Source organism: Paenibacillus sp. cl141a (assembly GCF_900109305.1).
In the GTDB taxonomy this organism is placed as follows: domain Bacteria; phylum Bacillota; class Bacilli; order Paenibacillales; family Paenibacillaceae; genus Paenibacillus_AQ; species Paenibacillus_AQ lautus_A.
Genome location: NZ_FNZO01000001.1, coordinates 1 through 57,671 on the forward strand (window position 1 = coordinate 1; position 57,671 = coordinate 57,671).

The 57,671-nt window shown below is 51.2% G+C and carries 58 protein-coding genes and 1 pseudogene (1 of these 59 running past the window's edge); 48 read left to right on the forward strand and 11 right to left on the reverse strand.

All coding sequences use genetic code 11. The features are described from left to right. The 5 genes and pseudogenes from BMX45_RS31625 to BMX45_RS00020 form a co-directional block, all read left to right on the forward strand. A pseudogene (locus tag BMX45_RS31625) lies at window positions 1-153 on the forward strand (IS110 family transposase); the annotation flags it as partial. A gap of 528 nt (window positions 154-681) precedes the next feature. Then, on the forward strand, window positions 682-1,671 hold the full coding sequence (locus BMX45_RS00005; protein WP_090907822.1) for an ABC transporter permease: 990 nt from the start codon (window positions 682-684) through the stop codon (window positions 1,669-1,671). Between the two features lie 16 nt (window positions 1,672-1,687). After that, window positions 1,688-2,599: a carbohydrate ABC transporter permease gene (locus BMX45_RS00010; RefSeq protein ID WP_090907824.1), complete on the forward strand. Its 912-nt coding sequence runs from the start codon at window positions 1,688-1,690 to the stop codon at window positions 2,597-2,599. 52 nt (window positions 2,600-2,651) lie between these two features. Next, on the forward strand, window positions 2,652-4,268 hold the full coding sequence (locus BMX45_RS00015) for an extracellular solute-binding protein (protein WP_090907826.1): 1,617 nt from the start codon (window positions 2,652-2,654) through the stop codon (window positions 4,266-4,268). Between the two features lie 61 nt (window positions 4,269-4,329). Next, a complete protein-coding gene (locus BMX45_RS00020; protein WP_090907829.1) occupies window positions 4,330-5,346 on the forward strand; it encodes a glycoside hydrolase family 130 protein in 1,017 nt (338 codons plus the stop codon). A gap of 55 nt (window positions 5,347-5,401) precedes the next feature. Here the strand turns inward: BMX45_RS00020 and BMX45_RS00025 are convergent, their stop codons facing one another. Beyond that, window positions 5,402-7,732, reverse strand: a complete 2,331-nt coding sequence (locus BMX45_RS00025; RefSeq protein WP_090907831.1) for a helix-turn-helix domain-containing protein — start codon at window positions 7,730-7,732, stop codon at window positions 5,402-5,404. Between the two features lie 268 nt (window positions 7,733-8,000). Here BMX45_RS00025 and BMX45_RS00030 point away from each other — a divergent pair, with 268 nt between their 5' ends. The 3 genes from BMX45_RS00030 to BMX45_RS00040 all read left to right on the forward strand — a co-directional run bounded on the left by BMX45_RS00030 (window position 8,001) and on the right by BMX45_RS00040 (window position 9,924). Beyond that, window positions 8,001-8,795, forward strand: coding sequence for a hypothetical protein (locus BMX45_RS00030; RefSeq protein ID WP_090907833.1), 795 nt, complete (start codon window positions 8,001-8,003; stop codon window positions 8,793-8,795). Between the two features lie 68 nt (window positions 8,796-8,863). Further along, window positions 8,864-9,481: an SUKH-4 family immunity protein gene (locus BMX45_RS00035; RefSeq protein WP_090907835.1), complete on the forward strand. Its 618-nt coding sequence runs from the start codon at window positions 8,864-8,866 to the stop codon at window positions 9,479-9,481. 38 nt (window positions 9,482-9,519) lie between these two features. Then, complete coding sequence (locus BMX45_RS00040; RefSeq protein ID WP_090907837.1) at window positions 9,520-9,924, forward strand: NUDIX hydrolase; 405 nt, start codon at window positions 9,520-9,522, stop codon at window positions 9,922-9,924. Between the two features lie 228 nt (window positions 9,925-10,152). Here BMX45_RS00040 and BMX45_RS00045 read toward each other — a convergent pair whose 3' ends face one another. Continuing rightward, entirely contained in the window at window positions 10,153-11,031 is an 879-nt protein-coding gene (locus BMX45_RS00045; protein ID WP_036664213.1) for a carbohydrate ABC transporter permease, read from the reverse strand. Window positions 11,032-11,067: 36 nt separating this feature from the next. Next, window positions 11,068-11,994 carry an ABC transporter permease gene (locus BMX45_RS00050; protein WP_090907839.1) on the reverse strand — a complete coding sequence of 309 codons (927 nt, stop codon included), beginning with the start codon at window positions 11,992-11,994 and terminating at the stop codon, window positions 11,068-11,070. 460 nt (window positions 11,995-12,454) lie between these two features. Here BMX45_RS00050 and BMX45_RS00055 point away from each other — a divergent pair, with 460 nt between their 5' ends. From BMX45_RS00055 to BMX45_RS00140, 19 genes are all read left to right on the forward strand, one after another. After that, window positions 12,455-14,734, forward strand: a complete 2,280-nt coding sequence (locus BMX45_RS00055) for a helix-turn-helix domain-containing protein (RefSeq protein ID WP_090907841.1) — start codon at window positions 12,455-12,457, stop codon at window positions 14,732-14,734. Window positions 14,735-15,116: 382 nt separating this feature from the next. Beyond that, window positions 15,117-16,634, forward strand: coding sequence for a DUF3502 domain-containing protein (locus tag BMX45_RS00060; protein ID WP_090907843.1), 1,518 nt, complete (start codon window positions 15,117-15,119; stop codon window positions 16,632-16,634). A gap of 362 nt (window positions 16,635-16,996) precedes the next feature. After that, window positions 16,997-18,370, forward strand: a complete 1,374-nt coding sequence (locus BMX45_RS00065) for an alpha-L-fucosidase (protein ID WP_090907846.1) — start codon at window positions 16,997-16,999, stop codon at window positions 18,368-18,370. 3 nt (window positions 18,371-18,373) lie between these two features. Continuing rightward, on the forward strand, window positions 18,374-21,490 hold the full coding sequence (locus BMX45_RS00070; protein ID WP_090907848.1) for an alpha-amylase family protein: 3,117 nt from the start codon (window positions 18,374-18,376) through the stop codon (window positions 21,488-21,490). A 213-nt stretch (window positions 21,491-21,703) separates the two neighbouring features. Further along, on the forward strand, window positions 21,704-23,995 hold the full coding sequence (locus BMX45_RS00075) for a glycoside hydrolase family 3 N-terminal domain-containing protein (RefSeq protein ID WP_090907850.1): 2,292 nt from the start codon (window positions 21,704-21,706) through the stop codon (window positions 23,993-23,995). A gap of 176 nt (window positions 23,996-24,171) precedes the next feature. After that, on the forward strand, window positions 24,172-25,977 hold the full coding sequence (locus tag BMX45_RS00080) for a sensor histidine kinase (RefSeq protein ID WP_254777898.1): 1,806 nt from the start codon (window positions 24,172-24,174) through the stop codon (window positions 25,975-25,977). Beyond that, entirely contained in the window at window positions 25,943-27,634 is a 1,692-nt protein-coding gene (locus BMX45_RS00085) for a response regulator (protein WP_090907855.1), read from the forward strand. Before BMX45_RS00080 ends, BMX45_RS00085 begins: the two co-directional genes overlap by 35 nt. 94 nt (window positions 27,635-27,728) lie before the next feature. Then, window positions 27,729-29,411 carry an extracellular solute-binding protein gene (locus tag BMX45_RS00090; protein WP_090907857.1) on the forward strand — a complete coding sequence of 561 codons (1,683 nt, stop codon included), beginning with the start codon at window positions 27,729-27,731 and terminating at the stop codon, window positions 29,409-29,411. A 113-nt stretch (window positions 29,412-29,524) separates the two neighbouring features. Next, window positions 29,525-30,424, forward strand: a complete 900-nt coding sequence (locus BMX45_RS00095) for an ABC transporter permease (RefSeq protein WP_009589934.1) — start codon at window positions 29,525-29,527, stop codon at window positions 30,422-30,424. A gap of 17 nt (window positions 30,425-30,441) precedes the next feature. Continuing rightward, the gene (locus BMX45_RS00100; RefSeq protein ID WP_090907860.1) at window positions 30,442-31,323 is read left to right on the forward strand and encodes a carbohydrate ABC transporter permease; all 882 of its coding nucleotides are present in this window, start codon (window positions 30,442-30,444) and stop codon (window positions 31,321-31,323) included. Window positions 31,324-31,472: 149 nt separating this feature from the next. Next, window positions 31,473-31,949 carry a DinB family protein gene (locus BMX45_RS00105; protein WP_090907862.1) on the forward strand — a complete coding sequence of 159 codons (477 nt, stop codon included), beginning with the start codon at window positions 31,473-31,475 and terminating at the stop codon, window positions 31,947-31,949. 155 nt (window positions 31,950-32,104) lie between these two features. Further along, window positions 32,105-32,383 (forward strand): DUF7639 domain-containing protein, encoded by a 279-nt coding sequence (locus BMX45_RS00110; protein ID WP_254777899.1) that lies wholly within the window; start codon window positions 32,105-32,107, stop codon window positions 32,381-32,383. Between the two features lie 10 nt (window positions 32,384-32,393). Next, window positions 32,394-33,161 (forward strand): class I SAM-dependent methyltransferase, encoded by a 768-nt coding sequence (locus BMX45_RS00115; protein WP_090907864.1) that lies wholly within the window; start codon window positions 32,394-32,396, stop codon window positions 33,159-33,161. A 75-nt stretch (window positions 33,162-33,236) separates the two neighbouring features. After that, a complete protein-coding gene (locus BMX45_RS00120) occupies window positions 33,237-33,632 on the forward strand; it encodes a DUF6508 domain-containing protein (protein ID WP_090907866.1) in 396 nt (131 codons plus the stop codon). 95 nt (window positions 33,633-33,727) lie between these two features. Then, complete coding sequence (locus BMX45_RS00125; protein WP_254777900.1) at window positions 33,728-33,916, forward strand: hypothetical protein; 189 nt, start codon at window positions 33,728-33,730, stop codon at window positions 33,914-33,916. 25 nt (window positions 33,917-33,941) lie between these two features. Then, the gene (locus BMX45_RS00130) at window positions 33,942-34,430 is read left to right on the forward strand and encodes a GNAT family N-acetyltransferase (RefSeq protein ID WP_090907868.1); all 489 of its coding nucleotides are present in this window, start codon (window positions 33,942-33,944) and stop codon (window positions 34,428-34,430) included. A gap of 125 nt (window positions 34,431-34,555) precedes the next feature. Beyond that, complete coding sequence (locus tag BMX45_RS31630) at window positions 34,556-34,651, forward strand: competence inhibitor ComI (RefSeq protein WP_227793437.1); 96 nt, start codon at window positions 34,556-34,558, stop codon at window positions 34,649-34,651. Window positions 34,652-34,837: 186 nt separating this feature from the next. Next, on the forward strand, window positions 34,838-35,260 hold the full coding sequence (locus tag BMX45_RS00135) for a VOC family protein (RefSeq protein ID WP_090908762.1): 423 nt from the start codon (window positions 34,838-34,840) through the stop codon (window positions 35,258-35,260). A 49-nt stretch (window positions 35,261-35,309) separates the two neighbouring features. Then, entirely contained in the window at window positions 35,310-36,146 is an 837-nt protein-coding gene (locus BMX45_RS00140) for a PIG-L deacetylase family protein (RefSeq protein ID WP_090907870.1), read from the forward strand. Window positions 36,147-36,226: 80 nt separating this feature from the next. Here the strand turns inward: BMX45_RS00140 and BMX45_RS00145 are convergent, their stop codons facing one another. Then, on the reverse strand, window positions 36,227-37,033 hold the full coding sequence (locus tag BMX45_RS00145) for a lipase family protein (protein ID WP_175495012.1): 807 nt from the start codon (window positions 37,031-37,033) through the stop codon (window positions 36,227-36,229). Window positions 37,034-37,282: 249 nt separating this feature from the next. On the opposite strand from BMX45_RS00145, the gene BMX45_RS00150 reads away from it, so the two are divergent. The 14 genes from BMX45_RS00150 (at window position 37,283) to BMX45_RS00210 (ending at window position 46,356) form a co-directional block, all read left to right on the forward strand. Then, window positions 37,283-38,833 (forward strand): tetratricopeptide repeat protein, encoded by a 1,551-nt coding sequence (locus tag BMX45_RS00150; RefSeq protein ID WP_090907876.1) that lies wholly within the window; start codon window positions 37,283-37,285, stop codon window positions 38,831-38,833. Window positions 38,834-39,063: 230 nt separating this feature from the next. Next, complete coding sequence (murI, locus tag BMX45_RS00155) at window positions 39,064-39,840, forward strand: glutamate racemase (RefSeq protein WP_090907878.1); 777 nt, start codon at window positions 39,064-39,066, stop codon at window positions 39,838-39,840. Between the two features lie 34 nt (window positions 39,841-39,874). Next, window positions 39,875-40,201 (forward strand): YobA family protein, encoded by a 327-nt coding sequence (locus BMX45_RS00160; protein ID WP_090907880.1) that lies wholly within the window; start codon window positions 39,875-39,877, stop codon window positions 40,199-40,201. 62 nt (window positions 40,202-40,263) lie between these two features. Continuing rightward, window positions 40,264-40,722: a DUF4830 domain-containing protein gene (locus tag BMX45_RS00165; RefSeq protein ID WP_090907882.1), complete on the forward strand. Its 459-nt coding sequence runs from the start codon at window positions 40,264-40,266 to the stop codon at window positions 40,720-40,722. A gap of 217 nt (window positions 40,723-40,939) precedes the next feature. Then, a complete protein-coding gene (locus BMX45_RS31145) occupies window positions 40,940-41,095 on the forward strand; it encodes a hypothetical protein (RefSeq protein WP_015736559.1) in 156 nt (51 codons plus the stop codon). 24 nt (window positions 41,096-41,119) lie between these two features. Next, complete coding sequence (locus tag BMX45_RS00170; protein ID WP_090907884.1) at window positions 41,120-41,692, forward strand: hypothetical protein; 573 nt, start codon at window positions 41,120-41,122, stop codon at window positions 41,690-41,692. A 76-nt stretch (window positions 41,693-41,768) separates the two neighbouring features. Continuing rightward, on the forward strand, window positions 41,769-42,251 hold the full coding sequence (locus tag BMX45_RS00175; protein ID WP_090907886.1) for an 8-oxo-dGTP diphosphatase: 483 nt from the start codon (window positions 41,769-41,771) through the stop codon (window positions 42,249-42,251). Window positions 42,252-42,293: 42 nt separating this feature from the next. Continuing rightward, window positions 42,294-42,845 (forward strand): NUDIX hydrolase, encoded by a 552-nt coding sequence (locus BMX45_RS00180; protein WP_090907888.1) that lies wholly within the window; start codon window positions 42,294-42,296, stop codon window positions 42,843-42,845. 287 nt (window positions 42,846-43,132) lie between these two features. Then, the gene (locus tag BMX45_RS31635; protein WP_254777901.1) at window positions 43,133-43,375 is read left to right on the forward strand and encodes a hypothetical protein; all 243 of its coding nucleotides are present in this window, start codon (window positions 43,133-43,135) and stop codon (window positions 43,373-43,375) included. Window positions 43,376-43,382: 7 nt separating this feature from the next. Beyond that, complete coding sequence (locus tag BMX45_RS00190) at window positions 43,383-43,688, forward strand: hypothetical protein (protein ID WP_254777902.1); 306 nt, start codon at window positions 43,383-43,385, stop codon at window positions 43,686-43,688. A 52-nt stretch (window positions 43,689-43,740) separates the two neighbouring features. Continuing rightward, a complete protein-coding gene (locus BMX45_RS00195) occupies window positions 43,741-44,505 on the forward strand; it encodes a Nif3-like dinuclear metal center hexameric protein (RefSeq protein WP_090907892.1) in 765 nt (254 codons plus the stop codon). Between the two features lie 25 nt (window positions 44,506-44,530). Beyond that, window positions 44,531-45,307 (forward strand): class I SAM-dependent methyltransferase, encoded by a 777-nt coding sequence (locus BMX45_RS00200; RefSeq protein ID WP_090907894.1) that lies wholly within the window; start codon window positions 44,531-44,533, stop codon window positions 45,305-45,307. A 56-nt stretch (window positions 45,308-45,363) separates the two neighbouring features. After that, window positions 45,364-45,762, forward strand: a complete 399-nt coding sequence (locus tag BMX45_RS00205) for a DUF1801 domain-containing protein (protein WP_090907896.1) — start codon at window positions 45,364-45,366, stop codon at window positions 45,760-45,762. A 159-nt stretch (window positions 45,763-45,921) separates the two neighbouring features. Continuing rightward, complete coding sequence (locus BMX45_RS00210) at window positions 45,922-46,356, forward strand: GNAT family N-acetyltransferase (protein WP_090907898.1); 435 nt, start codon at window positions 45,922-45,924, stop codon at window positions 46,354-46,356. A gap of 75 nt (window positions 46,357-46,431) precedes the next feature. Here the strand turns inward: BMX45_RS00210 and BMX45_RS00215 are convergent, their stop codons facing one another. Continuing rightward, window positions 46,432-46,935 carry a VOC family protein gene (locus tag BMX45_RS00215; RefSeq protein ID WP_090907901.1) on the reverse strand — a complete coding sequence of 168 codons (504 nt, stop codon included), beginning with the start codon at window positions 46,933-46,935 and terminating at the stop codon, window positions 46,432-46,434. Window positions 46,936-47,238: 303 nt separating this feature from the next. Between BMX45_RS00215 and BMX45_RS00220 the strand changes: the two genes are divergently transcribed. The 3 genes from BMX45_RS00220 to BMX45_RS00230 all read left to right on the forward strand — a co-directional run bounded on the left by BMX45_RS00220 (window position 47,239) and on the right by BMX45_RS00230 (window position 49,215). Beyond that, window positions 47,239-47,718, forward strand: coding sequence for an NUDIX hydrolase (locus BMX45_RS00220; protein ID WP_090907903.1), 480 nt, complete (start codon window positions 47,239-47,241; stop codon window positions 47,716-47,718). A gap of 67 nt (window positions 47,719-47,785) precedes the next feature. Continuing rightward, window positions 47,786-48,301, forward strand: coding sequence for a GrpB family protein (locus tag BMX45_RS00225; protein WP_090907906.1), 516 nt, complete (start codon window positions 47,786-47,788; stop codon window positions 48,299-48,301). 29 nt (window positions 48,302-48,330) lie between these two features. Beyond that, entirely contained in the window at window positions 48,331-49,215 is an 885-nt protein-coding gene (locus tag BMX45_RS00230) for a class I SAM-dependent methyltransferase (RefSeq protein ID WP_090907909.1), read from the forward strand. 41 nt (window positions 49,216-49,256) lie between these two features. Here BMX45_RS00230 and BMX45_RS00235 read toward each other — a convergent pair whose 3' ends face one another. The 6 genes from BMX45_RS00235 to BMX45_RS00255 all read right to left on the reverse strand — a co-directional run bounded on the left by BMX45_RS00235 (window position 49,257) and on the right by BMX45_RS00255 (window position 53,383). Next, the gene (locus tag BMX45_RS00235) at window positions 49,257-49,865 is read right to left on the reverse strand and encodes a response regulator transcription factor (RefSeq protein WP_090907911.1); all 609 of its coding nucleotides are present in this window, start codon (window positions 49,863-49,865) and stop codon (window positions 49,257-49,259) included. Continuing rightward, a complete protein-coding gene (locus tag BMX45_RS00240; RefSeq protein ID WP_090907913.1) occupies window positions 49,862-50,968 on the reverse strand; it encodes a sensor histidine kinase in 1,107 nt (368 codons plus the stop codon). The genes BMX45_RS00235 and BMX45_RS00240 overlap by 4 nt, the downstream gene beginning before the upstream one ends. Window positions 50,969-51,021: 53 nt before the next feature. Next, entirely contained in the window at window positions 51,022-51,342 is a 321-nt protein-coding gene (locus BMX45_RS31640; RefSeq protein ID WP_254777903.1) for an ABC transporter permease, read from the reverse strand. Then, entirely contained in the window at window positions 51,335-51,706 is a 372-nt protein-coding gene (locus BMX45_RS31645; protein ID WP_254777904.1) for a hypothetical protein, read from the reverse strand. Before BMX45_RS31645 ends, BMX45_RS31640 begins: the two co-directional genes overlap by 8 nt. Next, entirely contained in the window at window positions 51,703-52,338 is a 636-nt protein-coding gene (locus tag BMX45_RS00250; protein WP_254777905.1) for an ABC transporter, read from the reverse strand. Before BMX45_RS00250 ends, BMX45_RS31645 begins: the two co-directional genes overlap by 4 nt. A gap of 100 nt (window positions 52,339-52,438) precedes the next feature. Continuing rightward, the gene (locus BMX45_RS00255; RefSeq protein WP_090907915.1) at window positions 52,439-53,383 is read right to left on the reverse strand and encodes an ABC transporter ATP-binding protein; all 945 of its coding nucleotides are present in this window, start codon (window positions 53,381-53,383) and stop codon (window positions 52,439-52,441) included. A 174-nt stretch (window positions 53,384-53,557) separates the two neighbouring features. Between BMX45_RS00255 and BMX45_RS00260 the strand changes: the two genes are divergently transcribed. From BMX45_RS00260 to BMX45_RS00275, 4 genes are all read left to right on the forward strand, one after another. Beyond that, window positions 53,558-54,253: a response regulator transcription factor gene (locus tag BMX45_RS00260; RefSeq protein ID WP_090907917.1), complete on the forward strand. Its 696-nt coding sequence runs from the start codon at window positions 53,558-53,560 to the stop codon at window positions 54,251-54,253. Further along, complete coding sequence (locus BMX45_RS00265; RefSeq protein WP_090907920.1) at window positions 54,250-55,785, forward strand: sensor histidine kinase; 1,536 nt, start codon at window positions 54,250-54,252, stop codon at window positions 55,783-55,785. Before BMX45_RS00260 ends, BMX45_RS00265 begins: the two co-directional genes overlap by 4 nt. Window positions 55,786-55,957: 172 nt before the next feature. Then, window positions 55,958-57,163 carry a WD40 repeat domain-containing protein gene (locus BMX45_RS00270; protein ID WP_090908763.1) on the forward strand — a complete coding sequence of 402 codons (1,206 nt, stop codon included), beginning with the start codon at window positions 55,958-55,960 and terminating at the stop codon, window positions 57,161-57,163. Between the two features lie 70 nt (window positions 57,164-57,233). Continuing rightward, on the forward strand, window positions 57,234-57,671 hold the 5' portion of the coding sequence (locus BMX45_RS00275; protein WP_090907922.1) for a hypothetical protein. The gene runs 252 nt beyond the window's last position; only the first 438 of its 690 coding nucleotides appear in the window; its start codon is at window positions 57,234-57,236; its stop codon lies off the right edge, out of view.

Sequence of the window (57,671 nt, forward strand, 5' to 3'; positions counted from 1 at the left end):
ATGCGGAAAAACGCGAATGCAAGAATTCGTTCGTATTATGAGAAAAAAAGAAAAGAGGGCAAGCCCTACAAGGTGGTCGTGATCGCTTGCGCCAACAAGCTGTTGCATCACATTTTCGCCATCTTGCAGAAGGGGCAGCCCTACCAAGATTAAACCATATTTAACCAAAACCTCCATAGATGTGGAGGTTATTCGGGTTGGTCGGAAAAAGTATATCACGAAAAGAGAATTCATCCAAGCTGAAATGCTTGACAAACATTAGCTGGTTTTTATTTGGATAGGTGAATGATCAAAGGGAATGAAATTGACAGAGACATTTTCATTCTGCTCTTCCTTGTTCTCGTACGAGTTAACGCATATTCGGTGTTCGTAGGCCATGTTCGCACAACGCTTGATGGAGCACAATATGTAACATATGAATCCTGATAACAGGTTCATATGTTACACATACTCCGCATCATCTATGAGCAAAAATCGCGGAGATTCGGATGAGAAATAAAGGACTGCAGCGGGATTTCGACGGACAGATGGATGACAATGCACATCTTACACATTTACGATGTCATGCTGTCTTCTCTACACTTTGGAATGTAAGCGTTACCTGTTAATCACTGAAACGTGATGTACGTGAGTGAACCAGATAACCTGACATGAATCGATATGTAAGAAAGGAGGGGAAACATGAAGGGAAAAAGACTGCTTGCTGTGATATCCGAAAGACGTTCCATCCATCGCGAAACGAAGCCGCCTAATCCAGGTGTAAAGCAAACGTCTCTTGGTAAACGAATCAGGGTGAACTGGGAGCTCTATCTGTTCTTGGTGCCAGCCTTACTGTATTTCCTTGTATTTCACTATGCGCCGATGTACGGCATCCAGATTGCCTTTAAGAACTTTATCCCTAGCAAAGGAATCATGGGCAGCCCATGGGTGGGCTTCGATCATTTCGAGCGTTTCTTCAATTCCTACTATTTCTGGGATCTGCTCTGGAATACGTTCAGCCTCAGCTTCTACGAGCTGATCATCGGGTTTCCGCTGCCGATCATCCTGGCGCTCGCTTTCAACGAAATCCGGACGGGTCCCTTCAAGAAAATCGTCCAGACCGTTACGTATGCGCCTCATTTTATATCCGTTGTTGTCATGGCGGGTATGATTATTACCTTCTTATCGCCGTCCACAGGCATCCTGATCCAATTGATCAAATGGATGGGCATCGATGCGCCGAACTTTCTGTCGGATCCGGCTTGGTTCAAGACCGTGTACGTTCTGTCCGGGGTCTGGCAAAGCACCGGATGGGGGACCATTATCTATTTGGCCGCGCTGTCCGGGGTCGATCCCCAGCAGCATGAAGCCGCGATTGTGGATGGCGCCAGTCGTTTCAAACGATTGTTGCACATCAACCTCCCGGCCATTCTCCCAACGATCACCATCTTGTTGATTTTGAACATGGGCAACATTCTTACGATCGGCTTCGAAAAAATACTGCTGCTGCAGAACTCGCTGAATATGGAATCTTCCGATGTCATTTCAACTTATGTTTACCGAACCGGTCTGGTCGACGCGCAGTACAGCTTCTCGACAGCCGTTGGCCTGTTCAACTCCGTGATCAACGTCATTTTATTGGTAACGGTCAACCGGATTGCCAGACGCACCAGCGAGAACAGCCTATGGTAGAAAGGAGGAAAGTGCATTGGTTACCGCGATGAAGGAATCGAAGGGGGACAAGATTTTTCTCGGCAGCGTCTATATCTATTTATGCATCGCCTTGATTGTTGTTCTGTATCCGCTCGTATATATTCTCAGCGCATCGATCAGCAGCCCGCAGCAGGTGAATTCCGGTGCGATGTGGCTGTTTCCCAAGGAGATTACCTGGGCCGGATACCAGCTGGTCTTCGAAAATCCGAAGATTTGGAACGGATATCTGAACACGATCGTCTATACTGGGATAGGAACGTTGTTGAACCTGGCCGTGACACTGCCTGCAGCTTATGCGCTCAGCAGGTCGGATTTGGTCGGTCGTCAACTGTTCTTGGGATTTATTCTGTTCACGATGTTCTTTACCGGAGGGCTTGTGCCAACGTATCTCGTCGTCCGGAATTTGGGGCTGATCAACACGATGGGGGCGCTCATTCTTCCCGTGGCCGCATCGGTATGGAATATCATCGTTGCCCGGACGTTCTTCCAGACGACGATTCCCAAGGAACTGCAGGAAGCGGCATATATGGACGGCTGTACCAACCTGAAGCTGTTCGTCCGCATTATTTTGCCGCTGTCCGCGCCGATTATTGCTGTCATGGCGTTATTTTACGGGGTCAGTCACTGGAACAGCTATTTTCCGGCTCTGATCTATCTCAACGATGAGAGCAAGTATCCTCTGCAGATGGTGCTGCGGCAGATTCTGGTTCTTCAGGAAATGACGGCGGAGACGACCGGCGCCGGAATCAGCGGGGATGCCGCCAGGGCAATGAATTCCAAAGCCGAAACTGCATCATTGATCAAATACGGGGTTATCGTTGTATCGACGCTGCCGATTGTGGTTCTCTATCCTTTTTTACAGCGATACTTTGTCCAAGGGGTCATGATTGGCTCTGTAAAAGGATGATGAAAGCGTTTTATAAGATATGAGCTTGAATATGCAAAGGGAGGAAACATGGATGAAGATGACAAGCAAATCTTGGAAGCTGGTGTTGACGGGGATGACAGCCCTGTCCTTGCTCGCCGGATGCGGTTCGGCCGGCGATACCAATTCTGCCGGTACAAAGTCAACGGAAGCAGCCGCCGTGAATAAGGAAGGCTTCCCGATTATGGATGAACCGATTACGTTGACCATGATGGCACCTGATGTCGGCGTTCAAAACTGGAAGGATATGGTCGTGCTGCAGCAGATGGAGGAAAAGACGGGCATTTCATTCCGATATTTGAACGCACCGAAGGATAGCTTTGATACGAAGAAGAACCTCGTATTTGCCAGCGGCGATTACCCGGATGTCTTCTATGCTGCAGGTTTGACCGCGGCCGAACAGATGAACTATGGCGAGCAGGGGATTCTGATTCCGCTGGAGGAGCTCATCGAGGAATACGCTCCGAACTTCAAGGCCCTGATGGACGAAATTCCGGAGATCCGTAAATCCATTACAGCTCCGGATGGACATATCTACTCCTTGCCTGCGGTCGATTTAAGCCAGCACTGGTATCGCAACCCGCTGTGGTACAACGGTGATTTCCTGGAGGCACTGAATATCGACAAGCTTCCGGAGACGACCGAGGAGCTCTACACCTTCCTGAAGCGGGTAAAAGAAGAGGATCCGAACGGCAATGGAGTCGCCGATGAAATCCCGATCTCTTCCGTATCGACAGCTACGACCAATGCTCGGGATTTACGTACTTGGCTTCTTGGCGCTTTCGGCGTTTATGAAGACGAAATTTATGTAGACGATGCGGATGTTGTTCATTATACCCCGATAGAAGAAGGCTTCCGAGAGTATCTGGTCTATATGAACCGTCTTTGGAAAGAGGATCTGCTTGACCACGAAAGCTTCTCGCAAACCGCAGAACAGAAAAAGGCCAAGGCACAGAACAATCAGGTGGCCCTGTTCTCCGACTGGCATGCCTACATGACCAAAGGCGGAGAACCGTCCACCAAGGATCCGATGTTCGCTCCGGTGAAAAGCGATTTGGTAGACAAGCCGGCCATCGCCAAGAACAGAGGGATTACGACAGGGGCTTTTGCCATCTCGGCTACCAATCCTGCCCCTGAAGCATCGATCCGTTGGGTGGACTATCTTTACTCTTATGAAGGGTCGCTTTTTTTCAACAAAGGACCGGAAGGGATGCTGTGGGAGTACACGGATGAAGCCAATCGCGTGAAAAGCTATTTGTCTGTGCCGGACGGCATGGAGATGGAGGATTACCGTGCGACTCTGACCCCAAATTACGGCATTCCGGCTCCTACCGTCAACACGGACGATATCAATAAAGGATTGAAGACCGACTTCGATCTGTGGGTTGAAAAGGAAACGAAGGAGAAGCTGCTCGATCGGGGAGCAAGACCTCCGTTCCCTGCCTTGTTCCTTACCGTGGAAGAGCAAACCGAGATCAACAGCCTGAACTCGGATCTGAGCACGTATGTACAGCAGATGGAGGCGAAATTCATTACCGGAGCAGAACCGTTGTCCAATTGGGATAACTATCTGAACACGATGAAGAAAATGGGTGCCGACCGAGTTGTTGAAATCTATCAAGGCGCATATGACCGCTGGAAGTCGAGCTAAACATAAAATGATAGAGGGCCTGATAAATCCTGAATATCATACAAATGTGGAGGCATAGCCTATGAAAATTACGAGACATCCGAATAATCCGATCGTCGTGCCGGGAACGTACGAATGGCGTAAAGTCACCGTATTCAATCCTGCCGTTATTATAGACAACGGCAAGTTTTACATGATTGAGCGTACCGCAGGCTCGCTAACGCCTTGCAAGAACGTTTTGGGACTGCTGGAGAGCGAAGACGGGGTGAATTTTACGCACGTGAAGGACGAGCCGATCGTGACGCCTGACATGCTGGGCTTTCCATATGGCAGCGTCCAGGACCCGCGGATTGTCAAAATTGACGGCACATACTATCTAAATTATGCCCTTAGGCCATGCGCCATGAGTTACTATCCGACGGGAGCAGGGATACCGGAACGGTCGATTCCCAAATATCCGGACGGCTGGGGGGAGGAGGAGGGCCACTGGCTCACTCGCTCTTCGATCGTGAAGTCGGATAATCTGATCGACTGGGAGTTCGTTGCCGATACGACACCGCTCGATATCAATGACCGCGACAACATTTTGTTCCCTGAGAAGATTAACGGAAAGTATGTATTGCTGCGCCGTCCGGAGGAATACGTGGGTGCAGCTTACGGAACGGACAGCGCGGCGATTTGGATTACGTACTCCGAGGATCTGGTTCATTGGGAAGAGCCGAAACTTCTGGCCAAAGCCGAGAATCCGGCATGGGAATCCAGGAAAATCGGGGGGGCCACGCCGCCTGTGCGAACCGATAAAGGCTGGCTGGTCCTTTACCACGGCGTTGATGATCAGGTCGTTTACCGTGTTGGGGCGATGCTTCTTGACCTGAACAACCCTGAGAAGGTCATAGCAAGAACGAAGAATTACATCATGGAACCGGAAACCTATTATGAGAAATTCGGTTATCAAATTCCGAATGTGGTGTTCCCGACTGGAAACGTGGTCAAAGATGGTCTGCTCTATATCTATTATGGTGTGACCGACACAGCAATTGCACTGGCTACCGTGCCGGTCGATGGGCTGGTTGAGCATATCTTGAACGAACCGCAGTGAGCAAGTAGAAGCATCCGGGCCCTTTCGAGACAAGTTCTCCTAAAGGGCCCTTCTGTTATATATCCAGCCTATTCGAACGATGTTCTTTGCGGTACTGACCGGGCGTAAGCCCGGTTTCTTTCTTGAATTTGCGGATGAAATTGGGTGCATCCAGGTAGCCCACCTGTTCGATGATTTCCTTCAGGGGAGCGCTTGTCGTCACAAGCAGCCGAATGACTTCCTCCGTACGCCTCTTCCAGATATACTGCGAGAAACTGATCCCTGTCTTCTCTTTGAAGCTGCGGCTTAAGTAAGAGGTAGAGACGGAAAATTTAAGGGCAACATGCTCCAGGCTAAGCGTATAGTCCGCAAACTGCTGATTTACATAATGTACGATATCATCGATCAGTTTTGGCGCTGCTTGCTCATGGTTCCGTTCAACCTTCTCGCAAATCTCCGTCGTGAGCGACAACAGCTTGTCCTCAAATTCCTCCAGCGTCTCAAACGACGTATAATCCGAGATGCTGCTGAATGCTTCGTTCATTCCAACCTCAGAGGCGGACCTTAGCAGCGCGTTCAGCAGATCGAAGCAAATACAGCGCAGCAGATGAATTTGCAGCGGTTCGCTCCGGATGGTCTCCATCATCTCAGCGATCATCTGTACAGCCACCGACTCGTTGCCTTGCTTTAGGCTTTGCTCCAGCTTGAGCAGCGACTTTCTTGGAAGCCACACGCCTTTGGCGACAGGATGATTCTGCTCTGCCAACTGGTCGAAATAGGTGATCCGGCTGCTGCCGACCATTCGGTGCTCGAGTGCGGTTGCGGCTTCGATGAAGGATTGGTTCAGCTGCCCCAAATCCCGGTAGGGCGTACCTACGCCCATGCTCGGATCGAGCCGAGTGTTCTCGGAGATCAATCCCTGGACCGCGCGAATGATCTGCTCCATCCGGAGCTTCAGCGAATCTTGACCAGGGTCGGGAAGCGATACGATCAGCGCAAATTGATTATCGGCTGAGAATTCAACGCCATAGATATTCGCTTGAAGCCCAGATGGTTCAACATGGCTGAGAATTTCGTGCACCTGCTGACGATCCTTCTGGAGTTCCTCGGCCGCATCGTTTTCTTCCCAGGACAGAATCACACAGAAATAAATGACTTGTTCTTGGGGAGATTCCAGTCCGACTCCGGCGATCATTCGTTCGATTTCGGGATCATCCGGCTTGCCGTGCTTCAACAGAAGCAGCATGCATTGGTTGCGCACGAAGGGCTCCTGCATATCGATTCGGGTGCTGTATTCGTGAAGGGTCTGACGAATCCATTCCCATTCATTGCGCGTTTTGGGCTCTGGGGTATCGCTAACTCTGAGCTTGGCGAATTCCATCAAATCCTTAATCGGGTGATATTGGCGTCTAGCCAGCACAAAAGCGGCAAGCACTCCGGTTATGACGGCGATGCCAAACACCAGCAGAATGAGCGTCTGTACATGAGCGACCCGGCTGAAGAACTGGTAGCTTGGCATGATGGTCATGTAGTTCCAGCGATTCTCCCCGGATTTGACGGATACGACGGAATACTTGTCATTATTCAGGGAGAGATTGTGTATGCCGGCATCAAGCGCAGCCAATGTCCCGAGATGCTCTTGAGACAGGGTTACGCCGTGATTGCTCGCTGTAAGCACTTCATCATTCTGATTGAGTATGTAGCTGCTCCCTGTGAAATCGCTAAGAATGGAATCCATGACCCCGGTAAGATTGGACTCTTTCACCATATATACGACGCTCCCGTACGGATAGGGGGCATTGGGCTTGATCGGTACGATGATGGTCAGCATCGTCTCCTGCCTGGAGCTGTTGATCGTAACATTCTCGGCCGGCCGTATGACCATCTGATTCGTTTCGTTCAGCGCAAGGGTGACATCTTCCAGACTCCAGTTCTCATAACGATAGAAGGAGTCGAACGCAACGTTAACATTCGTCAGGCCGCGGTAAGAGTAGATAATCGGGTCGTTATGATAGTATAAGAAGATGTCTTCAATGATGCTGCTGTTTGCCTTATAGTTGGCCAAAGCTTGTATGGCTTCCACTCTGTAATAATCATCACGGACCATATAAGGGGTTAAGCGTCTGTCGTAAGCGATTCGGCCGGAAAGCTCCCGAAGCTCCGCGATACGGGAGTCGATGGTCATTTTCACCTGGTTCAATTGATTGATGTTGGATTGTTCGATCTCGGTACGAAGCCCGCTGACAGCGCTATCATAAACGAAAATGGTTACTCCCGTCAGGGGAATCAGGAAGATCAGAATATAAGACAGTACGTATCTTAAGAGCAGCTTCGACTTAAAGTGATTCCAATTTATTCGGAAAGTGAAAGTGGATACGATGAATGATTTGAGGTTATGAATGGTCATTTTGGGTGCATCCTCCATTGCATTCTTTTCATGTCATGCGAAATTCCGATTTCATCAACAAGGATAGGGTTATTTGAAACATTATATCATTATAATGATTATTCGGAGAAATATTAAGAATAAATTCATCGTTATTCATTACATGGTATAACTCGTAGTTTTCATAGTTTCACGGCTTCAATCCAACTCAGTCAGATTTCGATCATCTTCGCTTTATAGGAAGATTTTGTTATGATAGGGACAAGAAAAACATGGGAAGTGGGAAGCTTTGGACAAAAAGGCGAAAAAGGTTTTACTTCAAACGTTCTGGTCATCCAGCGGCTGGAAAAGCAGTCCTTTGCCGTTCGTTGGGGAGGACTTTGATTACGCGAAGAGCATGAGGCTGATGTTCGACCCCATCACCATCAGGCATGATGAGCTGATCCAGCGGCTTCATAGCTTACATCAGACGGTTACTAAAGAAAGGGTTGCTGCCGCATTTCTGCACAGTTTGTCCACGAGACAAGTGCATCTGCGAAGCGCACTTTCCAGTTGGGCGCTTACTTCGCGCCTGCCTCTTCATCAGTACGAAGAACGACGCTCGGCCATGCCGAATTACAGCAGCTGCGGAGACTGTAACCATGCCGAGCTCCAGTCCGACCGGGATTACGTGAATGCCGACCTGAACGTGCTGAATTTCGAACGGGTCAAATGGGGAGGCATCCGTTTGAATCAGCTGCTCTACTGCTGGCTCGATCTGGAGCTGTTGAGCCATGAGGTGGACCTGACGGTGAACGATGAGGATATCGCCATTCTAAGGAAGCTGATGACAGCCGTCGACGGATGCGCCGAATCAGAAAGCCCGCGTCATCTTGAGAAGCGCTTGAAGGATGTTCTGCCTTCAAGCAAGCATGAACGAGACGTGCTGATGGAAATTCTGGGATATGCCGGCGTGCTGGTACCGAAGGATACGCCCCGCACGCGTCCGAGAAGGGACGACGATTTCTTCTCGATGTCGGAGTGGCAGGGAAGCGACGGATATTCCACTGAAGCGCTGCAGTTATATTTCGGCGAATATCTGTAGATCGCGCTGCATCATTCTAGGTTACAGAATACGTACCGGTTTAGGAGTTTAAGAGAGGGAGGGCTAGAATGGAGCCGCTATGTCATACGTTGTATGATCACGGAGTGCTGCCTTATATGAGGGAAAGCTTGGAGGGCCTGGGAATGCCCGATAAGACGGTGGAAACGCTTGTGTTTCGGGGAATGCCGGTCTTTGATCCGCAGGAGCCCCCGTTGGGTCTTCTGTTTCATGAAGCGTTACCGTTACAGGATATTCATGGAGCCTATATTGCGATCGGAAGGGAGATCTGGAGCGAAGGGCTGCATGTCGCGATCCAAAAGGATACAGGGGCGGTTTGGGCAGTCACGGAGGGCGGTACACAGAAACCGACCTACATGAACGCCTCCATCGACAGCCTGCTCGCCTTTATGGACCGTGTGCTTCGATTCAAGCAGCAAACGGAGCGCTTGCAGCCCGATCCACCTCCCACGATTTTGACGGCAGAACAATTTCGCCAGAAACTTGAGAAGTTCAGAAGAGGCGAGATCAAGCCGGGAACACGTCCGGACGCCTCGCAGGCTGAGCGCGAGCGGGAGTCAGCCTTCGAACAAATGAAGCGGGAGCTGAAAGACATAGATCCTAATGCCGTTCGTTCCTCTTCATGGTGGGGAATTATGCTGGAGGAAATGAAGGATCGGTTGAGGTAGCCGATAAGCATGTTAAAGACGGGATGGGAGGATGAACGTTGGGCTTTCATGACACGTACAGATTTGGTGTGCATGCCATCATATTGAACGCTGACGGCAAGCTCCTCTTATTAAAACGGACCTATGGAAATAAAGGATGGAGCTTGCCGGGGGGCGGGGTGGATCCCGGCGAAACGATCCATGAAGCGATTTTTCGCGAATGCCGCGAAGAACTGGGCCTTACACTGCAAGATGCGGTCTTGACCGGATTTTATTATCACAGTCATATCAACGCGCAGGTCGGCATATTCCGCTGTTCGATCCCGCTTCACGAGGAAATTGTGCTCAGCTCCGAGCATTCGGAATATCAATGGGCCGAGTTGTCGGAGCTGAGCGACGTTCAGCGGTTAAGGGCCCAGGATGCATTGGCTTATCAAGGAGAAGTCAAAAGCCGGGCGTTTTAGCATCTCGTACTTTTAAAAACCGGATTGCCGTTACTGCCCCCATGCACAACATCAGGGTTACGCTTACAAACTCTGTTGACGATGTTCCATCCGAAGCGGTAGAGGTTGCATTCATAAAGACATCCAGCATATAAAAAAGAGGCTAACCGCTCTCACGGTTAGCCTCTTTGATTTCAGTAAAACCTGTTACCTGCTTATGTCCTGAGATCATGGCATGTGGATAAACCCTTACTCCTTCAAAGAGCCAATCAGCAGCCCTTTTATGAAATACCGCTGCAGGAACGGATAGAACAGCACCACCGGTCCGATCGTCAGAATGGCGGTGGCCATCTTCACCGATTCTTGCGGCAGCGTCTGGGTGCCGAGGATGGCGCCGCTGCTCTGCATCTGTTGGATCATGCTGATCTCGGAGTTCAGCTTAAACAGCAGGTACTGAAGGGGATACAACTTCTCGTTGTCCACCAGCATGATGGCGTTGAACCAGTTGTTCCAGTAGGCAATGCCGTAGAACAGCGTAATCGTGGCCAGAACGGGCATGCAGAGCGGGAAGTAGATCCGGAACGCGATATAGAAGTCGCTCGCGCCGTCGATCTTGGCCGCCTCCGTCAGGGAAGGCGGAATTTGGGACATGTAGTTCCGCACAAGAAACAGGTTGAACGGGTTGAACACCAGGGACGGTATGATCAGGGCCCAGATGGTGTTGTTCATGCCGAGATTCAGGTTGATCAGATACCAGGGCACCAGGCCCGTGTTAAACACCATCGTAATGAAAAAGAACAAACCGAGCCCGTTGCGGTAACGGATATGCTTGGCGGCCAGCGTATATCCGGCCATGGACGTGATGGTGACCGCAAGAATCGTGCCGACGACCGTCACGATGATCGAGATCATGTAACTCCGGTACAGCGGCGTGCTGCCGAACAGGAGCAGCTTGTAGGCATCTAGCGACAGCTCGCTCGGGAACAGCTGGTAGCCGAACTGCTTAATGCTGGCTTCGTCGGTAAAGGACACCATGAGCACAAGCAGCATCGGCAGGATGCAGAGAATGGAGATGATGCCGATCAACGCGGCATTCACGGCGTCGAAAAATTTAGGTCTGGACGTCACTAGATTTCGCTCCCTTCCGAAGGATTCCGGCTTGCTTTAAAACAAGGCATGGTCCGGATTCACCTTCTTCACGATTTTGTTGCTGCCCCATACGAGAATAAAGCCGACCACGGATTGATACAGTCCGACGGCCATGGCTTGTGCCGGATTCCCGATGGTGCGGAGGGAACGGAACACATACGTATCGATGACGTCAACCGTCGGATACAGCAGCCCGTTGTCCTTGACGATGGCATAGATCATGTCGAAGCTGCCGTACATGATTTTGCCCAGGGCCAGCAGGGTTAAGATGGATATGGTCGGCAGCATGAGCGGAATAGTGATGTGTCGGATGAGCTGCCACCGGGTAGCGCCGTCGATCCGGCCGGCTTCGTAATAACTGTCATCAATTCCCGTGATCGCCGCCAGATAGATGACGAGGTTCATCCCGAGGTCCTTCCAGACCGCCGCGGTCGTAAGAATCCACGTCCAGTATTGCGGAGAGGCGTACCAGTTGACGGGGTCGATATGGAAGAACGCCAGGACCCGGTTCAGGATACCGTAGTCGGTCGACAGCAAGCTGTAGATAATGTAACTCACGATAACCCAGGACAAGAAATGCGGAAACAAAATCGTGGATTGGGTTATCCTCGAGAACCAGCGGCTGCGGAGCTCGTTAAACAGTATGGCCAGCGCCATCGCTGCGAGCGTGCCAACGATGATAAATAGAAAATTGAGCTTCAAGGTGTTGAAGGTGACTTCCCAAGCCCGGGGGGACGAGAAGAAGAACTTGAAATTGTCAAACCCGACCCAGGCGGAATTGAAGAGCCCCGTCTTGAAGTTGAATTTCTGAAACGCAATGAGCATGTACGGAAGCGTGAAATAACCGAAGACCAGCGTATAGATGGCGGCCGGTACGACGAGCAGGTAGGCGGATCCGTTCGAGCGGATTTCGCGCAGGAAGCCGAAGCGGCTTTTTTTCATGATTAGGCACGTCCTTTCGTAAGTGATGGGGGCTGCAAGCGTAGCAGTTCTGTTTCGAGTGTAAAGAGAGTTGCCGCGTGCAGTAAACTATGAAAATGGAGTTTGAGCGGATTGAAAGGGGGAACGCCTGCTTTAAAAAACGGCAAAAACTTCGAATTTGAGTATTTCGCACAGTGTCGCCAGGATTGAATAATGACCGAAAAAGCTTGATTTTATAAGGGGTTTAGCCGATGAAGTCTATGAAGGGAAGTTAGGGGAGGAAAATAAAGAATGCGTTTTCATGTTGATGTATGCCCTGAGCAAATGTAAGATGAGAATAAAATATCTATCCGTTCCAAGCGATCGGATGGCTAGGCAACCCCACTAAAATTAACATGTATATTACATATAATGTTAGTAAAATTCATGGATGATAAGATCTCAGTTTACTATACAGACCGAATGATAAAGGAGGGAGAATATGATCCGGCAGCGATTATTCCGTTATGCAGTGTATCGAAATATGTTTCTCAGCTTTGTTTTGCTCACGGCAGCCATGATTGCCCTCGTAACCGTCGTCCTGTACATGATGTTCTCCTGGAGCACCGCGAAGGAGGTAGGAAAAATATACGAGTCGATGCTGAAGCAGAACAGCGCCGTATCCAGCGTCATCCGCGATCAGGTGTATAACGTGGGCAACCTTCTGCTCAGCGACAAGGAGATTGTGAACGCCCTATTGGACAAAGAGGCCGATCCGGTGAAACAGTATGGCGTGTTCGGCACCCTTAACCGGGTCCAGTCCACCTATCCGTTCATCCATTCGATCGGGATCTATAACGGCTCGAATAACACGTACCTGAATACGAAGGGGATTACCAAGGAGCAGGAGAAGGCGCTGCTGGAGGAGATCAACAGTAAAAATACATCTTATTTTCACCTGTTTCCGCGCAAGATCTCTTCCGCCAATTCGGCGAAGCGGAGCGAAGACGTCCTGACTTTCGTTCTCCTTCCGAGCTATTATTCGCCGCTAAGTTCCAAAGGCGCGATCGTAATCAACATGAGCACCGACACCATCCAGGATCTGATCGGAGGCTACCGCAACGAAGCGGTGGATTCGCTGCATGTCATTGACGACAAGGGAACCATCATCACCCATTCGGATCGGTCCCGGTTCATGGAGGATGTATCGCAGGAGTCCTATGTCCAGTCCATTCTGGAATCGGATGCGGAAAGCGGTTACTTCACCCGCTCCATCGACGGCCGCAAGAGTCTGGTTACCTATGTCAAATCCAAGGATATGAACTGGACGTTCATCAGCGTAAGCCAATATCAAAATCTGTTGTTCAACATGCAGGCCCTCCGAACATCGGCGCTGGTTCTCGCTTTAGCCTGCTTCGTCGTCAGCATGTTCTTGTCGTTCTGGCTGACGCATCATGCGTACAACCCGATCCGCCACCTGCTGGAGAAAATGAGCGCCATACCGAAAATGAAGGAAAACCGTCGGCAAATCAACGAATTTGCCATATTGGATACCACTTACGCCGAAATGACGGAGAAGATGAAGTCGATGGAGTCCGAGGCTTCCGTCGCCCGGCAGGCGCATGTGCTGCAGCTGCTGAAAGGCGGCGACGAGACGGCATTCCGTCGTTTGGCCCGCGAAGGCAAGGGTCCCTATTTCTTGGCTGCCGTCCTTCTGATTGACAGCTTAGACGGCTCGCCGGGGGGCGAGGACGAGGATCTGCAGTCCTATACCTGCGCGGCCGTCGCCCAGGCGGCCCAGCAGATGCTGGAGCCGGAGGGAGCGAGCGTGGCCACGGTGGGGGACGGGACCATTGCGATCATTCTCCCCATGAAACAGAGCCGGCTTCCGCTCCATGTATTGGGCATGCTGGAGGAGCTGCAGGGCGAGATGCTCCGCACGCTCCGCGTGTCCGTAACCATCGGCATCGGAACGGCCGCGCAGACGTACGAGGAGCTGCGCGAATCGTTCGATTGCGCGCAATCCTGCTTCCAGCAGCGCTTTTTCGCGGGAAAGGGCAGGATATTCCATGGCGATCCGGTCATCGACTCGGAGTCGGAGCATACCGAGGCGCAGTATCCGGACAAGCGGGAGAAGCGCATCATCGAGGCCATCAAGCTGCAGCAGCGGGATAAATTGGAGAAGGAAATCGATCAGTGGATCAAGGAAATACGCGATTACAACTACCATGAAGTCATGTTTTTCATCAACCAGTTCATCGGCGGCCTGTACAAGCAGCTCAATGTCCATACGGTGAAAAACCGGGAAAGCGCGGATCTCTTCCTCAACTTTACGCGGCAGATTACCCGCTTTCAGACGCTGCAGGAAACCGCGGATGCCCTGAAGGATCTAGCCCTTAGGCTCTGCAGCCTGTCCGAGGAATCGGGAGCGGTCCGGCATGCGGAGGTGGTGGATTTTATCCAGATGTACGTACGCAAGCATTATGCGAGGCCGGATATGTCGCTCGAGCAGGTTGCTGGCGAGGTGAAGCTGTCCCGCAGCTATGTCGGCAAGCTGTTCAAGGCGCATTGCGAGCTGTCGTTCAACGATTACCTGAATGCCGTTCGTCTGGAGAAGGCGCGTGAGCTTCTCGCAAGCACCGAGGAGTCGGTTCAATCGATCAGCGAGCAGGTGGGCATTCTGAATACGACCTATTTCTACACGCTGTTTAAAAAGCACTACCAGATCTCGCCGGCCCAGTTCCGCAGCCAGCATGCGATCGAGACGAAAAAGGCGCAGTGACGGGCAGATTAAGTGCGGGTTCAAAAGGTCGACTTTTCAGCACCGAAGTCTTTGCTTCCGATGTGCGTTTTTGCAAAACGCTTTAGGTTGGATGAAGCTAGGGACTGAGTAGCGGAGCTGAACGTTTTCATAAGAAAACGGCTTCGGAAGCATAAGCTTGCAAACCTACGTGAGCAACGGAAGGCCCGGCTGAATTCAAGATTCGACGTCGAGATTGCTTCCCGACCTGCTTCGTGATCAAAAGATGACTTTCTGAACAACCTTTTAAAGGGTTTTAAAATGGCGAAAACCATCATTTTGAAGTATACGTTTCCCCTAATGTCTCCTTAAGATAGGAATCGTACCGCAAGACTAAACCAAATGAAGACAGGGGGACACATGCATGAAAAAAAGGAAAGCGCTAGCACTATGGTTGGCCGCGATATTCATGGTATCCGTGATCGCAGGCTGCTCCGGTGGCGGCGACGCCGGCAGTGAGAATGGATCGGCGAGCGGGGAGAACGGCGGAGGGGACAAGCTGCCGGTACGGTATTTGCTTCCGGGCTCCGCGCCGCAGGATTTGGATACGGCGGTCAAAGCGATCAACGAGAAGCTGGAGGCCGACGGTCTGAACCTTACCTACGAACCGACGTACATCGCGTGGGACGTATGGGATCAGAAGACCAACCTCATGATGTCGACGGGCGAGGAATTTGAGCTGATTGCCATCATGCACGATACCAAAGGACCGACGGTGCTTGCGGGCAGCGGCGGTATCATTCCGATCGACGATCTGCTGGACCAGTATGGCACCGAGCTGAAAGCTTCCATGCCGGACTGGATCTGGGAGTCGTCGAAAATCAACGGCAAGATCACGTACGTGCCGAACTTCTGGGCGGATACCGCTTATAACGATGGCATGTTCACGATCCGCACCGATCTGCTGGAGAAAAATGGCCTGAAGCCGCCGACATCGCCGGAAGAGCTGCTCAATGCAGCCGAGACGCTGCAGAAGAACTGGCCGCAGGACAACAAGAACGTATATATTAAGATGCTGGAAGAGCCAGCCTACTTCCTGCATACAACCTACGACACCTATCCGTTTACCGTTGCCGACAACATGATTTACATCGACCAGCAGGGGAACGTGAAGTCCTGGTTCGAAACCGAGGAGTTCAAAAAAGACGTGAAGTTCATGAACGAGGCATACAAGCGCGGTCTGATCATGAGCGATCTGCTTACGACGCCGACGGAGGTTATCAACCAGGAGGAGCTGGCAGGACGTTATCTCTACCGTCCGGGCGATGTCGGCTTGAGCGACGCCATTCGTCAGACGTTCCCGGATGCGAAGCTGGATATTTATTATTTGGCCGACCAGCCGAAATTCAGATCCTACGCGATCCGCAATTCCAACGGGATCTCGGCCACGTCTCCGCACCCGGAGGCCGGCGTTCAATTCTTGAACTGGGTATACAGCAGCCAGGAGAACATGGATCTCGTTCAAAGCGGCGTGAAAGATGTGCATTGGAAGGATACAGGCAAGAATACCAAGGACTATCTGGCCAAGAACGAGAACGGTTCCCCGGCTTATGAGCTTCCATACTGGCTGCTCGGCCACGTTGAAATGAACCGTTATCCAACAAATACGGACCCAGCGCGTCTGGAGCGCCGCACAACGGTATCGGAGGACGCCGTGAACAGCATCACGATCGGCTTCACCTTCGATCCGACCAACGTTGCTTCGCAGTACGCCAACTGCATCGCCGAGCTGAAGACCAGCGTTTATCCGGTCATGCACGGGGTCGTGAAATACGAGGACGCCTACGATAAAATGCTGGCCGCAATGAAGTCCGCCGGTCTCGATGAGGTCGTTGATGAATACAAACGGCAATTCGATGAGTGGAGAGCCGGTCAGTCGTAAGTTCAGGCACGCTAACGGCTAAGAAACATTGGAACAGGGCAATCCTTTCCCCGGTTTGATAACCGGGGAGGGGTTGCTTTTTTTCGTGCGTCGCCATGGAGCGTCCGTGAGGAGTACAGAGGGAATTCCAAGGGGACTCCAAGGGGATTCGAAAGTGATCCACTTGCCGTTTAGGACTTCAATTCTCCGATATTGGCCAAAATCAAAGTTTTCTCTCAAAAGTAAAGTGTTCAAGACAGGGATTCCCGGGCTAGAGTAAAGGTCATAAGAAGCCTTGAGACTGCTCAAAGAGTTAGAAGCGAAAGTCTTTATTAAGGCTGGCCGCACGGCAAGAGCCGTGCAGAATAAGGAGGACGTAGTTCATGACCAAGCAAACACAAGCCATCCGGGAAGGCTGGCAATGGTTTACGGAAAGCCGGTACGGCATGTTTATTCATTTCGGGCCTTATGCCCAATACGGGCGCGGCGAGCAGGTTCTGTTCCGGGAGCATTTGGACCAGGCCGAATACGCGCGGAAGGCCTGCGAGTGGAATCCGGAGTTCTTTGACGCCGAGCTTTGGGCGTACACCGCGCGCAAGGCGGGGATGAGATATGCCTGCTTAACGACGCGGCATCATGACGGATACTGCTTGTGGGATACGGCCACGACGGATTATTCCAGCGCGAAGCAGGCACCCGGGCGGGATCTGGTTCGCGAATTTACCGATGCGTTCCGGGCCCAGGGGCTTCGGGTCGGCTTATATTATTCCTGGATCGATTGGCGGATACCGGCTTATTTCGACGGACCGGAGAAGGATCCCGAGGGCTGGGAGACGATGAAGCAGTACTTGCATGCCCAAGTGGAAGAGCTGGTCACGAAATACGGGCGCATCGATCATTTCTTTTTTGACGGGGTCTGGCCGCGAACCGCGGAGGACCTGGACAGCATCAAGCTGGTGGAACGGATGAAGTCGATTCAGCCGGACATCCTGGTGAACAACCGTCTTGGGCTGTCTGAGGAGGAGAAGCTGCATGCGGACGGCGGCGGCGGCTCGGGCGATTCCGAGGTGCTGGGCGATTTCGGCTCGCCGGAGCATGTCATCGTCCCGGATCAGAAGCGGCTGTGGGAATCCAGCCAGGTCACCACGTGGAGGCTGTGGGGGTACACGAACGGCGAACGATGGCGTCCGGCCGACGTTCTGCTCGACATGCTGTGCGAGTGTGCGGAAAAAGGGGGGACCGTTGGCGGCAATCTGCTGCTTAACGTTGGACCGCAGCCCGACGGACAGCTTCCGCCGGCCTTCGTGGAGCGGGCGCTGAAGATCGGGGAGTGGCTGGACGTTCACGGCGAGGCCATCTACGGCTCCGACGGCGGGAACCTCACGGAGTTTATCACCTACGGGCGGCAGACGATGAAAGACAACAAGCTGTATCTCATCATCCGCTTCTGGGATGGGAGGCCGGTGCTGAGGCTGGCGGATCTCGTGACGCCGGTATCACGGGTGACGCTGCTGACAACGGGGCAGGAGCTGTCGTTCCGACAGGAGGGCGACGTACTGTGGATTGAAGGGCTTCCGCGGGAACGTCCGACCGAGCTGTTCCCGGTCATCCGCATCGAATGCGAGGAGCGGCCGCAGACCAATCCATGGGGAGTGAACCGCCTCTGGACCGGCGACCCTTCCCGGATCGCCGATTGGGCCCGAACGCGCGGTACATCCGTATACGTCGATGGCCAGCCGCGGACGAGAAAGGAGTAAGCGATGAGAACGCTGGTATTTTACGACGAGCATTTTCCTTATGAAGGCGAACGTCCGTCTGCTGAGGCGATGGGGCGATTGCGGGAATGGGCGGTGGTCGCAGGTGCCGCGGACGTGGCTGATCGGCTGACGGTAGGCGGCTGGGACGCGCTGGTTCATCTGCACGGGCCATACTTTCCGAAAGCGGCTTGGGCGGCCATCGAAGCCCACCTGAAGGCTGGCGGCGGTCTGGTTCATGCCGGAGGCGTGCCTTTCCGCAGGCCGGTTCGAGAGCTGAACGGAGGCTGGCATGCCGAACGCGAGCAGCTGGCTTATCATCAGCGAATGGATATCCATGATGCGCTGGCGGTTGACGTATCGCGCGTCCGGGAGCTGAAGGCCTCCGCCGAATACCCGATCCTGCTGGGGCGTGAGGAGCTGTTCGGCATGGAGCCGACCTGGGGTTTGACGCTGCATCCGACCAAAGCGAGCGACATCCCGGCCGAGATGGGGGCATGCGGTCCGATGGACGCCGTCATCTCGCCGCTGCTGATCGGCATGGACCGTGATCGACGCGAACGCTCTGCTCCGGTCGTCATGCTGGAACAGCATAAGGGCGATTACGCGGGGGGCCGCTGGATTCTGATCAACCAGCAGCTGAGGGCATCGTTCTGGGAGACGAAAGGGATGGACGTCCTGAAGGATCTGGCGGAATACGCGGGAACAGGCGTGACGGAGCTGTGGCTGAAGCCGAACTATGCTTCTTACGAGCCGGGCGAGCAGATGCGGTTGACGATCCAGCTGCAGTCGTTGTCCCGGACGTCCGCCCCGGCGCAGACCTGGCATTTTGCGGTGAGTCTAATCAAGGAAGACGACGGCGAGACCGTCTGGACCGGACACGAGAAGTCGGAAGCCGGCATGGAACAGCGGGATCTGCAGCAGCTTCGCTTGTCCGTACCCGTACGGCTGGAAGCGGGCTTGTACCGGATCGTTTGCGAAGCCGAGTCCGAGTCGGGGGAGCGCCGCACCCTGACCCAGGCGGTATGGGGCGTCGATCGTCCGCTGCTGCAGGCTGGAGAGCGGCTGGAATGCGGGCGCGATTACTTCCGCCGCGGCGGACGAACGGTTCCGATCGTTGGCATGACGTACATGACCTCCGACGTCGCGCGCAAATTCCTCCATCTGCCGAACGTGCAGCGTTGGGATGCGGATATGGCGGAGATGAAGCGGGCAGGGATCAACCTGATCCGGACGGGCATATGGACGGGGTACCGGATGATCATGTTTGCCGACGGCCATGCGGCCGAGGACGTCATGCGGGCGATCGATGCCTTTATCCTGACGGCCAAGCGGCATGAGCTGGAAGTGACGTTCACGTTCTTCTCGTTTGCGCCCGAAGCCTGGGAAGGCGTGAACCCCTACCTGGATCCGCGATCGGTGGAAGCGCAAAAGCGCTTCGTCGCCTCCATCGTGGGACGTCACAGGGGCACAACCAACGTGCATTGGGACCTGATCAACGAGCCTTCGCTGTTTGATCCGAAGCGAATCTTCGAAGGGCCGGTATCGATAGGGGACCGGTTCGAGCGTCAGGCCTGGTCCGAGTGGCTGCGGCAGCGCCACGGGGATGATCTGGCGCTGCTTCAGGAGCGCTGGAACATGACGCCGGGCGAGCTGCCTTCATTCGAGTCGGCGCCTGCGCCGAGTCCGGACGACAAGCTGTTCAACAGCGTGCTGCAGCCGAAGAAGTGGGGACCGTGGATCGATTTCACGCTGTTCACCATGGACATGCATAATCGGTGGGCGTCCGAGCTCATCGGCACCATTCGCCGCTCCGATCCCCGCCAGCTGGTAACGGTCGGGCAGGATGAGGGCATCTGCTCCCAGCGTCCGTCGCCTTCGTTCTATGGCCCCGCGGTCGATTACACGACGGTCCACTCCTGGTGGCAGAACGATCACCTGGCTTGGGACGGCATATTTACGAAAACGCCGGACAAGCCGAATCTGATCCAGGAGACCGGCATCATGCACGTGCAGCGTCCGGACGGCATCGCCAAGCGGACGGAGGAAGAGCTTCGCAGCATCCTGGAGCGGAAGTACGCGTATTCGTTTTCGACCGGCGGCGCGGGTGCCGTGCAGTGGATTTGGAATATTAACTACTTCATGGATAATGCCAACGAATCCAACATCGGGGCGCTTCGGGCGGACGGAACGCAGAAGCCCGAGGCTGATGTGTCCTATGACTTCGGCCGCTTCATGAAGGAAGCAGCCGGCTTGTTCGACGATGAACGGCAGCTGGAGGAGATCGCCGTCGTTTACCCGTATTCGAATGATTTTTCCAGCCGCAAGCTGGCTTATGAAGCGACGACTAGGGCCATGCGCGCGTTGACGTTCGGCATGAACGTCCATCCGCGGGGCATCGGCGAATATCAGCTGGAGGACCTGAAGCGTTATCCGGCCAAGCTGATCATCGTGCCGAGCGCGCATAATTTCGACGATCGCGCGTTTGCCCAGCTCCTTGACTTGGCAAGGGAAGGGAGCACGGTCTTGTGGACCGGCCCGCTTCGCACCGATGCATATTGGGGACCGGCACCGCATCGCCTGCAGCAGGAGATCGGCGAAACCGTCCATGCCAACGTTCTTCGGGAAGAAACGCTGGAGCTGGCGGGAGAGCATTTCGCCGTTTCGTTCGGCGAGCGGAAGATTAACGCGCTGGCGGTGGATCGTCCGGCGGGCCGGTTGGATGGGACGCTGGCACCCGTTACGGTGACCTTGGGCTCGGGACGGTTCATCTGGTGCCCGCTCCCGGTCGAGATGAACGAGCGCTGGGAGCCGATCCAGGCGCTGTACGCGGAAGCTATCCGCTCCGCAGCCGTTTCGCCTGAGCTGGAATGGCCGAAGGGAGGCGAGCTTCCGGGTATTTACGGCCGCAAGCTGACGTTCGGGCAGGGAAGCTTGTACGTCTTCGTCTCCGAGCATGGGGCAAGCGCAGAGGTCGAAGTAAAGGACCCGGCAACCGGAAAGGTCTACGCCTTCGAATTGGAACGGGAGCGGACCGTGATGTTTACGACCGATGCCGGGGGACAAGTGCAGACGGTTTACCGGCCGGAGGAGGTTCGCATCCGACAGAGCCAACCATCTTGAGGCGTGCTCGCCCATGAAAAGGTTGGAAGAGGGTTCTAGCCGTTGATCTGGTTTGTCCAGGTGCGGTGCAGCCATTCTGCAGGATACGCATAGTGGGAGGTTCTTCGGCCGATCGGATCGTGCCGGAGAGCCTTTTTCTTCCATCGGAAACTTCGGCAGGGCTGCTGTGATCAATAAGAATGAATTTAACAGGAAAAGGAAAGGGTGTGCGCCATGGACTACAAGGACGCTGCATGGCCGGTTTCGCGGCGGGTCGAGGACTTGCTGGAGCGGATGACGGTCGAGGAGAAAATCGGGCAGCTGATCCAGCCGTTCGGCTGGAAAGCTTACATAAGAAGCGACGACGGTACGATCAAGCTAACCGAGGAGTTCAAGTCGCAGCTTGCGGAGGGAGGAATCGGTTCCTTGTACGGTACGCTGCGGGCCGATCCCTGGACCGGGGTGACGCTGGCGAACGGATTGTCCCCGCGGGAAGGGGCGGAAGCGGTGAATGCGATCCAGCGTTATGCGATGGAGCACTCGCGGCTGGGGATTCCGATTCTGTTCGGGGAAGAATGCTCTCACGGGCATATGGCAATCGGGGCGACGGTATTTCCCGTACCGCTTACGATCGGCAGCACCTGGAACACGGATCTGTTCCGCAGCATAAGCCGCGCCATTGCCGCCGAGACAAGAGCTCAGGGGGGAGCGGCCACCTATTCGCCGGTGCTGGACGTGGTACGGGATCCCCGGTGGGGCCGTACCGAAGAAACCTTCAGCGAGGACCCCCATTTGGTGGCCGAATTCGCGGTTGCCGCCGTGCAGGGACTGCAAGGCGAGCGCCTGGATTCGCATACCAGCCTGCTGGCTACGCTGAAGCATTTCGCAGGCTACGGCGCTTCCGAAGGAGGACGCAATGGGGCACCCGTTCATATGGGTCTTCGGGAGCTTCACGAGGTCGATCTGCTGCCGTTCCGCAAGGCCGTTGAAGCGGGTGCCTTGTCCGTCATGACGGCCTATAATGAAATCGACGGAGTCCCTTGCACATCCAGCCGGTACCTGCTGCAAGACGTTCTTCGGGAAGCGTGGGGCTTTGACGGCTTCGTCATTACTGATTGCGGAGCAATCCATATGTTGGCATGCGGCCACAATACGGCCGGATCGGGCGTGGAGGCGGCGGCCCAGTCGCTGAAGGCCGGTGTCGATATGGAGATGTCCGGGACCATGTTCCGGGCACATCTTCAGCAAGCGCTGGAGCAAGGGCTGATCACTGAAGACGATCTGAATAGGGCAGCCGGACGCGTGTTGGAACTGAAGTTTCGCCTGGGACTCTTTGATCGGCCTTATGTGGATCCAGCCTGGGCAGAGCAGGTCATAGGGTGCAAGGAGCATATCGCTCTGGCCTACCAGGCGGCGGCTGAAGGCATCGTGCTCCTGAAAAATGAGGGGAACCTGCTGCCTCTGGATTCGAGCAGCGGAACCATTGCGGTCATTGGCCCCAACGCCCGTGCGCCGTACCATCAGCTTGGCGATTATACCTCCCCCCAGCCGCCGGGGCAGATCGTAACGGTGCTGGACGGCATCCGCCGACGGCTGGGAGACAGCCGCGTGCTGTATGCCCCGGGCTGCCGCATACAAGGCGATTCAAGGGAAGGGTTTCCTCGGGCGCTGGCATGCGCCGAGCAAGCCGACGTCATCGTGATGGTGCTTGGCGGCTCCAGCGCACGGGATTTCGGGGAGGGCACCATCGATCTGAGAACCGGTGCCTCGGTCGTGACCGGGCATGCCGAGAGCGATATGGAATGCGGGGAAGGGATTGACCGCTCGACCCTGACGCTGATGGGCGTGCAGCTGGAGCTGCTGCAGGAGCTCCAGAAGCTCGGCAAGCCGGTGATCGTCGTTTATATCAATGGACGACCGATCACAGAGCCGTGGATCGACGAGCACATCCCTTCCATCGTGGAAGCCTGGTATCCCGGCCAAGAGGGAGGCCGCGCGATTGCGGACATGCTGTTTGGTGATATCAACCCGTCCGGCCGTCTGCCGCTGTCCATTCCGAAGGAGGTTGGCCAGCTGCCGGTCTCTTACAATGCCAGACGGACCCGGGGCAAGCGTTACCTGGAGACGGATCTTGCGCCGCGGTATCCGTTCGGCTTCGGCTTAAGCTATACGGAATTCCGTTACGGCCGTCTGACGGTCGAGCCGGCCGTTGTTCCCATAGGCGGCGAAGCCACGGTCCGGATCGACGTGACCAACGCGGGAGCACGGGACGGCGCGGAAGTCGTTCAGCTGTACGTCTCGGATCTGGCCGCCTCCGTTACCCGTCCCGAGAAGGCCTTGAAAGGGTTCCGAAAGGTGTTCCTGAAGGCCGGGGAAACGCAGGAAGTAACGTTCACCCTCGGCAGCGAGCAGTTGGAATTGATCGGCCTTGACCTGAAGCCGGTGGTGGAGCCCGGCGAGTTCCGCATTCAGGTCGGTTCCGACTCGACGAGAGGAGAGATCGCAAGCTTGATGGTGGAAGGCTAACCGGTCCGTCCCTCCCAAACATAAAGAATCTTAACGATACGGGTTCAACCCGGCGAAAGCGGATATCCCGAAGTTGTCGGACGTCCTTGCTTTAGCCGGGCTAACCGGTCGTGAACAATCGCGTAAACGTTATGGTCCGTTTTTATTCTGTTCATCGGATAGGCGAAAAAGCGATCATGGTAACGAAGTGGAGGCAAGCGATGAAGCTGCTGTGGTTCAAATCGATTTATCCCAAAATCGTGGCCGGCTTTTTGTTGGCCATTATGCCGGTTTACGCCGCTGCCCTGTACATGAACGAGTCCGGGCTTGCGAGCGTGGAGCAGGAAATCACCCAATCCTTGAATGCGAGGACTAATTTTTTCATGCGTACGCTGGAACAGGAGCTGCGATCGACGGTGCTGCTGATGAACGATTTGTCGCAGGACTCCGACCTGCAAAAGCTAAGCACCATCGCACCCGCCATGAGCCGTTCCGAATATTTTCAGGCGATCAACCGCCTCCAGGGCAAAATGCGGCTGCTGCAAAGCTCCAATCAATACGTTCAGGAGGCCAAAACGTATATTCCGTTGATTGAGAAAACGATTGAGCAGGTGTCGTACGAAGGAGCCATGCCGCCGGAGCAGATGAAGGCGCTTGAGGAGCATCCCGATCGGGTCATTTTCGAATGGAAGAACAAACTTCTGCTGGGTATGGTATACCCGGAACGATTGCGAAACGGCAATCCGCCTAATTTTGCGATTGCGGCAGAGCTCTCCGTTCCGAAAATGCAAACGGCGCTTCTGCAGCTGGCCACGGGGGACGGGGGGGCCGTTCTCATCGGCGTGGACAATAGCTGGGTCCTGACTCAGGAGGACGGAGGCGGCATCGGTCCGCGGTTGGCCGAACGCATTGACTTGGAAGCGCTAACAAGTACCGAGTTTTCAAAGCTTCCCTATAACACGAAGGTCAAGGCGGATGGGGCCAACTATTGGGTTAGCGTGGAGCGCTCCGCCTTTTTGAATGCCGACCTGGTGGTGTATGTCCCCGAAGCCGAATTCTTAGGCCCGCTCGGGAAATACCGCATGATCTTTTTCGGGCTGTCGGGCTTCTCCCTGCTGGTGGTTATTCTGTTCTCGAGCTGGATCTACAGCCGAATTCATCAGCCGCTTCAGCGGATGGTGAGGGCATTCCGCAACATCGATTTCGACAGTCCCCGGGTGGAGCTGCGCCATAAGCATCATGACGAGTTCCACTATCTGTACGAGCAGTTTAACCATATGGTGAAGCGCCTGCAGGTACTGATCCACGAAGTGTTTGAGCAAAAAATCCGCTCGCAGCGTTCCGAGCTGAAGCAGCTCCAATCCCAGATCAACCCCCATTTTTTATATAACAGCTTCTTTACGCTTCATCAGATGGGAGAGATGGAGGATTACGAGAATATCGTTCGTTTTACGAGGCATTTGGGGGAATATTTCAGGTTCATCACCCGCAACGCTGCCGACGAAGTTTCGTTGAAGGCGGAAGTGGGGCATGCCAAGGCTTACGTGGACATTCAGTCCATTCGTTTCCATAACCGGATATCGGCTTATTGGGATGACATCCCCGGTGATTGGGAGCAACTGGACGTTCCGCTGCTCATTCTGCAGCCCTTAATCGAAAATGCATACGAGCACGGACTTGAGGAGAAGGAGGCGGACGGGCAAATCCGGGTTGCCATGGCCGCTGAGCGCCATGTCCTGCATATCATCGTGGAGGATAACGGGGAGACGTTGACGGACGAAAGGCTGCGGAACCTGCAATCCATGATAGCGAATTCGGACGTGAAGGGAGAGATCACCGGTTTATCTAACGTGCACCGACGCCTTCGATTGAAATTCGGGCCTGCTGGCGGATTGACCTTTTCGAGAAGCCGGTTGGGCGGTTTGAGGATCGATATGACACTGCCAAAGCAAGAAAGGAGTGAGATGGATGAAGAGCAGGTACAGAATACTGATCGTGGATGACGAGCCTTTTATCGTGAACGGGCTTGCGGAATTGTGCCTTGGCGCGGAATTTCTCGAGCTGGAGGTGTATAAGGCTTATTCCTCTTCGGAAGCCTTGGGCTGGCTTAAACGGGCGAAAATGGACATCGTTTTGTCGGATATCAAAATGCCGGGGTTAAACGGCCTTGCCCTGCAAAAGGAAATATCCAGGCAGTGGCCCCATTGCAAAGTGATTTTTTTGACCGGATACGACGACTTTTCTTATATCCAGGAGGCCACCCGGCAAGGAAGCGTCGATTACGTTCTCAAGGCCGAGGGAAACGATGCCGTGCTGAGCGCGATCGAGAAGACCGTGGAGCTGCTTGACCAGGAGATAGAAGCGGACATTCTGCTTGCCAAAGCGAGGGACAATATGCGCATGGCGCTGCCTTTTTTACAGCAGCAGTACGTTCTGGAGCTGATGCAAAAAGCACCTGGTCCTATCCGGCGGGAGGAACTGGAGCAGCGCTTTGCGGAACTGGAGATGAAGCTGGATCCCGGCAAGCCATGCCTGCTGCTGTTATGCAGGCTGGACGGCTGGCAAAGGCAAGAAAGTCCATCGGCCCAATCGCTGATGCTGTACGCGGTCCAGAATATCATCGGCGAGCTGCTCGGCCCGATGACCGACGGCATGGCCGTGGAGTTCGGCAGGGCCAAGATGATCTGGATTTTGCAGCACAAAGAGGAGGGGGAGGAGCATCCGGAGGAGGTTCGAGGTCCGGCTGCGGAACGGGTCCAGCGTTTTGTCCACGGGATGCTGGAACAAATTCAGGACGTTTGCAAAACACTTCTGAAATTGAAGACGTCGTTTGCCATGGCTGGCGAGTGGGTCGATTGGGAACGGCTGCCGGACAAATTCGAAGGACTGAAGCAGCTGCTGGACAGCGGCCTCGGGATTGGCCACGAATCTTTGTTGACCGAAGCCCGTGAGCGCAACCGCCCGGATCGTACGGGGCATTTTCTGGGGCGCTCTCGCTCGCATCTGAAGCGGATGGAGCTGCTGCGCGGCTGTTTAGACAATGGGGACCGGGAGGAATTCATGGAGCTGTTCCATGAGGTGACCGATACCTCTTCCTTCCCGCCGGAGGTTGAATATTTGCTGAAGATGGAGGTATATTACGGCCTGGTGTCCGTGATGATGCCGTCCCTGGTGGATATGGAAGCTCTCTGCCGGAACGTGGAAGGGGAAGGGGCGGTGGATTATATCACATTGACTCATTTGGAGGAGCATGATTCCTGGACGGAGGCGGCCGAATATTTCGAAAGGCTGGCGGACATCATCTTCAACCGGAAAGAGCAGGGGAAGCAGGATCAGCAGCATGAGGTGATTGCCAAAGTTCAACGGTATATCGAGGATCACTTAAGCGGCGACCTGTCCTTGACGCAAATCGGGGAGGCCGTGGGACACAACCCTTCGTATTTGTCCAGATTGTACAAACAAGTGACCGGTGAGGGCCTGTCCGAGTCGATTAATGCGGCAAGGCTGGCCAAAGCGAAGCAGCTGCTGAAGGAGACGACGGACAAAATCCATGTCATCGCCGCTGCGGTGGGTTTCAGTTCTCCGCCGTATTTTTACCGCTTTTTCAAAAAAACGACCCATTTGACGCCGCAGGAATACAGAGAACTGCACAACATGTAAAGAGAAGATATCAAAGTAAAGAGCTTGGAGTAGATAGCTCTTTTTTTGTTCCCTTATACTCTAAACAAACATCGAATTCAAGGAGGTCGCAAACATGAAGAGAAATAAGATCTTGTCCGTATTGTGGATCAGTATGCTGGCTTTCGTGTTTATTTTAAGCGCTTGCAGCAAAGGGGAAGGAGACGGAGGCAGCGCGGCTGGTTCATCCACCGATAGCGAAGCCTCAGCCATGGAGCCGGGCGATCCGTTCGGCAAGTATGATCCCCCCATTCAGCTGGATGCCGTCCGGTTTGTGGGAGAAGAAGTGAAGTTCCCGTCCGGACAGGATATTAAGAACAACGTGTGGACCGACCTGTATAAGGAAATGGGCATCAATCTCAACTATAAATGGGTGGTGACGGGCCAGGAGCAGTATGAATCCAAAATGAATATCGCGATTGCTTCGAATGACCTCCCGGATATCATGCAGGTGACGCCGGAGCAGCTGCGCCAGCTTGCGGACGCCGGGCAATTGGCGGACTTGACGCCCGCTTTCGAGAATTACGCCAGCGATGACCTGAAGAAGGTCATGGAGATCGAGAAAAACGCGCTCCCTTCCGCGACGTTTGACGGCAAGCTGTTGGCGATCCCGTCCACCCAGCCGGTAATCGGCGGCTCGGCTCCGCTGCTGTGGGTCAGGGAGGATTGGATGGAGAAGCTGAATCTGCCTGAACCGAACACGATGGATGACCTTGTAGCCATTGCGGAGGCGTTTGCCCAGCAGGATCCGGACGGTAACGGCAAGGCGGATACCTACGGACTTGCGCTGACCAAGGATATCGGATTAAACAGCTCTTCGGTAGGTTTCTTTAACGGCTTCGGCGGTTTCCCGCAAATTTGGATCGAGGACGCAGAGGGGCAACTGCAGTTTGGCAGCATTCAGCCGGAGATGAAGGAAGCGCTGGCCAAGCTGCAGGACATGTTCAAGAACAAGCTGATCGACCCGGAGTTCGGCGTAAAGGATACCGTCAAGGTCTTTGAATCCGTGACCACCCACAAAATCGGCATGCTGATCGGACCAAGCTGGTATCCGGCATGGCCTTTCTGGGACATGGTGAAAGAAGATGAGTCGGTGAATTGGAAGTCCTACCCTATCCCGTCTTTGGGGGGCGGTCCGGCGACGGTGCAGATGCCTTTTGCCGTATCCCAATATTACGTGGTCAAAAAGGGGTACGAGCATCCCGAGGTCATCGTCAAGCTGGCTAACCAGTACTACGAGAAGCTGTACAGCGACAATGCGGAATTCGACGAGTACGGCCAAATCATTGAGGACGGCGTATCCATCGGGGTCAACAAATATTCGCTGGTCGAGGTCGTCAATCCGAACAAAGACCTGATCCGGCAGGAGGAGCTGGCTAAAGCGCTGGAATCCGAAAGCGACGCAGACATCACCAGCGCCGAAACGAAGATCATGTTCAAGGAGTTTCAGGAATATCTCGCAGGCAACAATCCGATGGGCTGGTCCGGCTATGCCGCCAATGGGCCTGAAGGCTCCATGAAGCAGCTTCGCGATTTGAACGATGCGGGCAAAGTCATTTCGAACGGTTATGTCGGTGCTCCGACCGAGACCATGGCGGACAAAAAAGCGACGCTCGACCGGCTGGAGCAGGAAACGTTCATCAAAATCATTTTGGGTGAGGCAAGCATCGACGCCTTTGATGAGTTCGTAGCCAACTGGAAGAAGCTTGGCGGCGACAAGATTACGGAAGAAGTTAATGCATGGAAGGCCGCCAGATAAGAAGTTCGGCTAACGGGAACAGGGGGAGGGAGGTTTCTGACACCCGCCCCTGTTCTCTTTTCACCACCTGCTGAAGGCGAATGGGATAAACATTGACAGACAGGAGGATCGCCATGTTAAGCAAAAAGTTTCGGCGGCAGTGGCCGCTTCATCTGATGATCTTGCCCGGCATCGTCATCGTGCTGATCTACAGCTATTGGCCGATGATCGGCATCGCCATGGCCTTTCAGAAATTCGTTCCGTTCAAAGGCCTTTTCGGCTCGGATTGGATCGGGCTGGACAATTTCCGTTATGTGTTCGATCTGCCGGAAACCGGCCAAATCATTTGGAATACGGTGTTTATCGCCTTCATGAAAATCATCGGAGGATTGGTCGTGCCGATCCTGGTTTCGCTGCTGCTGAATGAGCTGAGGAACGAGCTGATCAAACGCGGCGTGCAGACGCTCGTCTATTTGCCGCATTTTTTATCGTGGGTCATTCTTGGCGGAATCTTTATCGACATTTTGTCGCCGACGAACGGGATCGCGAACCAAATTTTGGGCTGGTTCGGCATCGAGCCGATTTTTTTCCTGGGCAGCAACCAATGGTTTCCTTATACCCTCGTCATAACGGACATCTGGAAGGAATTCGGCTTTAGCACCATCGTCTATTTGGCTGCGTTAACCTCCATCAATCCTTCCTTGTATGAGGCGGCTACGGTCGACGGCGCAAACCGCTGGAAACAGACCTGGCATATCACGCTTCCCGGCATGATGCCGATCATCATTTTGCTGGCGACCCTCTCGCTTGGGAACGTGCTGAATGCCGGTTTTGACCAGGTGTTCAACTTGTACAGCCCGCAGGTGTATGAGAGCGGGGACATTCTGGATACGTTTATTTACCGGATCGGCATGCAGGGTGCCCAGTATGGGGTAGCCACGGCGATCGGCTTGTTCAAATCATTGATCTCGTTCGTCTTTATCGTGACGTCCTACGCCCTGGCATCCAAGTTCGCCAATTACAGAATATTTTAGGAAGGAAGGTGTCCCGTATGCATAAACCGTCACTCAGCCGCAAATTGTTTCTTGGCTTCAACTACGCTTTTCTGATCGGTCTGGGGCTGCTCTGCTTTCTTCCCATCGTTCATATTCTGGCGGTTTCTCTCAGCTCCAAAGGCGCGGCAACGGCGGGGATCGTGAAGCTGTGGCCCGTCGATTTTACGCTCAGCTCCTATCAGTACGTATTGAACAAGCCGCAATTTATGGTAGCGATGTGGGTCACCGTGCAGCGCGTCGTACTCGGGACCGGGATCAGCATGCTGCTGACCCTGCTCATTGCCTATCCGCTGTCGAAGGAACCGCGGGATTTTAAATTCCGCACGCAGTATGCCTGGTTCTTTGTATTCACGACCCTGTTCTCCGGAGGACTGATACCGAGGTATATGACAATCAGGGATACGGGGCTGATTGATACGATTTGGGCATTGGTTATCCCGGGTGCGGTAGCGGTGTTCAACGTGATTTTGCTGCTCAATTTTTTTCGCGGCCTGCCCAAGGAGCTGGAGGAATCCTGCTTCATTGACGGCGGGAGCTACATCACCAGCCTGTGGAAAATATACGCGCCGCTGTCGCTGCCGGCCATGGCTACCGTTACGCTGTTTACGATCGTCGGCCAATGGAACGAATGGTTTGACGGACTGTTATTGATGAATTCTCCGGAAAAATACCCGTTGTCGAGTTATCTTCAGACCGTTATCGTACAGACCAACCTGACGTCGATCAATGCAGACGATGCGGCGGCACTCTCCGAAGTGTCCAACCGAACGTTTAAAGCCGCGCAAATATTCATCGGCTCGCTGCCCATTCTGCTGCTGTATCCCTTCCTCCAGCGTTTTTTCGTCAAAGGCATCGTGCTTGGCAGCGTCAAAGAGTAATCCCGAATATGCGTTGTGTTTCGTTTGATCTCCGTGCTTTTTCGTTATATATGGTATAATTTTCTAGCGGGCTGCTAGGGGCTAGGTGCTATGGCTAGCAACCTAAATTCAGGCTTACCGATAAAGCGATCAAGAGAGGAGAGAGCACCATGAACGAAGCGTATCTTCCATTGTACGATTATCACATTTGGGCGAACGAAAGATTATTGGACCATTTGCAATCCTTGCCGGAAGGCGTGTTTCTCCAGGAAGTGAATCTGGGCTTTACATCCATCGCCGAAGTCTTCGGTCACCTTGCAGCTGCGGAGGAAGTTTGGTTTGCCCGGATCAAGGAGGAAAGTCCTCCGTCGCTTGCCGCCAGGCCGTTCGCGAATATGGCAGCAGCTCGTCAATACCTGAGCCAGCTCCAAACCGGGCACCATGAATATTTAGCGTCGGTTGGCGATATGGGGAAGGTTGTGACTTATCACAACACTGCGGGTGAGGCATTTCAGAATTCGATTTCGGAGATTCTCCAGCAGGTCGTAAATCATGGAACGTACCATAGAGGCAACATCACGACCATGCTTCGGCATTTGGGACACAAAGGAATCATAACGGATTATATTGCTTTTTTAAGAGTGTAGCTTAAACGCACCACACATAGGGGACTTCCTGCCGTCATGATCTCATGAGCCGGGGAGTTCTTTTGCTATTATTACCAAACAGAAATGAGGATGTAAAATAGAATAAGAATGCCAGGTTTACAAGAAGGATGATGGGGAGTCGTTTTTGGTAGAGAATGTTTATAAATATCGTTGGTATAGAGCTTCCTGCGGCTCTCTTATATGATCAAGGAAGCGTTGATTTATATCTAGAAAATCCAACCGGGTTTTACAGGGAACATTTAAGAGAGAAATATCAACTGGTGCCCGAGCATGAGCCGATGTACTTGGGCGATATGGATTCTAAAGATTGGGACTGTCCAAGAATCCTCTATCGGCCGAATGAGAAGCGGGAAGTGGAGGGCGTTATCATATCAGCTGGGTTGATGGGAAAAAAACATTTTTTAAAAAAGTGAGGTCATTTCAATGTATAGTTCGTACGGAGCGCTGTGTACGGAAGTGTATGATCTGAGCAAACCGTTAGGTTTCTCGTTTGGCGACGTGGAATATTATACAGAGCGCCTAAAAGACGTTAAAGGCAAGGTGCTGGAAGTTGGATGCGGATCGGGCCGGGTATTAATCCCGTTGCTCCAAGCGGGCATCAACATCGAAGGCGTGGATAATTCGGCTGCGATGCTGGATTCCTGCAGAAGAAGATTAGCGGAATTGAGCCTTGAGGCGAAGCTGTTTGAAGACGAGATGCATCACTTTTCGATGGCGGATGCCTATGACGCCATTATCATTCCAGCAGGATCTTTTCAGTTAGTGGAGGGGCGCGAGCGGGCTGAATCGGCTCTGGAACACTATGCTTCCAATTTGACCCCTGGGGGCAGATTGATCGTGGATCTGTATATTCCTACGGATTTCGACGCGAATCACACTTCGACTAGAAGCTGGGAAACTTCCGATGACGAAGTCATCGTTTTGGAGGAAAGACGTACGGAATGCAATCTGCTTGACCAGCGCATCGTATCGATCCTGAAATATGAAAAATGGAAGCAAGGCCATCTGGTTCAGACCGAGCTGCAGCGGTTTCCTCTAAGCTGGTATGGGATGCATGAGTTTGAACTCATGTTAGAGAAGCAGGGATACGAAGAGATTACGAAGTCGGCTGACTATCGCTGGATGAATCAACCTGTTAAGTCGGGTCAGATGATTACATACGAGGCCAGGAAGTCTTCAAGGGGGCTTTAACAGGCATCAGGGCGTTTATATGAAGTGCCATGGGTACCTTGCGCGATGACGAATCCAAATCAATGAGGTGACGGTATGCCTTATGACTCAGACTTAACAGCTTCAGATGTGGAGCGGTTGCTCCCATACCTCGAATATTTCCAAAATCCCGGGTCCGTTTTTTACCATGACGTTAATGGATATCGATGTGAAAGCAAAGAAATTGGAAGTTTTCGTAAAGCGTTGGATGATGCTGGCTTCCTCATGGTATTTAACTGGAGCGAATGGTTGGCTGTGAACGAGGTTTATCGAGATTTAGATAACCCTGTGGGGAGCAGCATTCGCAGCGCCGATCTGGTAACCCTTAGAAAATTGATGACCAGTTATGTTCGCGGTGACCGATTCAATGAAGGGTTATTCCTCAGCGTATGCATGAAAGGACATGTAACTGAAATTTTATTGCGACTGAGAGCGTTGAAGAGCTCGCTGTGATGACGTTTTGACATTAAAATTTCAATAAAAAAAGGTGAAAGTAATCGCTCATAAACTTGTCATCTTTAGGCAAGTTAGAGTTCGGGGAGACGGCAATGACTACCAAAGCGATTTTTCTCGATTTTTATGGGACTGTAGTTCATGAAGATGATGAGATCATCCCGTTAATATGCCAAAAAATTAAAGAAAGTTCTTCTGAGAATTGTTCGATTCAGGAGATAGGACAATACTGGTGGGCATCATTCTCCAAGAAGGGATCATATAGATATTTCAAAGGTGGATAATGATTAATGCTATAGGGAGAACATTATGCATATAAACCTGGTGCCCGTTGACCTAGGAAAAAAAGATATCCTGTTTAATTTGTATCAATTGTATTATTACGATTTTAGTGAGTATACGAATCAAGATTTAAATAAAGATGGAAAGTATGATTTGGATATTAATCTGTTTTGGGAGGGAGATCGAAGGTGGCATCCCTTTTTTATAGAAGTCTCGGGAATATTAGTTGGTTTTACAGTCATCCTACTTGAAAATATGGATACGGCCCCCCATCCGACACATGTTATTTATGATTTTATGATTATTAAGAAATTCAGAAGAAAAGGAATTGGGCATCAAGCAGCAATCAAAGCACTTAATATGTATAAAGCAAATTGGAAGATTGCCCAGATGCAAGTTAACACGCCTGCAATATCGTTTTGGAGAAAGGTAGTAAAACAATATACAAAAGACAATTATACTGAAGTACTAAGAGAAGATTCAAAGAAATATGTTCAAACATTTAGTACGAAATAAAGCATGGCGGTTTATCTTGGAAAAGTGATAATAGGAACGCTTGTACGTAGATGTGATAAGAGGTAAAATATAACTACAATAGAATCTTGGGTGGGCATGGTTTCCCTTCGAAAGGAGGTGAAGCCATGGAGGTAAAGGATGCATTAACGATTATGTTTCTATTTGGATCGTTCATTCTTGCTCTTTTAACATACATTAACAATAACAACAAGAAAAAGTAAAAACCCACCCAAAGGTTACGCGCCGAAGGTGGGTTTTTCATTCCTAATGACTTAGAAGGGAATAGACCATCCAAGCCAATTGTACTGACCAAGTGTTGCTGCACTTGGTCTTAATTACATTTATATTACCATAAAATAAATTATGTATCAAAGCTCTAGAAAAATCTGATGAAACATAGTAAGGACATGATACAATCCATTGTTCATATCGCGTTAGTCGTGAAGGACTATGACGAGGCCATTGCATTATATACCGAGAAGCTGAATTTTACTTTGATCGAAGATACATATCAGCCCGAACAAGACAAACGCTGGGTGGTTGTTGCTCCTCCCGGGTCGGTTGGCACGACGATATTGCTTGCCAAAGCATCCAAGCCGGAACAAGAGCCGTTTATAGGCAACCAGTCGGGCGGCCGAGTGTTTCTATTCCTGAATACCGATGACTTCTGGAGAGATTATCGCGAAATGGTGTCGCGGGGAATCGAGTTTGTAAGAGAGCCGAAAGAGCAGGATTACGGTATGGTAGCAGTATTCAAGGATGTATACGGGAACCTGTGGGATTTGTTGGAGCTGAAAGAAGATCATCCATTGATGAAACGTTTGAAGTAATCGATACATCGATCCGTTTATTGAAGAAACGATAAGGAGGAGGCAACAGATGTCCACTATTCTCAATGTGATTGTCATTGCAGCGCATCCCGATGAACCTGAAATCTATGCAGGAGCGATCTCCGCAGCCTACGCAGAGATGGGCCATCGGGTGAAGTTCGTTACGTTAACCGATGGATGCTGCGGTCATCATGAAATGAGCGGGCAGGACCTGGTCGACCGTCGTATACGGGAAGCCCATGAGGCTGCCCGGCATCTTGGGGTTCTGGAATATGTCGTTCTGCCCATACCCGATGGCGAGTTGATGCCGACACCGGACGTACGCAAGGAAGTGATCCGTCAAATCCGCGGCTGGGAGGCGGACATCGTCATCACGTTCCATCCGGACGGTCCCGGTCATGTGGATAACCGAAATGCCGGGAAGGTCGTGCGGGATGCCGCAGATTTTGTGGCGAATGTACCTAATGCCGTGCCCGAAGTACCGTCATTAAAAAAATCCCCGATCTATCTGCTGATGCCGGATTATGCGGCACGGGCGTCATATCAACCTTATCTGGTCATCGATGCCGGAGGCGTCATCGAGAAGAAATTGCTCGCCTGCGATGCCCATGCTTCCCAGTTTTACGAGTTTGCCCCTTGGCAGGGTGGTTTCTTGCATGCCGTACCGGATACGTGGGAAGAGAAGCGGGATTTTATTCTGAAGTTTTGGAATCGGTTTCTGCGCGTGTCGGACGAAATGCTGCCTACGCTTGCCAAGCTGTATGGTCAAGAGTATGCAGCCGGCGTACAATATGCCGAGCCTTTCGAAATTGCGGATTATGGCCGAAGACCGAATGACGCTGAAATGAAGGTATTGTTCCCGATGCTAACGGGTACTCGCGTGTAATCGATTCTCAGTTAAGCCATAAAAGAGCTGATTTCCTCTTCAGGGAAATCCGCTTTCTTTATATGACCCTCCAACTGAGCTTACACCTTCTCTATTGGTAATTCTGTGACGGGACAGAACCCGGGATTCGTCGAATTTAAAAGCTCGGCAAATGGCGGCTGGAGCTTGGCAAGCTCCGCATAGTAACTGCTGATTACATGATTGCCGCTAACCGACCCATTTTGGAAGGTCAACGGCCAGTGAGTATGGACGTGACTGTAATAGTATTTCTTTTCCCGTTTCGGCAGTTTGTAGATACTGGGCGGTGCATGAGTGACGACATCGAACAGATTGGCTATACGAAAGCTGCTTCGAACATATTTGGCAAAGGCCTTCGCAAAATCGGGATCGCCTACGCGCGGTGATCCGTAAGTGAATACATTGGGGGATTGGTGATCCGTGTTCGCGGCAACATCCACGGCGCACAAGGTGGCAAGTGCCCCTCCGAGACTGTGGCCTGTAATGAACAAGGTCTTGTCGACAGGCAATCTTGCAAGCGCCGACATGATCTGCCCGCGGGCGGAAGCGTAGATGCTGGTGAAGCCGCGGTGCGTGAGAGCGGGATCTTTGATGTATTTGAAGTTCTTTTGGGAGGCGATGGCATCCGTGATCCAATCCGTGGAGGACATGGTACCCCGAAAGGCGATTATAATCTCCTCCGGCGATTCAAGGATAAACCCGAAGCGTTCCGACACGCGAATTAAGGAATTCGCTTCAATGGTGTCGAACAGCGAAAAGTTCAGCGGAAGGACAAATGAGCCGTCCGCGTTGGTGAATTGTGTATAGGTTTGTCCGCAGATCGCCGCCAGGAATATGGCCCATTGTTCTTGCTCCATGCTCGCACCCATGTACATCCCGCCCTTCTGTTCTCCTATACTATATTAGGGAGAGGAAGGAAAGGTGCCTATTGCCCGTTGGGTTGTTAACGGTTATCAAGCGAAGAGTCCGCGGGATTTCCTCACTTCGAAGGTTTGGGAAGAACCAAGTTCTATGGTACCATTCTATAGACATGGATTGGTCTTTGGTCTAACCGTGTAAAAGCATTCGAGGTTTCAGATTGAACTTATACGATACATAGAGAGCAGGGTTAAATAGAAATGACGGATAATAATCAACAACGCTTCCGTTTCAGTGAAGCACCCATCTGGGAACTACAGCGGACATATTATGAAGAACTGGGGATGAAGGCGTGGAATAATGATCAGGTCCCGCAGTATATTACGAGCAACCCCATGATAGCTACGGCTTACGCCGAAATGATATTCGGATTCCTTCGAGATCGCGCGGATCGGGGCGATATCATCGAACCCGTGACGATTCTGGAATTGGGCGCCGGAGCCGGACGCCTCGGTTACCATGTGCTGCACAAGCTGTGCGAGCTGAGAGATGATACGGGGATAGCGCTGCCTCCTTTCCGCTATGTCATGACGGATTTGCCGATGAAAAATGTGACGGCATGGCAGCAGCATCCTGCCATGCAATCGTATATTGAGCAAGGACTGCTGGACTTCGGGAGGTTCGATGCCGTGCATGATACGGAATTGAACTTGGTCGTATCGAAGACCACGATACGTCCCGGAGATTTGAAGCAGCCGCTGCTGATCGTCGCCAATTATTTTTTTGACGGCATTCCGCAAGAATTGATCTACGTCGGGGAAGGCCAGATTTATGAGAGCGATGTGGTCATCGAATTTCCGGAGCAGCACCATAAGCTCAAGCCCGCTGAAGCGCTGGAAGGAATGAAGCTGGCTTACGAGCACCGCCGGGCACCAAGATACGAAGAAGATACTTACCCTTATCGCGATGTAATTGCTCATTACCAGCAAGAGCTGGAGGATTCGCATATCCTGTTTCCGGAGGTGGGCTTGACCTGTTTGGAACGCCTGTATCGGTTATCCACGTCAGGTTTCATGCTCCTCACGGCGGATAAAGGAGATCATCGCATCGATAATTGGAAATTCGCCGAGCCGCCGCAATTAATTTACCATGGCAGCTTTTCGCTGACGGCTAATTATCACGCGCTGCAGCATGTGTTCGAACAGCGAGGCGCACTGGCCATGTTCCCTATGCAGCATTATAAGAATATTAACGTCGGCTGCATTCTCATGCTGGAAGCACCGGCTAGTTATGCCAATACCCGGCTCGCTTACCGTCAATTCATCGAACGCTTCGGACCGGATGAATTCTTCAGCATGAAGGAATGGGTCGACCGGAATATTGAAAGCATGGGCTTGCAGCAAATTTTGTCCTTCTGGCGATTGGGCGGGTATGACGCCGAGTTCTTCATTCAGAGCGCGAAGCGCATCTCGAATCTGCTGCCGGAGGCCAATGACGAAGAAATGCTGGATATCCGTGCAGGCATCTTCAAGATGTGGTCATCGTATTATGTGATGGAACAGCGTTATGATCTGGCTCTGGACGCGGGACTGGTGCTGTTTGAGATGGATATGTACGAGGAGGCCAAGTTCTTCCTGAAGGAATCCGTGGACACGGATGAAGACGAGCCGGTGCCAACGGTATTATACTGTTTGGCGATCTGTTGTTACGAGCTTGGCCTGGACGAGGAGGCTCTGGAATATACGCGCGAGGCGCTCGTTCTGGAGCCCGATCATGAAGAGGCTTTGGCTTTGCTGAAATGCTTTGAATAAATGGATTGCGTTTTTTTCATGATCACGAAGGAAGTTAATCATTCTTTCCAATGCAAAAGAACAACACGTCAGACCCGGCCTCCCGAGATTCTTACTTGGCCGGGTCTGTTTATTTTGAAACGCTTAATGCTCAGATGGCTCTGCGCGTTTCCGGGAAGTGGAGTATAATGTATAAGGACATCGATTGCAGTGATACGGACAGACCAACATATAACGACAGGTGAATAACAATGAGAATAGCTTTTTTTGATTCAGGTTTAGGCGGTTTAACCGTGTTAACGGCGGCTATGAAAAAGCTGCCCCATGAAGACTTTTTATTTTTGGCGGACACGCTCCATGTGCCATATGGCACCAAAGCCAAGGAAGACGTGAAAGCTTACATACATCACGCGATGGAAACCATCATGCAGAAAGAGGTCAAAGCCATTGTCGTTGCGTGCAACACGGCTACAAGCATGGCGATCTCCGATTTAAGGAAGGCCTATCCGATCCCGGTTATCGGGATGGAGCCTGCCGTAAAACCGGCTGTTGAAATTAACCGTGCCAGCGGAAAGCGGATCCTGGTGCTTGCCACGCCGCTGACCCTGAAGGAGTCGAAGTATAAGGACCTGGTCCGGCGAGTCGATAGCATGCATATCGTGGATTCCCTGCCTTTACCGGAGCTGGTCGAGCACTGTGAGGCTTTGAATTTCGACCCCGAGATCATAAACGCTTACTTCACGAAGAAGTTTGAAGCCTTTGATCTGAATGAGTATGGAACGATCGTTTTGGGCTGTACGCACTATCCTTTTTACAAAAGGATTTTGTCGGATCTGCTGCCGGATCATATCCGAATTATCGATGGCAGCGAAGGTACCGTAAACAGACTCATCCAAGTATTAAGCGACCAGGATCTGCTCAGCTCCAGCGGGAGTCAGGATATTAAGCTGCTAAATTCAAGCCAATCCGCGGAGTATACTAAAAAGATGGAGAAAGCGCTCAGCATATACAGGGAGATTGAGGGATAGGGAAAATAGAGCATCGCCAAAGGAGGAGGGGATCATGAATCGCTATCTTTCCATTTTGATCATTATTTTTCTATCCGTTGTAAGTACCGCTTGTGGCAATTCCTCGTCAGATTTGGTTCGGGGTGAAGGTTACATCTTAGAAAAAAATGATCATCAGATCCTAGTGCTGGATCGAAAATTTGAAGGTGAATCCTGGGATGATATTTTCCTCGAATACGAGGGACCGGCGATCTGGATAACGACCAAAGCTGCTTCGAAGTATGAACAAGGACAGAAAATACAATATTGGCTCAAGCCCGGGATAAACGATTCCTATCCTTCTCAGGCCAATGCTCAGAAAATAAAAATCGTCGAGGAGTAACGATTCGCATTTCATCCTACAACGGTTAAGTTTGGATAAAAACAGGGGAAAGGACCGGAAAAATGAAATTAAAGTTACTAATCATCTGTGTGCTAGTGATTCTGGTTGGTTGTAATCGACAAGACGATGAGATTATCATGGAAACGCCTAAAGAACAACACGTTAAATTCCTCGAGGATTACGGATGGAACATTGACAGATTCGCATCCGAAACAAAGTATGCTCCTTCGACATTACCATCCTATCAAAAGCATGTGAAGGATTTGAAAGATTTGGGACATGTGGACTTAGCGTCATTTCTGGATAGCGAGGTTATAGAGACGGGCTATATTTTGCAAGAGAAAACAACGACGTATAATCAGATTGTAGGATATATACTGGAGTCAGATCATGAGATCATAGGCGGGTATCTGGTATTCAATCATGAACTTGAACAAAAGGACGGTACATTTACAATTGATCAAAGTGAGATGAATCCCATGCTTCATCGTAAGGATCTAGGAAGCAACATTCTGCCATAATCGGTTCGTCCGAAGACGAGACTTCGGATCGATTCGCGGATGAGTTTTATAAGAAAAGTCGAGCGAAGGTGTATTTAACCTGGAAGCATGAAGCGTCGGCTGATTGGCCGAAGACCTTGTTGCTCAGCAGCTTCGAAGACTGGGTGAATACATCGATGTTACCCGATAACAGGGATTATTAGTTCAATTATAGAATAAGAAAGGATGCACGCTATCCATGATCGGTTTCATTGTGATTATCTTGATTGTCGGCTTGGCCGGGATTATCAGCAATCAATATGCTGCCCTGAGAAGAATGGAGCGCATGCAGCGTTCTCTGGATGAGCTTAATATGAGAATACATGAAATGAAGAATGATGAATCCAAGCGATAACCTATCAATCGGCAGGTGTATGATATGAACCCTTACAATCAATCAAAAAAAGAAATCAGAACAACGTTTGAGATCGACTTGCTGCACTTTGCCCAAGCGAAAGAACCTACAAAACCGCCTCGCCCCTGGACGGCTGAGGTTATCATTCCGGCTTCCGGATGCATCGCTTGCGGTTGGGATGCCGATGAGAATCTGGTTCTGATCAGCAGCTCCGGTTACAGTTTGACGCAGGCCATTACCGGAACCGTCATTCACAGAGACCGGGACTCCGACCTAACGGAAGACCATATGAGCGGAGACTACTTAAGTTTTCGCATTCCGCTTAGCGGACAGGACATTCCGATTTTTGGATTTGAGTCGGGGGATGGGATTCACGTGACAAACGATGGCTGGATGCTGGAAGTCATATACCCTTGGTGGCCAAGGGCTTCCGTTATATTGGACCAGGTGTTCGTCCCTAATTATGAGTATCTGAAGCAAGCCACGGTGATTGATTTGAACCGGCTGGACGGAAAAATAAAATGTGGTTTTTCACCATCGGGCAAACACTTCGTTATTTTGGGGTCTGGCGGTGCGCTTTTGTATTCGAGGGAATAATCGAGATCCATCACCTGACTTTCTTGTTTCCAATTTACATAGTGAGGGACTGCTGTTCCGCTCAAGGAGAAATAAAATGACAAAGCCGCAAATAACCTATGGCATGTATACAATGTGTATGATTCGGAATGACGATAAAGTTTTGCTTATTAATCGTCCGGACCAGCTCGGTTTTCCCGGTTACCTTGGGCCTGGAGGAAAAGTGGAGTTCCCGGAGAGCCTATCGGAAGGTGCAATTCGTGAGGTTTATGAAGAAACCGGGTTGATTGTTAACAACCTGGAGTATAAAGGCATAGATGAGTATGTGGTTCCCCAGACGAATTATCGTTACATGGTATTTAACTATTTGACAGATTCTTACGAAGGTGAACTCTTAGCGAATCCGCCAGAAGGGGAGCTCGTTTGGGTACCGATTCAAGAAGCGATGGATTTACCTATGCAGCCCTGGTTCAAACGAAGATTTCCACTTTACTTTGAAGAGGGGACCTTTGAAATCTCTATTGTCTGGGATGAAGATGGACAGAAGCCGATCGAAGAGAAAATCAGAAATTTACGATGATATGATGGATTGCGGTATAACCAGTATGGGAGAAAACAATCGATGATGAAATACAATATTTGTTTCGTTCGACGTGGTGATGAGATTTTATTATTAAACCGTGATAGAGCGCCATGGATGGGATGTTGGAATGGAGTGGGGGGCAAGCTTGAAAGCAACGAGACGCCCAGAGACTCCATGATACGTGAGCTGTATGAGGAGACGAACATTCGGGATAAGGATTGCCGATTAACCTTCAAAGGCCTTGTCACTTGGACATCGGAAGGCAGGAATCTGGGAGGAATGTACCTCTATCTTGCCGAAGTACCTGAGGACTACATTTATGAGACCCCGATGAAGACGGACGAGGGCATTTTGGATTGGAAATCCACGCAATGGATTCTGACTGCGGGAAATGCCGGAATCGCAGCCAATATCCCTAAGTCGCTCGAGCTGATATTGAATGATCCGAATTGCTACGAACATCATTGTACGTATAAGGATGGTAAACTACTGCAGCACACATCGGTTGAGATAAGTTCTATGGTTGAAACGAACGAGGAAATAAGAGCCGAATTATTTAAGAAATATTTAGAAGAACAGGTTAGGTATTAACCTGGCATAAAATCTATCACACCACATGACCCGACTCGGATTGGAATGATCTTAGGCGGGTTTTGTTGTTATATGCGGGAGGAATCATGCGAATTAACAATATGTTTTTACTCGTTTTACTGCTTCTGGTTGCATGCTCTCCGGCCGAAGGATCCGTCTCGGCTAAAGCTTCAACACCCACAAACGAACAAGCGGACGCTGTAGACCTTCAGGCTAAGATATTAAAAGTATCAACAGATTTGCCATATGATTCGAATTGGTGGGTTGTATCTAGGGATACCCATACGATGACCATCCATGTTGAGGGAGAAAATATAGAGTCGGTTCTGTTCTGGGTAGCGCCTACGGGGACCGAAACTTGGAAGGAAAGGGAGCTTATCGGTTATGACATCGACGGTTCGGATGGGTGGTCGTTGTCCTGGGAGTTTGGCAATCGGAAATTCCACGATCATATCACTGTTCAAGCTTTAGGCATGGACGGCCGTACGCAGGCTAACGAGAGCATTAATGTACATACACTCGAAGAATGAAAAAATTTTGAAGGTACTGAATGATTTGAAAAAATTGATCGTTCCAACCATTATGGTTTTCTCGATTTTTTTGATTTTGTCTTATAAGTGGTATACACATCCCAGACAAATTGTTCAGAACATAGAAGCAGTAGAGTTTCATTTAGGAAAGAACGCGGACCAGGCGATCATGCCGGTTCGTATCGAAATCGATGGTTATCTGACACGGTCCATCACTGGAGAGAAGCATTTTGACGGCTCAATCCAATTATTTAGCGATGACAAACGACTTACAGACGAGAAAAGTTATACCCAAATCGTATTTAATCTATAACATTAGATTGAGGTTTACCAGATAGATCCAGCTTACCAGGGGAGGAGTAAAGATGGATACGTTACAATTCAAATCCTATATCCATGAGCTTTTCGGCTCGTTATTGAATGATTTTGAGGAGGACGATGAGTATGGCTACCATCTTTTTTCATCGAATCACTATCAACGGATAGGTTACGCCACCAATCTGACTCCAGAGGTTGTACAACAAGCAGCTGTCGAAAAGGTCGATCTGATTATCACGCATCATGATGCATGGAGCTTCTTGTACGGGATGAAGGAGCGCTGTTTAGAATTGCTGCAGGAGCATGACATCGCTCATTTCTATATCCATCTTCCCTTGGATTATGCCGAGTTCGGAACCTGCAATTCGTTGCTGCGTGTGTTGGGGGTGGAACATATTATCCAATCGTCCCGGCATATGGATGGGAATAGTTCGACAGGCATTGGAGAACTGGAGTCTCCGGTCTCGATGGAAGAGCTTGTAGACACCATGTCCTCCGCTTTAGGTGAACACGTATTTTATCAGCAAAATAGCAACAAACCCATTCAAAGGATCGGCATGATAACCGGAGCAGGTAACGGCACGAATCAGTTGAAAGAGGCCTTGGACCATGGCTGCGATGTTTACATTACCGGGGAAAAAACACTCTATACGGTTCAATATGCCCGGTTCGTCGGATTGAATCTCATCGTGGGCAGTCATACGTTTACCGAAATTTTCGGCGTTCGATCGCTCGCCCAGAAGCTGCAGGAGAGGTTTCCAGATGTGGAAGTTATCCAGTTGTACGAGGAGCATATGGAAGTAGTGAACTAAGAACAGGTCATCGGAGGGATAACGGTTGAAGGATTCCAGCTTTGATTTTTACGAAGATCTTGCGGATACATATCATTTGATTTTTGAGGATTGGCATGAAGCGGTAAGATGGCAGGGTGAATTCTTCAATCGGTTTATTCGTTCGTTACATGACGAGAACCCTGAGGCTCGGTTCCATCTCCTGGACGCATCATGCGGAATAGGGACGCAGGCTTTGGGATTGGCACGGCATGATTTTGTCGTAACGGCTACGGATTTGAGTCCCAAGTCGGTGGAGCGGGCCAGAAAGGAAGCCGAGAAGCTGGGGATACTCGTTGATTTTGGAATCGCCGATCTTCGGTCTCTAGAGCAAGATATCGCTGGGCAATTCGATGTCGTATTGTCTGCTGACAATGCGATCCCCCATTTATTGTCAGATGGGGAGCTTAGACAGGCATGCCGCAACCTGTATGCCAAACTTCGTAACGAGGGTCTGCTTGTCGTGTCCATTCGGGACTATGACGCTATTATTCAGAACCGCCAGCGTGCAACGGTTCCACGAATCTTGGACGAAGGAAAACGTATGGTTTTTCAAGTTTGGGACTGGGCGGAAGGTGGATATCACTATGTGACGAACCAATTTATTATGCAAGAAATCGATGGATGGCATACCCAAGTCAACAGCACATCCTATAGAGCATTAATGCGATCAGAATTAAGCAGTTTGCTGGCGGAAGCGGGATTCATCGATATCCAGTGGCACATGCCTTCAGATTCGGGCTTTTATCAGCCGATCGTTACTGCAAGGAAGCCAGGAGCATAGACATAGACCAAAATAAGGCAGGATGGGTTAATCCAGTATAAAAGGAGGCGTTAAGGATGGCACAATGGCGGGGTCAAGAACAAGTCGAGGAGTATCTTCATCAACTTGAGCATCCCTTGAAAAAAGAAATCGAGGAGGTCCGAAATTTCATCCTGAGTGTTGATGATCGAATCACGGAGCATATCAAATGGAATGCACCCAGCTTTTGCGTTCAGGGTGAAGACCGGATCACTTTGAATTTGCAGGGGAAGGGTTTTATTCGTTTGATTTTTCATTGTGGAGCCAAGGTAAAGGACCATGATATAAAGGGAACGCTGACTGAGGATACGGCGGGTTTATTGGAATGGGCATCGCGCGATCGGGCCATCGTGAAAATCGTTGATACAGACGATTTGGAGCAAAAGAAGGAACAGTTAAAGGCCGTTATTGCTAGATGGATTGAAGTGATGAGTTGATGACTAGTAGAGTGTCGAAGTTTACTCTGGAAATTGTGTTCGAATCTAAAGAGATTGAGGCCGATTATAACAGAGGGTTGTCAAAGTAACATGGAATTACGTGCGTGGATACTGGATTAGAACATACAGTCGAAAGGCTCAAGAGGGAGATTGAACAACATGATCATCCATGAAGTTACCGATCTGGGTGCAGTAGACCTTTCCGAACTCTTGACTGAAAGCCAGGAAGAAGGATTCAGGAATATCCATCGATTAGTGCATGAATATCATAAGGGTATCAATACCTTTCATCATGAACATGAAGCCTTGTTTGAATGTCGAGTTGGCCATAGAGTCATCGGCATTTGCGGGTTAAATCGGGATCCGTATGCGAACGGAAGCATAGGAAGGATCCGCAGATTATATGTACTAAAGGAATTCCGGAATCAAGGAGTCGGGAGAAGGCTGGTTGAAGCTGTAATTCGTAAGGCGAGCAGCCATTATACAAAACTCGTATTAAAAACAGACAATCCCAAGGCGTCTGCATTTTATAAGAAACTAGGTTTTCGGGAAATTGCAGAGGGTGGATTGGTCACGCATGAACTAGTGCTATGATGTAATCATGGATGCCCCGTCTCAAATGGATAGAACATTCAAACTTAAAAAAGGCTGCCATGAAGGCAGCCTTCCCTATCCCTCATAGGCTTGCTGTAGCGTTTGCATATCGATTTTTGATTTCGTCTGGAGTATGGCCTTCATCACGCGTTCCGATTTAGCCGGATCGGGATCGGTTATCATTTCGTTTAAGTTCGCCGGGACGATCTGCCACGATACGCCGAACTTGTCCTTCAGCCAACCGCATACTTGCGCTTTCTCGTCACCGCCTTCGGCCAGCTTCTCCCAATAGTAGTCGATTTCTTCTTGCGAATCGCAATGCACAATAAACGAAATAGCTTCGTTGAATTTGAAATGCGGACCGCCGTTGAGTGCAACAAAATGTTGTCCCTCTAATTGAAATTCCACCGTCATGATAGCACCCTCGGCGAATGGCGAGTGATCGTTGCGTTCTGCGCCGTATCGCGTAAATCGTTCGATCCGCGAGTTTTTGAAGATCGAAACGTAATGCTGCGCTGCCTCCTCGGCTTGGTGATCAAACCACAAGTTAGGGGATATCTTCTGGACTCTATTCTTCATCATCCCAACTCCTTCGTCACAGATAATAGAATGTAATATCATTGTATCAAATCACTCGGATCATGATTTCTTACCGATTGCGGTCTATCCCTGCCGATCATGGATTTCGGATAACAACGGGTCGATTCGCGTTCAGAGTAAAATAAGCCTTTTCCATTTGGATGAAGATAAAGGTAAAGCTCATACCCGTGGTGAAGAAGTAGAAGAATAGACTTATGAAGCGATCTTTCCAGGATACGCTAACGAATTCTAACGGGACTTGTCATAGTTTGTGGTATATCTTATCTATCGGAGGCTGTTGTCATGATGATGCCAACGCATATTGTTGCCGTAGGCGGCGTGGTTGAGAATGAACATGGAGAAATTCTATTGGTGAAGGATCGTAACGGATGGGTGTTTCCGGGAGGACAGGTGGAGTCCGGAGAGAATCTCATGGATGCGCTGATCAGGGAAATCAAAGAAGAGAGCGGGATCGAGACCCTCGTTTCTCATCTGATCGGCGTCTATTCCAATACTTCAACCTATCCGGGTCACAGCGGAGTTGCTGTGGTTCCAACGAAAGTGATGATGGATTTTGTATGTAAGCCTACGGGTGGCGAGCTAAGGACTTCGGAAGAAACGACGGACTGTCGTTGGATCCATAAGGATGACGTGCTTCAATACATTACGGCCCCGGCCATTCGTACGCGTTTCCAGTCTTATTTGGATTTTAACCGAGCCGTCGTCTATATGGAATATATCACGAAACCGGAGTTTGAAATGAAGCTGAGACGGAATATATAGGCATTCGAGCTGGCCTTTGGGAGTAGAGCTCAACCATATACTATCTGCTATCGAAAGGAAACGACCCATGGAAGAAGTGATTGTTACACCATACAACCCGGACTGGAAGGATGAGTACAACCGGGAAAAAGCGAAAATTGAGTCGGCACTGAAAGGACTCGACGTTCACATGGAACATATCGGGAGCACGTCCGTTTCGGGTTTAGGCTCAAAACCGACCATCGATATGATGGCTGGCGTTCTTAGTTTAGAAGAAGTCGATGAGTATTACATTGAGAATCTGGCTGGGATCGGCTACGAATATGTTGTTAAACCGGAGTTTCCGGAGCGGCTGTTCTTTCGAAGAGGGCAATGGCGGGCAGGAACGCATCATCTACATATTTACAAGTATCAGGGCCAACAGTGGATTGACCAGATTTTATTCAGGGAGTATTTAAAGAAACATCCGGAAATAAAGGATCGATATTATGCTTTGAAAAAAGCACTCGAAAATCAATATAAACACGACCGCGTAGCCTATACGAACGGCAAGGCTGATTTCATTCGTGAAGTGATCCGTAAGGCAAGGCTGGAACAGAGTTAGAATCCTGATGCAGAGAGGACGTAAAGAGAATGTCCGAATATTACTGGGATTCCAAAATCGAATACCTGAGGAATACCAGATGGTTATATTACAATGACGACTACCTGGAGTTTTTGGTTAAGAACGTCTGGAAAATGAATACGCCCATTAACATGGTGGACTACGGTTGTGGTTATGGGTATCTAGGATTAAAGCTTCTCCCGATGTTACCCGATGGGTCAACCTACACAGGTATAGACAAAGGTGAAGATTTGATCAAGGAAGCAAGGGGAATCTTTGACAAGCTGCCATATTCCGTTGAATTGATTCAAGGGGATATCGAAGAAATCCAGGTGCATCGGCAGTACGACATTGCGCTCTGTCACGCGTTTCTATTACATATGAAGAATCCCCAAGATATCCTTCAAAAAATGATCGACAGTGTGCGGAACGGCTGCCGAGTCATTTGTTTTGAGCCCCATTGGATCGCCAATGCGGCGAATTTTGGCTTCGATGATGGAATGTTGCATTCCGAAGTGGTCCGTCTAGGCGTATTACAGAAGCTGTATGAGGTGGACGCCAGCCGCAGCGGCAAAGACGGAAACATCGGCATGAAGCTCCCTATTCTTCTAAGTCAGCTGGGGTTACGGAATGTTGAATGTCGAGTAAGCGATAAAGTGAATTTTTTGGATCGGCATATGGACGATGATAGCAAAGAACGGCTGTATCGATCCCTAAGAGAAGAGGGGATTGGGCAAGAGCCCGATGAACCTTCAATGACAATGGAACAACTGGTACAAAGAGGTTTAACAGCGGAGGAAGCACAAGCCCAATATGCAGCTGAACTCAAGCTGTTCCAGAAGTTTGATAGCGATTCGTGGTTGACTTACGCGCCGAATATGAAGATTTCTTTTGGCACGGTTAGCCGAGAATAAAAGTACGTAAGGAGCCCTGTGATAATGGGCCGGGTAAGGCATCACAACGACTGCCTCCAATAATAGATCGCCAATTGGGTTCTGTCCCGGAGCTCCAGCTTATCCAGAATGATCGAGAGGGTATTGCGGACGGTTCCTTCGCTGATGAACAATTGCTCGGCAATTTCCCGATTCGAGCAGCCTAAGGCAACCAGCTCGAGAATATCGTTTTCCCGCGGGGTAAGGTCGGAACGATTCTCTTTTTCGGGCAGCATCAAGGTTTTCAGCACATTGGCATCCACAACGGAAGTGCCAGAAGCCAAAGCACGCAGCTGTTGTGCCATACTGGAGACCTGCGTCGACTTCAGCATATACCCTTCGGCTCCGGCTAGCAGCGCCAGGCGGATGCTATGCTCATCTTGAAACGTGGTCAGCATCATAATCTGCACTTGGGGCCATTTTTGCTTGATTTGCCTTGCCGCTTGGATTCCGTCCATACCAGGCATCCGAATATCCATGAGGACGATGTCCGGCAGGACCTCTTCACAGCATTGAATGGCTGCTGCGCCGTCATTCGCAGTCGCCGTCACTTCCATATCCGGTTCTCTGGATAGAAGCAGCCGGAGACTCTGACATACCAATGGATCATCATCCACAATGAGAATGTTCATCGAATGCCCTCCTTTTCCATAGGTAATACGTAGACCAATTGAAAGCCGCTGGACGTATTGGTGGAGATGTTACCGCCTGCCGCCTGGGCTCTTTGCCTTAGGTTGCGGAGTCCGGTTCCAGGCAGCGAGGAGGAATCCAAAACGCCGTCATTTTGGACGCTTAACCGCACGATATGTTCATTGACCTCCAACGATACTTCAACGTGTTTGGCTTTGGAATGACGCACCGCATTGGTCAAGGCTTCCTTGAGACAAGCTTTCAGGATGACCCACAGATGGGCAGCTATTCGGGATGTATCTCCATAAATTTGCAGCTGTACAGGCATCGCTTTGAAATTGCGGCAGATCTCCTCCAGGCTCCGAATGCCAATCGCTTGGACAGGCTGCATATTATGGACCGTTTCCCGCAGCTCCAGGGCACTGCTCGACAAACGCATCTGGGCTTGAGCAAACATGTCTTCCGCTTGCGGGTCATTCTCCCTCCATAATGTTTCAAAAGCTTGAAAGGCTAACAACGCGGCGGTTAATTCTTGGCCGACCTCATCGTGCAGCTTCTGGGAGATTCGATGACGCTCTCTCAGCTCTGCAAGCTGAGCCGTCTGCACATTGGCCATGAGCAGCTCACCTTTCAATATTTCCAATTCGTAGCGATCGCGACGCTCCTGATCTGCCTCCAATCGATACTGATGGATTTGCTTGGACCAACAAAAAACGATCCACCCCGCAAATGAAGCTTGAACGAGCATGAGAAGAAGCGGGAGGTCCGGATCGACATAGCCGATGACAAGCGCTGCCAGGATGGGCAGGGAAAACAGCGGTTTACCGGCAAGCATGGTTTCAAAAAGCGGTAGAGCCAATCCGAAGCCTGCCTCCGGCCAGTGTGGAACGATGGACATGCATAGAATCTGGTCGGCCAGTGTTGTCCATGAAGGAAGGGAAAACCGCCATCGGGCTATTGCCAGGATCGCTAAGGCGAAGATTAGGACGAACCCTTCGGTCCCGGCATCTCCCATAAACCACAGAGCTGCCAAAAGCAGCAGGGCAAACATTCTCCAAATCACGACCGCTATGCTTGGGGACCACGAATCGGTATAGCTTCTCATGAAAACCTCCCATGGCATACGTTCTCTTTTCCCCATATATCGTAACATATTTTTCAAGCCAGTTTCCTTCGGCTGCCGATCAGCATAAAAGCGATCGCAAACAACAGCAGGATCCCGAGCGGAGTGAGTTGCTCCGCGAACAAGCCTCCGTTCTTAGCAAGCATGATTCCCTCATGGAACCAATAGGTAGGGGATAACATGGCGATTTTCTGCAGGGATGCGGGCATAGCCTGAATGGGAAATAAGGTTCCTCCGAGCACCGCCATGATCAAGATGATTCCCAGCATAACGGCTGTAGAAGATTCAGGCTGGCGGAACATGGAGCACCAAGCGAGGGAGAAGCTAATCGCGGTGACCGAGAACACGCTAAACATGCTGAAGAGTTGAATCAGACTGCCAAAAACTTCGGCGCAGCAACCAGGCGCTGCACGTGACAACGGCGCTTTGTCCTACGAGCAGCAGAGCGAAAGCAAGCAGATTTTGCGATAAATACTTGAAATGGGTCACAGGTGCAACGCCGATTCGGGTCAGAATTTTATTCTTCCGATCCTCCATGATCATATGAACGAGTTTGGAGGCACAGAATAACAGCAGGATTCCGTAGAAGTGATACCCCAGCGGTAAGCCATACCAACCGCCCACCGGGAGGACAACGACGGCTGCGGGAAGGCCTAACAGCAAGATAAGATTGGGCAGGCTGCGGACGCTCCGGATAAGGGCGAAGTTAAATATCGTCAAGCGAGCTTCCTCCTCCCAAGCCATGCGCCGATCATCATGCATATCACGGTTAAGGCTAACAGCAATAGCAAGCTAAGGTACGCAGTCCCTTGCCCGCCATCTACATGCATCTCCAGGACGGCCATCTTTCCGAGGGATACCGGATTCCCATAGAACGACATGAACTCAAAGAAACGATGATCCGGGAGAGGAAACATTAATCCGGTTAAGATGATGAAGCCGATTCCGAGGACTTCAGATACCCTTTCAGCCAATTTTACGTTATGAATGGACAAAGTCAGCAGCAGATGTACGGACTGGGCGAAGAAGGAATAAATAATAAATACCAGCAAGACCCAGCCGAGCGATCCCCACGCGATCCCGAACACCCAGGTTGTGAATAGCACCAAGACCAATCCTTGCAAAGTGCTGAAGAGCGTGCAGGCAAGAATAAGAGAGCTTGAATACACCGCTACGTTAATAGGGAGCGAATAGATTCTCCATTTCCGGGTTTTAAGTAAATCGGTATCCAAAAAACTCATCAAATACGTGCCGCCAAAAAACTGAACGCCCATAATGGTCGTAACGGCCATCAAGTCCAGCGGAGGAACGCCGTTCATGCCTTCATAGGGTCCAATAACGACACCCAGCACGGTAATGACGACCAGTGGCAGGCCCAGCAGAAGCAGCTGCCCGATGGGTTAGCGTATAAGGCGCAGCAAGGAGAAGTACGTCATTCTGAACACAAGCATGTTAAGTTCCCTCCGTGTCACGTAGTTGCTTACCGGTAAGCGTAAGGAATACGTCTTCAAGCGTAGGTTTCTCCGCATGGATGGATAGGACGCCGCCCGCGCTTTTGGCCAACGACAGGATACGATCCAGATTTCCGGCACCTGCCTGTGATATGATCTGAATGTGCGTTCCATTCAAAACCACGTGCTTGACTCCATCCAGCTGTTGGATGTGATCGATCAGATCCTTCGTCAGCTCCACGACTTCCAGCTTGATTTTCTCTTCATGGTGAATGTTCTTTACCAGCTCATCGATCGTCCCCTGCGCGATGACGTGGCCTTGATCCATAATCACGACTCGGGATGCAAGGGACTGCACTTCCTCCATGTAATGGGTGGTATAGAGAATGGTCGTCCCCCTTTTTTGCAGCTCGCGGACCGATTCCAGGATGTGATTTCTGGATTGGGGGTCGATTCCAACCGTAGGTTCGTCCATGATCAGGAGCCTGGGCCTGTGAATAATAGAGCAGGCGATATTCAGTCTCCGCTTCATTCCCCCGGAAAATTTGGAAGGACGTTTATGAGCTTGATCCGTTAGTCCGACGAACTGAAGCGTTTCCGTGATTTGCCTTCTCAATTCCGTGCCTCTTAACCCATAGATTCCGCCAAAAAAGGCGAGATTCTCTTGCGCGGTTAAATCTTCAAAAACGGTGATATCCTGCGTAACCAGTCCAATTTTTCGTTTGACTTCCAGCATAGGGCCGCCTGGCCGTTCCCCAAACAGCTCGATGCTTCCGGAATCGATGCCAATTAAGCCGGATAACGCGTGGATCAATGTGGTTTTACCTGCACCATTCGGACCAAGAAGGCCGAGTATTTCTCCCTGCCTGATTTCTAAATGGACATGGTCCAGGACAAGCTGATGCCCATAGCGTTTAATGATATGGTTCATGGTAGCGATTGTCATCCGAATCCTCCTTTGCTTGAGTGCTTAGCTTTATTATGGCCACCGGACGAAAGCGTTCATAGTTACAATTGTAATGAAATCGGCAGGGGAGCGCTGTTGAAATATGATGCCGGATACGTTACCATCAGGGAATTAGCAAATGTGTAATCGGCCAGTAAAGGAGTCGTATCTGCGATGACCAAGGTACTTGTTGTGGATGATGAGATCAGTATCTCAAGCGCAGTTGCTTATGCGCTGAGAAGGGAAGGATATACGGTAGAGACGGCAGGGGACGGGCAGGAAGCGCTGGAGCGCGTGGAATCGTTTGATCCTGACGTGATGGTGCTCGATGTCATGATGCCGAAGCTTAGCGGGTACGAGGTTTGTCGCAAGCTCGAGGATCGGCAGCGTCCTGCCATTCTGCTGTTAACGGTGAAGGACGATATTGTGGACAAGGTGCTTGGGCTGGAGCTTGGTGCCGATGATTATATGACAAAGCCCTTTGACATGCGGGAGATCATCGCCAGGGTAAAGGCATTGTCCCGAAGAAGCCGTATTCCTGAGACAGCCGGGAAGCAAGCCCCCGAAACACATGTGATCCGGATAGCCGGACTTACCATTAACCTGTTGAATCGCACCATTCACGCCGAAGGCAAGCCCCTTGAACTGACGCCGAAAGAGTTTGACCTCATGGCTCTCCTGGCCCGGAATCCGGAGCGGGTATATTCGCGAGAGGCTTTGCTTGAACAGGTATGGGACATGGATTTTGCCGGCGGCACGCGTACGGTAGATATTCACGTCCAGCGATTGCGCAAGAAGCTGGGAAACCAGCATGAAGTGATCCAGACCGTGTATGGCATCGGATACAAAAGCACGGAGATTCCATCATGAACAAAGGAAAAGTGCGTTTCGGCTTAAAGTGGAAAGTCGCACTGCTTCTCGCTTTGCTGCTGATCGCCGTTGTGGTTGTTCTAAGCACGTTGGTTCTTGCCGGGATACGGGAGGATCAGCGGGTGCGCCTGGAGCAAACCTTCGCCCAGGAAGCAGAAGCAGCCAATCTCAGGATTCATCAGGAATTACTGACGAATCCTCAAACGCAGCCGGATGATTTTATGGAAAATGTCGGTCAACGGCTGGCCGTCGATCTCGGAACCCAGAGCGGCATGCCGGTGACCCTGTATAAGATTGATGGTACATTCACGGGGACTTCCCTTCCGTTCCAGCCGAAAATGGATGTACAGGACGCGCTTGCTCACACGGCGCAAGGGCGTTCCGCCTATATTACCGAGGGCGACCAGCTGTTATATCTTGCCCCGCTTCGGAATATGGAGCAGCCGATCGGAACGATTCAATTCCACGCCTCCCTGGCCGAGCAGCACGCGTTCTATGACCGGATCCAGAACCTGTTTGTTGTGACGGGTCTTGCGGTGCTGGCCGCCGGCTTCCTGATCGGTTTTCTATACGTCTGGCGGCAGGTGCATGTCATCAGCAGACTGAACCAGGCTGCGCAGAGGATCGGCGAAGGCGACTATCTTCGAGAGCCGACGGTGAAGCGAAACGATGAGCTCGGCGAGCTGGCGCAAGGGATATATGAAATGAGCGGGCGAATTTCCTTGTCGGTGAACCAGCTCACGGAAGAGAAACAGAAGCTGCTGGATGCCATTGATCGGCTGCGGGAGCTGGAGCAGCAGCAGAAGCAGTTTATCGGAAATATCAGCCATGAGTTGAAAACGCCGCTGACCTCCATACTGGCTTATGCGGACCTGCTTGAGATGTATCGCGACGATCCCGCGCTGCTTGAGGAAGCCCGTGGACAGATCAGCCAGGAAGCACAGCGTCTATATCGCCTGGTAGAAAAGGCGCTTCAGTTATCGTCCTTGGATATTTATGAATTCGAAACCCATGCGGAACACGTAAACCTCATGCCGATTCTGCAAGAGGCGGCAGCCCGGTTGGAGGCCAAAGCAGAGCAATCGGGCATAACGCTGCAATCCTCATTATCCGAAGGCAAGGTATGGGCCGATCCGGAGAATTTAATGCATATGATTTTGAATCTGCTGGATAACGCCATTAAATATAACAGGCCCGGTGGGACCGTTACGCTATCGAATGAAGTGGACCGGGATCCACAAGGCCATGATCGTATGGTCATTAAGGTAAGCGATACCGGAATCGGAATTCCGGACGAAGCCCGGGAACGGATCTTTGATCCGTTTTATACGGTAAGCAGCGACCGTTCCCGGGTACATGGCGGTACCGGCTTAGGGTTATCCCTGGTTCGCAATTTGGCGGAGAAGCAGCGCGGTTATGTGGAGGTTGCGGAATCCAGCCCAAACGGTTCTACGTTTGTGGTCACCTTGCCGATGGAACGGCCGCAATCTCAGAAGGTTCATTCGGTGGAAGAAAGCTCAGACTTGGAATAGGTCTGGGCTCTTTTTAAAATGCACATCTTTGTTTACAAGTTCGTTACAAGCTCGATATCGTATCGAGATATTCGCATTCTATACTGAGTTCAACAGGGAAATATGAGGTATGCAAAAGCGAAAACCGCAGCTGCCGAAGCTCCTTGGGGGATATGCAGGGGAGGAACCTGTTATGAGAAACAGACTAGGTAAGCATGGATTCAAGTTGCTGTCTATCGTTGCCGTGGCTGCAGCCCTTGCGGCCTGCCAGTCGCAGGATCGGTTGACGATCGTGGAACCGGGCAGTCAAACCAGCCAGCCGCCTGCTTCCAATGCCGGAGGGAAGACACCGGGAGAGCGCAAGCTCACGGTCGTTGACGGTGCGAGCGGGCAGACCGGTCGGGAAGTGGTCGTGAATCAGACGCACCGGATTGCCTCGTCCAACATCGAGACGTGGATATCGGAGGATAAGGTCAGGGTCACGACAATCAAAATGGTCAAGGAAGCAACCGCAACGGAAGAACCGAAATATGCGTACGCCACCGAAGAGGTGGACGTAAGCACGGGCGAGCGGCGTGAGCTAACGAATCAGAAAGCGTCGCATCCAGGCCAACATCTGGTCAAGGAAGAGGTGTCGCCGGACGGTAAATATAGCTTTGTACAGAAATGGAGGGATAAGTACACGGCAGACAATTTCATGAAGGATCTTAATACCGGCAAGAGCATTCCGGTAAAAGGGGACAACTACATGGAGATTGGCGGTTGGCTCGATGCAGACACATATGTACTTGCCGCAGGCTCCATGAGCGGCAAGGGGGAGATTCGTCTCATTTCCACGGACGGTACTTACACCACCACCGCCATTGAGGATGAGGACGTTGAAGTTTACAACCAATTCGGAGCGAGTAAAGGCCGAATCTATTATACCGATGTGAATCAGGTGCTTAAGGTGGTTGAACCGGGGCAGTCAAAGCCGGTACATCTCATCGAAAATGTATGGAGCTTAACCATCTCGCCGGACGGAGAGTTCATTGCCGTCTCCACAGCAACCAACACGGAAGGGAACTCCGGCAGCAATTTACTGATCTATGATGCAGCCGGCAGCTTGCAAGGATCGCTTATCGGAAAAGGCAATCTGATTTCTTACCCGTCCTGGTCGCCGGATTCTGCCAGATTAGCCTTTGATGTGTACTCGGAGAATGAAAGCGGGATGAACGGCGTGTATGTGTTTGATACGGCTTCCGGGAAAGTAAGCTGGATGGCGCCCTATTATTCAGCGGTGCATCCTGCGGCCCATCCGGTCTACCCGCTGACTTGGAGCCCATCTGGAAAAAGACTGGGAATTACGATTGATGATAAAGAAGCTTTAATTGCGACGCATGTCATTGATTTTCAATAAAGTTATTGCGCTTCATACTATGACTCATCGATTTGGAAGGTTGGTGAGACAAACGAGAGGGATGAATGAAATGAAACAGTTGAAAAAATCAATCGCGGCGGTTGCCGTGCTGGGAATGACCTTATCGGGAGCGGCAGGTGTCTATGCGGGAGCCAACCTGGAGAAAATCTCGGCTTACCTGAATCACAGCATCGGCATCCAAGTGGACGGTACCGTCTATAACACGGGCAAGAAATTGACTCCGATCACGTATCAGTATACAACGTACTTGCCGGTACGGGCGATTGCCGATGTGCTGGAAGTTCCTGTGCGATACGATGCGAAGAATAACCAGGTGTTAATCGGAAGTAATCCTGGAAACGGTCAGACGATCGAGCTGACCAACGTGAAATACAGCGATGCCCAACTAAAAGAGATCAAAAGCGCATTCGCCAAATTTGATGGTTTCCAAACACCGTACGCTCCAAGTCAGATGGTAAAAGGCGATGTGTATCAAAAGACGGGCGCA

Bases quoted from the DNA above. Each gene is read 5' to 3' on its own strand.
- BMX45_RS00150 (WP_090907876.1), top strand. From the start codon at position 37,283: ATGACGGATAATAATCAACAACGCTTCCGTTTCAGTGAAGCACCCATC.
- BMX45_RS00195 (WP_090907892.1), top strand. From the start codon at position 43,741: ATGGATACGTTACAATTCAAATCCTATATCCATGAGCTTTTCGGCTCG.
- BMX45_RS00240 (WP_090907913.1), bottom strand. From the start codon at position 50,968: ATGAGAAGCTATACCGATTCGTGGTCCCCAAGCATAGCGGTCGTGATT.
- BMX45_RS31635 (WP_254777901.1), top strand. From the start codon at position 43,133: ATGACCATCCATGTTGAGGGAGAAAATATAGAGTCGGTTCTGTTCTGG.
- BMX45_RS00055 (WP_090907841.1), top strand. From the start codon at position 12,455: ATGATCCGGCAGCGATTATTCCGTTATGCAGTGTATCGAAATATGTTT.
- BMX45_RS00005 (WP_090907822.1), top strand. From the start codon at position 682: ATGAAGGGAAAAAGACTGCTTGCTGTGATATCCGAAAGACGTTCCATC.
- BMX45_RS00255 (WP_090907915.1), bottom strand. From the start codon at position 53,383: ATGACAATCGCTACCATGAACCATATCATTAAACGCTATGGGCATCAG.
- BMX45_RS00130 (WP_090907868.1), top strand. From the start codon at position 33,942: ATGCATATAAACCTGGTGCCCGTTGACCTAGGAAAAAAAGATATCCTG.
- BMX45_RS00075 (WP_090907850.1), top strand. From the start codon at position 21,704: ATGGACTACAAGGACGCTGCATGGCCGGTTTCGCGGCGGGTCGAGGAC.
- BMX45_RS00135 (WP_090908762.1), top strand. From the start codon at position 34,838: ATGATACAATCCATTGTTCATATCGCGTTAGTCGTGAAGGACTATGAC.
- BMX45_RS00265 (WP_090907920.1), top strand. From the start codon at position 54,250: ATGAACAAAGGAAAAGTGCGTTTCGGCTTAAAGTGGAAAGTCGCACTG.
- BMX45_RS00225 (WP_090907906.1), top strand. From the start codon at position 47,786: ATGGAAGAAGTGATTGTTACACCATACAACCCGGACTGGAAGGATGAG.
- BMX45_RS31630 (WP_227793437.1), top strand. From the start codon at position 34,556: ATGGAGGTAAAGGATGCATTAACGATTATGTTTCTATTTGGATCGTTC.
- BMX45_RS00180 (WP_090907888.1), top strand. From the start codon at position 42,294: ATGATGAAATACAATATTTGTTTCGTTCGACGTGGTGATGAGATTTTA.
- BMX45_RS00095 (WP_009589934.1), top strand. From the start codon at position 29,525: ATGTTAAGCAAAAAGTTTCGGCGGCAGTGGCCGCTTCATCTGATGATC.
- BMX45_RS00060 (WP_090907843.1), top strand. From the start codon at position 15,117: ATGAAAAAAAGGAAAGCGCTAGCACTATGGTTGGCCGCGATATTCATG.
- BMX45_RS00090 (WP_090907857.1), top strand. From the start codon at position 27,729: ATGAAGAGAAATAAGATCTTGTCCGTATTGTGGATCAGTATGCTGGCT.
- BMX45_RS00270 (WP_090908763.1), top strand. From the start codon at position 55,958: ATGAGAAACAGACTAGGTAAGCATGGATTCAAGTTGCTGTCTATCGTT.
- BMX45_RS00015 (WP_090907826.1), top strand. From the start codon at position 2,652: ATGAAGATGACAAGCAAATCTTGGAAGCTGGTGTTGACGGGGATGACA.
- BMX45_RS00260 (WP_090907917.1), top strand. From the start codon at position 53,558: ATGACCAAGGTACTTGTTGTGGATGATGAGATCAGTATCTCAAGCGCA.
- BMX45_RS00035 (WP_090907835.1), top strand. From the start codon at position 8,864: ATGGAGCCGCTATGTCATACGTTGTATGATCACGGAGTGCTGCCTTAT.
- BMX45_RS00080 (WP_254777898.1), top strand. From the start codon at position 24,172: ATGGTAACGAAGTGGAGGCAAGCGATGAAGCTGCTGTGGTTCAAATCG.
- BMX45_RS00115 (WP_090907864.1), top strand. From the start codon at position 32,394: ATGTATAGTTCGTACGGAGCGCTGTGTACGGAAGTGTATGATCTGAGC.
- BMX45_RS00230 (WP_090907909.1), top strand. From the start codon at position 48,331: ATGTCCGAATATTACTGGGATTCCAAAATCGAATACCTGAGGAATACC.
- BMX45_RS31640 (WP_254777903.1), bottom strand. From the start codon at position 51,342: ATGTTTAGCGTGTTCTCGGTCACCGCGATTAGCTTCTCCCTCGCTTGG.
- BMX45_RS00220 (WP_090907903.1), top strand. From the start codon at position 47,239: ATGATGATGCCAACGCATATTGTTGCCGTAGGCGGCGTGGTTGAGAAT.
- BMX45_RS00175 (WP_090907886.1), top strand. From the start codon at position 41,769: ATGACAAAGCCGCAAATAACCTATGGCATGTATACAATGTGTATGATT.
- BMX45_RS00210 (WP_090907898.1), top strand. From the start codon at position 45,922: ATGATCATCCATGAAGTTACCGATCTGGGTGCAGTAGACCTTTCCGAA.
- BMX45_RS00120 (WP_090907866.1), top strand. From the start codon at position 33,237: ATGCCTTATGACTCAGACTTAACAGCTTCAGATGTGGAGCGGTTGCTC.
- BMX45_RS00125 (WP_254777900.1), top strand. From the start codon at position 33,728: ATGACTACCAAAGCGATTTTTCTCGATTTTTATGGGACTGTAGTTCAT.
- BMX45_RS00235 (WP_090907911.1), bottom strand. From the start codon at position 49,865: ATGAACATTCTCATTGTGGATGATGATCCATTGGTATGTCAGAGTCTC.
- murI (WP_090907878.1), top strand. From the start codon at position 39,064: ATGAGAATAGCTTTTTTTGATTCAGGTTTAGGCGGTTTAACCGTGTTA.
- BMX45_RS00170 (WP_090907884.1), top strand. From the start codon at position 41,120: ATGAACCCTTACAATCAATCAAAAAAAGAAATCAGAACAACGTTTGAG.
- BMX45_RS00085 (WP_090907855.1), top strand. From the start codon at position 25,943: ATGAAGAGCAGGTACAGAATACTGATCGTGGATGACGAGCCTTTTATC.
- BMX45_RS00105 (WP_090907862.1), top strand. From the start codon at position 31,473: ATGAACGAAGCGTATCTTCCATTGTACGATTATCACATTTGGGCGAAC.
- BMX45_RS00165 (WP_090907882.1), top strand. From the start codon at position 40,264: ATGAAATTAAAGTTACTAATCATCTGTGTGCTAGTGATTCTGGTTGGT.
- BMX45_RS00025 (WP_090907831.1), bottom strand. From the start codon at position 7,732: ATGACCATTCATAACCTCAAATCATTCATCGTATCCACTTTCACTTTC.
- BMX45_RS00070 (WP_090907848.1), top strand. From the start codon at position 18,374: ATGAGAACGCTGGTATTTTACGACGAGCATTTTCCTTATGAAGGCGAA.
- BMX45_RS00205 (WP_090907896.1), top strand. From the start codon at position 45,364: ATGGCACAATGGCGGGGTCAAGAACAAGTCGAGGAGTATCTTCATCAA.
- BMX45_RS00020 (WP_090907829.1), top strand. From the start codon at position 4,330: ATGAAAATTACGAGACATCCGAATAATCCGATCGTCGTGCCGGGAACG.
- BMX45_RS00140 (WP_090907870.1), top strand. From the start codon at position 35,310: ATGTCCACTATTCTCAATGTGATTGTCATTGCAGCGCATCCCGATGAA.
- BMX45_RS31145 (WP_015736559.1), top strand. From the start codon at position 40,940: ATGATCGGTTTCATTGTGATTATCTTGATTGTCGGCTTGGCCGGGATT.
- BMX45_RS00110 (WP_254777899.1), top strand. From the start codon at position 32,105: ATGTTTATAAATATCGTTGGTATAGAGCTTCCTGCGGCTCTCTTATAT.
- BMX45_RS00050 (WP_090907839.1), bottom strand. From the start codon at position 11,994: ATGAAAAAAAGCCGCTTCGGCTTCCTGCGCGAAATCCGCTCGAACGGA.
- BMX45_RS00100 (WP_090907860.1), top strand. From the start codon at position 30,442: ATGCATAAACCGTCACTCAGCCGCAAATTGTTTCTTGGCTTCAACTAC.
- BMX45_RS00065 (WP_090907846.1), top strand. From the start codon at position 16,997: ATGACCAAGCAAACACAAGCCATCCGGGAAGGCTGGCAATGGTTTACG.
- BMX45_RS00215 (WP_090907901.1), bottom strand. From the start codon at position 46,935: ATGAAGAATAGAGTCCAGAAGATATCCCCTAACTTGTGGTTTGATCAC.
- BMX45_RS00145 (WP_175495012.1), bottom strand. From the start codon at position 37,033: ATGGGTGCGAGCATGGAGCAAGAACAATGGGCCATATTCCTGGCGGCG.
- BMX45_RS00160 (WP_090907880.1), top strand. From the start codon at position 39,875: ATGAATCGCTATCTTTCCATTTTGATCATTATTTTTCTATCCGTTGTA.